60 protein-coding genes, 2 tRNA genes and 1 pseudogene (2 of these 63 cut by a window edge) are annotated in these 55,377 nt (G+C 54.9%); 26 read left to right on the top strand and 37 right to left on the bottom strand.

Going from position 1 to position 55,377, the window contains the following annotated elements; genetic code table 11:
* Positions 1-263: the beginning of a peptide MFS transporter gene (locus tag ACSOSI_RS10395; RefSeq protein ID WP_115182663.1), read on the bottom strand. Its footprint begins 1,240 nt before the window's first position; only the first 263 of its 1,503 coding nucleotides appear in the window; the start codon lies at positions 261-263; its stop codon lies off the left edge, out of view.
* Positions 264-673: 410 nt separating this feature from the next.
* On the opposite strand from ACSOSI_RS10395, the gene ACSOSI_RS10390 reads away from it, so the two are divergent.
* Both ACSOSI_RS10390 and ACSOSI_RS10385 read left to right on the top strand, forming a co-directional pair.
* Positions 674-763: transfer RNA gene (locus ACSOSI_RS10390), tRNA-Ser, on the top strand.
* A 221-nt stretch (positions 764-984) separates the two neighbouring features.
* Positions 985-1,074, top strand: a tRNA-Ser gene (locus ACSOSI_RS10385).
* Between the two features lie 57 nt (positions 1,075-1,131).
* Here the strand turns inward: ACSOSI_RS10385 and ACSOSI_RS10380 are convergent.
* Positions 1,132-1,488, bottom strand: coding sequence for a helix-turn-helix domain-containing protein (locus ACSOSI_RS10380; protein WP_012006355.1), 357 nt, complete (start codon positions 1,486-1,488; stop codon positions 1,132-1,134).
* A 295-nt stretch (positions 1,489-1,783) separates the two neighbouring features.
* Here ACSOSI_RS10380 and ACSOSI_RS10375 point away from each other — a divergent pair, with 295 nt between their 5' ends.
* Both ACSOSI_RS10375 and sdeB read left to right on the top strand, forming a co-directional pair.
* Entirely contained in the window at positions 1,784-2,971 is a 1,188-nt protein-coding gene (locus ACSOSI_RS10375; RefSeq protein ID WP_017892439.1) for an efflux RND transporter periplasmic adaptor subunit, read from the top strand.
* Between the two features lie 23 nt (positions 2,972-2,994).
* The gene (gene sdeB / locus ACSOSI_RS10370; RefSeq protein WP_012006353.1) at positions 2,995-6,141 is read left to right on the top strand and encodes a multidrug efflux RND transporter permease subunit SdeB; all 3,147 of its coding nucleotides are present in this window, start codon (positions 2,995-2,997) and stop codon (positions 6,139-6,141) included.
* Positions 6,142-6,227: 86 nt separating this feature from the next.
* On the opposite strand, the gene ACSOSI_RS10365 is transcribed toward sdeB, so the two are convergent.
* The 9 genes from ACSOSI_RS10365 to hinT form a co-directional block, all read right to left on the bottom strand.
* A complete protein-coding gene (locus ACSOSI_RS10365) occupies positions 6,228-6,713 on the bottom strand; it encodes an RrF2 family transcriptional regulator (protein ID WP_012006352.1) in 486 nt (161 codons plus the stop codon).
* A 291-nt stretch (positions 6,714-7,004) separates the two neighbouring features.
* On the bottom strand, positions 7,005-7,541 hold the full coding sequence (locus tag ACSOSI_RS10360) for a glycine zipper 2TM domain-containing protein (RefSeq protein ID WP_012006351.1): 537 nt from the start codon (positions 7,539-7,541) through the stop codon (positions 7,005-7,007).
* Positions 7,542-7,902: 361 nt separating this feature from the next.
* Positions 7,903-9,207 (bottom strand): NAD(P)/FAD-dependent oxidoreductase, encoded by a 1,305-nt coding sequence (locus ACSOSI_RS10355; RefSeq protein WP_012006350.1) that lies wholly within the window; start codon positions 9,205-9,207, stop codon positions 7,903-7,905.
* A gap of 332 nt (positions 9,208-9,539) precedes the next feature.
* Positions 9,540-10,082, bottom strand: coding sequence for an alpha/beta hydrolase YcfP (ycfP, locus tag ACSOSI_RS10350; protein WP_017892435.1), 543 nt, complete (start codon positions 10,080-10,082; stop codon positions 9,540-9,542).
* Between the two features lie 72 nt (positions 10,083-10,154).
* Positions 10,155-11,174: a beta-N-acetylhexosaminidase gene (gene nagZ / locus ACSOSI_RS10345; RefSeq protein WP_261129394.1), complete on the bottom strand. Its 1,020-nt coding sequence runs from the start codon at positions 11,172-11,174 to the stop codon at positions 10,155-10,157.
* A 31-nt stretch (positions 11,175-11,205) separates the two neighbouring features.
* Positions 11,206-12,075 (bottom strand): phosphotransferase, encoded by an 870-nt coding sequence (locus ACSOSI_RS10340; RefSeq protein WP_476707014.1) that lies wholly within the window; start codon positions 12,073-12,075, stop codon positions 11,206-11,208.
* Entirely contained in the window at positions 12,056-12,643 is a 588-nt protein-coding gene (lpoB, locus tag ACSOSI_RS10335) for a penicillin-binding protein activator LpoB (protein WP_012006346.1), read from the bottom strand. Before lpoB ends, ACSOSI_RS10340 begins: the two co-directional genes overlap by 20 nt.
* 27 nt (positions 12,644-12,670) lie before the next feature.
* Entirely contained in the window at positions 12,671-13,060 is a 390-nt protein-coding gene (locus tag ACSOSI_RS10330) for a YcfL family putative periplasmic lipoprotein (RefSeq protein ID WP_012006345.1), read from the bottom strand.
* A 12-nt stretch (positions 13,061-13,072) separates the two neighbouring features.
* Positions 13,073-13,423 carry a purine nucleoside phosphoramidase gene (hinT, locus tag ACSOSI_RS10325; protein ID WP_026142310.1) on the bottom strand — a complete coding sequence of 117 codons (351 nt, stop codon included), beginning with the start codon at positions 13,421-13,423 and terminating at the stop codon, positions 13,073-13,075.
* A 254-nt stretch (positions 13,424-13,677) separates the two neighbouring features.
* On the opposite strand from hinT, the gene ACSOSI_RS10320 reads away from it, so the two are divergent.
* On the top strand, positions 13,678-14,583 hold the full coding sequence (locus ACSOSI_RS10320; RefSeq protein WP_259188635.1) for an ABC transporter substrate-binding protein: 906 nt from the start codon (positions 13,678-13,680) through the stop codon (positions 14,581-14,583).
* Here the strand turns inward: ACSOSI_RS10320 and ACSOSI_RS10315 are convergent.
* Positions 14,580-14,957 (bottom strand): winged helix-turn-helix transcriptional regulator, encoded by a 378-nt coding sequence (locus ACSOSI_RS10315; RefSeq protein ID WP_115182672.1) that lies wholly within the window; start codon positions 14,955-14,957, stop codon positions 14,580-14,582. The genes ACSOSI_RS10320 and ACSOSI_RS10315 overlap by 4 nt on opposite strands.
* Positions 14,958-15,056: 99 nt before the next feature.
* On the opposite strand from ACSOSI_RS10315, the gene ACSOSI_RS10310 reads away from it, so the two are divergent.
* Positions 15,057-15,803, top strand: a complete 747-nt coding sequence (locus tag ACSOSI_RS10310; RefSeq protein ID WP_218216192.1) for an SDR family oxidoreductase — start codon at positions 15,057-15,059, stop codon at positions 15,801-15,803.
* A gap of 53 nt (positions 15,804-15,856) precedes the next feature.
* Here ACSOSI_RS10310 and ACSOSI_RS10305 read toward each other — a convergent pair whose 3' ends face one another.
* Positions 15,857-17,161, bottom strand: a complete 1,305-nt coding sequence (locus tag ACSOSI_RS10305) for an Nramp family divalent metal transporter (protein ID WP_129939770.1) — start codon at positions 17,159-17,161, stop codon at positions 15,857-15,859.
* 229 nt (positions 17,162-17,390) lie between these two features.
* Between ACSOSI_RS10305 and mntR the strand changes: the two genes are divergently transcribed.
* Positions 17,391-17,861: a manganese-binding transcriptional regulator MntR gene (gene mntR / locus ACSOSI_RS10300; protein ID WP_012006339.1), complete on the top strand. Its 471-nt coding sequence runs from the start codon at positions 17,391-17,393 to the stop codon at positions 17,859-17,861.
* Positions 17,862-17,917: 56 nt separating this feature from the next.
* Here the strand turns inward: mntR and ptsG are convergent, their stop codons facing one another.
* The 14 genes from ptsG to yceD form a co-directional block, all read right to left on the bottom strand.
* Positions 17,918-19,351, bottom strand: a complete 1,434-nt coding sequence (gene ptsG, locus ACSOSI_RS10295; RefSeq protein ID WP_012006338.1) for a PTS glucose transporter subunit IIBC — start codon at positions 19,349-19,351, stop codon at positions 17,918-17,920.
* A 338-nt stretch (positions 19,352-19,689) separates the two neighbouring features.
* Complete coding sequence (locus tag ACSOSI_RS10290) at positions 19,690-20,466, bottom strand: metal-dependent hydrolase (protein ID WP_012006337.1); 777 nt, start codon at positions 20,464-20,466, stop codon at positions 19,690-19,692.
* Between the two features lie 14 nt (positions 20,467-20,480).
* Positions 20,481-21,488, bottom strand: coding sequence for a DNA polymerase III subunit delta' (gene holB / locus ACSOSI_RS10285; RefSeq protein ID WP_017892427.1), 1,008 nt, complete (start codon positions 21,486-21,488; stop codon positions 20,481-20,483).
* On the bottom strand, positions 21,488-22,126 hold the full coding sequence (gene tmk / locus ACSOSI_RS10280) for a dTMP kinase (protein WP_112363269.1): 639 nt from the start codon (positions 22,124-22,126) through the stop codon (positions 21,488-21,490). Before tmk ends, holB begins: the two co-directional genes overlap by 1 nt.
* The gene (mltG, locus tag ACSOSI_RS10275; RefSeq protein ID WP_476707013.1) at positions 22,116-23,141 is read right to left on the bottom strand and encodes an endolytic transglycosylase MltG; all 1,026 of its coding nucleotides are present in this window, start codon (positions 23,139-23,141) and stop codon (positions 22,116-22,118) included. Before mltG ends, tmk begins: the two co-directional genes overlap by 11 nt.
* 13 nt (positions 23,142-23,154) lie before the next feature.
* On the bottom strand, positions 23,155-23,952 hold the full coding sequence (pabC, locus tag ACSOSI_RS10270) for an aminodeoxychorismate lyase (RefSeq protein WP_012006333.1): 798 nt from the start codon (positions 23,950-23,952) through the stop codon (positions 23,155-23,157).
* Between the two features lie 176 nt (positions 23,953-24,128).
* Positions 24,129-25,370, bottom strand: a complete 1,242-nt coding sequence (gene fabF, locus ACSOSI_RS10265; protein WP_012006332.1) for a beta-ketoacyl-ACP synthase II — start codon at positions 25,368-25,370, stop codon at positions 24,129-24,131.
* An 81-nt stretch (positions 25,371-25,451) separates the two neighbouring features.
* Positions 25,452-25,688, bottom strand: coding sequence for an acyl carrier protein (gene acpP, locus ACSOSI_RS10260; RefSeq protein ID WP_004719003.1), 237 nt, complete (start codon positions 25,686-25,688; stop codon positions 25,452-25,454).
* Positions 25,689-25,842: 154 nt separating this feature from the next.
* On the bottom strand, positions 25,843-26,577 hold the full coding sequence (gene fabG, locus ACSOSI_RS10255) for a 3-oxoacyl-ACP reductase FabG (protein WP_012006331.1): 735 nt from the start codon (positions 26,575-26,577) through the stop codon (positions 25,843-25,845).
* 11 nt (positions 26,578-26,588) lie between these two features.
* On the bottom strand, positions 26,589-27,518 hold the full coding sequence (gene fabD, locus ACSOSI_RS10250) for an ACP S-malonyltransferase (RefSeq protein WP_126501493.1): 930 nt from the start codon (positions 27,516-27,518) through the stop codon (positions 26,589-26,591).
* A gap of 17 nt (positions 27,519-27,535) precedes the next feature.
* The gene (locus tag ACSOSI_RS10245; protein WP_261412959.1) at positions 27,536-28,489 is read right to left on the bottom strand and encodes a beta-ketoacyl-ACP synthase III; all 954 of its coding nucleotides are present in this window, start codon (positions 28,487-28,489) and stop codon (positions 27,536-27,538) included.
* 6 nt (positions 28,490-28,495) lie between these two features.
* Complete coding sequence (plsX, locus tag ACSOSI_RS10240) at positions 28,496-29,530, bottom strand: phosphate acyltransferase PlsX (RefSeq protein WP_012006328.1); 1,035 nt, start codon at positions 29,528-29,530, stop codon at positions 28,496-28,498.
* Between the two features lie 11 nt (positions 29,531-29,541).
* Positions 29,542-29,709 carry a 50S ribosomal protein L32 gene (rpmF, locus tag ACSOSI_RS10235; RefSeq protein ID WP_012006327.1) on the bottom strand — a complete coding sequence of 56 codons (168 nt, stop codon included), beginning with the start codon at positions 29,707-29,709 and terminating at the stop codon, positions 29,542-29,544.
* Between the two features lie 16 nt (positions 29,710-29,725).
* On the bottom strand, positions 29,726-30,247 hold the full coding sequence (gene yceD / locus ACSOSI_RS10230; protein WP_012006326.1) for a 23S rRNA accumulation protein YceD: 522 nt from the start codon (positions 30,245-30,247) through the stop codon (positions 29,726-29,728).
* A gap of 141 nt (positions 30,248-30,388) precedes the next feature.
* On the opposite strand from yceD, the gene ACSOSI_RS10225 reads away from it, so the two are divergent.
* Positions 30,389-30,970, top strand: coding sequence for a Maf family protein (locus ACSOSI_RS10225; protein WP_129939764.1), 582 nt, complete (start codon positions 30,389-30,391; stop codon positions 30,968-30,970).
* Positions 30,971-30,977: 7 nt separating this feature from the next.
* Here the strand turns inward: ACSOSI_RS10225 and rluC are convergent, their stop codons facing one another.
* A complete protein-coding gene (rluC, locus tag ACSOSI_RS10220) occupies positions 30,978-31,940 on the bottom strand; it encodes a 23S rRNA pseudouridine(955/2504/2580) synthase RluC (RefSeq protein WP_476707012.1) in 963 nt (320 codons plus the stop codon).
* Positions 31,941-32,492: 552 nt separating this feature from the next.
* Between rluC and rne the strand changes: the two genes are divergently transcribed.
* On the top strand, positions 32,493-35,861 hold the full coding sequence (gene rne / locus ACSOSI_RS10215) for a ribonuclease E (protein WP_476707011.1): 3,369 nt from the start codon (positions 32,493-32,495) through the stop codon (positions 35,859-35,861).
* 63 nt (positions 35,862-35,924) lie between these two features.
* On the opposite strand, the gene ACSOSI_RS10210 is transcribed toward rne, so the two are convergent.
* Positions 35,925-36,212: a putative quinol monooxygenase gene (locus ACSOSI_RS10210; protein ID WP_012006322.1), complete on the bottom strand. Its 288-nt coding sequence runs from the start codon at positions 36,210-36,212 to the stop codon at positions 35,925-35,927.
* Positions 36,213-36,436: 224 nt separating this feature from the next.
* Between ACSOSI_RS10210 and pyrC the strand changes: the two genes are divergently transcribed.
* The 7 genes from pyrC (at position 36,437) to ACSOSI_RS10175 (ending at position 41,020) form a co-directional block, all read left to right on the top strand.
* The gene (pyrC, locus tag ACSOSI_RS10205) at positions 36,437-37,483 is read left to right on the top strand and encodes a dihydroorotase (RefSeq protein ID WP_017892415.1); all 1,047 of its coding nucleotides are present in this window, start codon (positions 36,437-36,439) and stop codon (positions 37,481-37,483) included.
* 80 nt (positions 37,484-37,563) lie between these two features.
* The gene (gene dinI / locus ACSOSI_RS10200; protein ID WP_012006320.1) at positions 37,564-37,803 is read left to right on the top strand and encodes a DNA damage-inducible protein I; all 240 of its coding nucleotides are present in this window, start codon (positions 37,564-37,566) and stop codon (positions 37,801-37,803) included.
* A 137-nt stretch (positions 37,804-37,940) separates the two neighbouring features.
* Entirely contained in the window at positions 37,941-38,219 is a 279-nt protein-coding gene (locus ACSOSI_RS10195) for a hypothetical protein (RefSeq protein ID WP_012006319.1), read from the top strand.
* A 198-nt stretch (positions 38,220-38,417) separates the two neighbouring features.
* Complete coding sequence (gene bssS / locus ACSOSI_RS10190; RefSeq protein WP_012006318.1) at positions 38,418-38,672, top strand: biofilm formation regulator BssS; 255 nt, start codon at positions 38,418-38,420, stop codon at positions 38,670-38,672.
* Between the two features lie 142 nt (positions 38,673-38,814).
* On the top strand, positions 38,815-39,930 hold the full coding sequence (gene solA, locus ACSOSI_RS10185) for an N-methyl-L-tryptophan oxidase (RefSeq protein ID WP_476707010.1): 1,116 nt from the start codon (positions 38,815-38,817) through the stop codon (positions 39,928-39,930).
* A gap of 226 nt (positions 39,931-40,156) precedes the next feature.
* Positions 40,157-40,783 carry a LuxR C-terminal-related transcriptional regulator gene (locus ACSOSI_RS10180; protein WP_012006316.1) on the top strand — a complete coding sequence of 209 codons (627 nt, stop codon included), beginning with the start codon at positions 40,157-40,159 and terminating at the stop codon, positions 40,781-40,783.
* A 120-nt stretch (positions 40,784-40,903) separates the two neighbouring features.
* Positions 40,904-41,020 carry a DUF2770 family protein gene (locus tag ACSOSI_RS10175; RefSeq protein WP_012006315.1) on the top strand — a complete coding sequence of 39 codons (117 nt, stop codon included), beginning with the start codon at positions 40,904-40,906 and terminating at the stop codon, positions 41,018-41,020.
* Positions 41,021-41,129: 109 nt separating this feature from the next.
* On the opposite strand, the gene ACSOSI_RS10170 is transcribed toward ACSOSI_RS10175, so the two are convergent.
* On the bottom strand, positions 41,130-42,182 hold the full coding sequence (locus ACSOSI_RS10170) for an AI-2E family transporter (RefSeq protein WP_259188542.1): 1,053 nt from the start codon (positions 42,180-42,182) through the stop codon (positions 41,130-41,132).
* Positions 42,183-42,606: 424 nt separating this feature from the next.
* Between ACSOSI_RS10170 and ACSOSI_RS10165 the strand changes: the two genes are divergently transcribed.
* Together ACSOSI_RS10165 and ACSOSI_RS10160 are read left to right on the top strand one after the other, a co-directional pair.
* Positions 42,607-43,161, top strand: coding sequence for a cytochrome b (locus ACSOSI_RS10165; RefSeq protein WP_012006313.1), 555 nt, complete (start codon positions 42,607-42,609; stop codon positions 43,159-43,161).
* A gap of 23 nt (positions 43,162-43,184) precedes the next feature.
* Positions 43,185-43,763, top strand: coding sequence for a YceI family protein (locus ACSOSI_RS10160; RefSeq protein ID WP_012006312.1), 579 nt, complete (start codon positions 43,185-43,187; stop codon positions 43,761-43,763).
* A 42-nt stretch (positions 43,764-43,805) separates the two neighbouring features.
* Here ACSOSI_RS10160 and trhO read toward each other — a convergent pair whose 3' ends face one another.
* Positions 43,806-44,876, bottom strand: coding sequence for an oxygen-dependent tRNA uridine(34) hydroxylase TrhO (gene trhO, locus ACSOSI_RS10155; protein WP_476707009.1), 1,071 nt, complete (start codon positions 44,874-44,876; stop codon positions 43,806-43,808).
* Between the two features lie 175 nt (positions 44,877-45,051).
* Here trhO and ACSOSI_RS10150 point away from each other — a divergent pair.
* Positions 45,052-45,285 (top strand): annotated as a pseudogene (locus ACSOSI_RS10150) (oxidoreductase); the annotation flags it as partial.
* An 11-nt stretch (positions 45,286-45,296) separates the two neighbouring features.
* Here the strand turns inward: ACSOSI_RS10150 and ACSOSI_RS10145 are convergent.
* Complete coding sequence (locus ACSOSI_RS10145; RefSeq protein ID WP_476707008.1) at positions 45,297-45,458, bottom strand: histidine kinase; 162 nt, start codon at positions 45,456-45,458, stop codon at positions 45,297-45,299.
* Positions 45,459-45,734: 276 nt separating this feature from the next.
* Between ACSOSI_RS10145 and ACSOSI_RS10140 the strand changes: the two genes are divergently transcribed.
* From ACSOSI_RS10140 to ACSOSI_RS10125, 4 genes are all read left to right on the top strand, one after another.
* Positions 45,735-46,655, top strand: a complete 921-nt coding sequence (locus ACSOSI_RS10140; protein WP_012006309.1) for a Kdo(2)-lipid IV(A) acyltransferase — start codon at positions 45,735-45,737, stop codon at positions 46,653-46,655.
* A gap of 104 nt (positions 46,656-46,759) precedes the next feature.
* Positions 46,760-47,044, top strand: a complete 285-nt coding sequence (locus tag ACSOSI_RS10135) for a YciI family protein (protein ID WP_012006308.1) — start codon at positions 46,760-46,762, stop codon at positions 47,042-47,044.
* Between the two features lie 200 nt (positions 47,045-47,244).
* Entirely contained in the window at positions 47,245-48,480 is a 1,236-nt protein-coding gene (mdtG, locus tag ACSOSI_RS10130; RefSeq protein WP_476707007.1) for a multidrug efflux MFS transporter MdtG, read from the top strand.
* Between the two features lie 476 nt (positions 48,481-48,956).
* On the top strand, positions 48,957-50,510 hold the full coding sequence (locus ACSOSI_RS10125) for a peptide MFS transporter (RefSeq protein ID WP_017892406.1): 1,554 nt from the start codon (positions 48,957-48,959) through the stop codon (positions 50,508-50,510).
* A gap of 49 nt (positions 50,511-50,559) precedes the next feature.
* Here the strand turns inward: ACSOSI_RS10125 and ACSOSI_RS10120 are convergent, their stop codons facing one another.
* From ACSOSI_RS10120 to ACSOSI_RS10105, 4 genes are read right to left on the bottom strand one after another with little or no spacing between them, the layout of a single operon-like run.
* The gene (locus ACSOSI_RS10120; RefSeq protein WP_012006305.1) at positions 50,560-50,958 is read right to left on the bottom strand and encodes a VOC family protein; all 399 of its coding nucleotides are present in this window, start codon (positions 50,956-50,958) and stop codon (positions 50,560-50,562) included.
* On the bottom strand, positions 50,958-51,377 hold the full coding sequence (locus ACSOSI_RS10115) for a DUF6691 family protein (protein WP_476707006.1): 420 nt from the start codon (positions 51,375-51,377) through the stop codon (positions 50,958-50,960). Before ACSOSI_RS10115 ends, ACSOSI_RS10120 begins: the two co-directional genes overlap by 1 nt.
* Before the next feature lie 4 nt (positions 51,378-51,381).
* Positions 51,382-51,816 carry a YeeE/YedE family protein gene (locus tag ACSOSI_RS10110; protein ID WP_476707005.1) on the bottom strand — a complete coding sequence of 145 codons (435 nt, stop codon included), beginning with the start codon at positions 51,814-51,816 and terminating at the stop codon, positions 51,382-51,384.
* Complete coding sequence (locus ACSOSI_RS10105) at positions 51,813-52,124, bottom strand: ArsR/SmtB family transcription factor (RefSeq protein WP_476707004.1); 312 nt, start codon at positions 52,122-52,124, stop codon at positions 51,813-51,815. Before ACSOSI_RS10105 ends, ACSOSI_RS10110 begins: the two co-directional genes overlap by 4 nt.
* A gap of 143 nt (positions 52,125-52,267) precedes the next feature.
* Here ACSOSI_RS10105 and ACSOSI_RS10100 point away from each other — a divergent pair, with 143 nt between their 5' ends.
* A complete protein-coding gene (locus tag ACSOSI_RS10100) occupies positions 52,268-53,029 on the top strand; it encodes an AraC family transcriptional regulator (protein ID WP_476707003.1) in 762 nt (253 codons plus the stop codon).
* Here the strand turns inward: ACSOSI_RS10100 and leuA are convergent.
* The gene (gene leuA, locus ACSOSI_RS10095) at positions 53,014-54,684 is read right to left on the bottom strand and encodes a 2-isopropylmalate synthase (protein ID WP_017892401.1); all 1,671 of its coding nucleotides are present in this window, start codon (positions 54,682-54,684) and stop codon (positions 53,014-53,016) included. The two genes, ACSOSI_RS10100 and leuA, sit on opposite strands and share 16 nt — an antisense overlap.
* Before the next feature lie 207 nt (positions 54,685-54,891).
* Between leuA and ACSOSI_RS10090 the strand changes: the two genes are divergently transcribed.
* Entirely contained in the window at positions 54,892-55,269 is a 378-nt protein-coding gene (locus ACSOSI_RS10090; protein WP_012006299.1) for a MysB family protein, read from the top strand.
* Between the two features lie 65 nt (positions 55,270-55,334).
* Positions 55,335-55,377 carry the beginning of a GNAT family N-acetyltransferase gene (locus tag ACSOSI_RS10085; protein ID WP_261276948.1) on the top strand. Its footprint extends 518 nt past the window's final position, so the window shows 43 of its 561 coding nt (coding positions 1-43); it begins with the start codon at positions 55,335-55,337; the stop codon falls past the right edge of the window.

The raw sequence follows: 55,377 nt of genomic DNA, 5'->3' as shown, positions 1-55,377 counted from the left end.
AGAAAGCGCCCACCCAGATAGCCGCCGAACATATGCAAGCCGTAGTTGAACGCCCCGAATACGCCCATCATGGCGTTAGCGTTCGTTTCGCTGAAGCCCAAACGCTTGGTGGCGTACAGTACCAACGTGGAGTACAGCACGGCAAAACCCAGCGTGGCGAAGATTTGGATAAAGAACAGTGCCCCGGCTCCCGGGGGGATGGCATGGCGTTGTGGCGCCGTCGGTGTGGAATCTGACGAAGTCAAAGTGAACCTCTGCTGCATTATTATTTGATAGATCAATCCCTGTCTGCTTATCGCCGGGTCGTTGCCCGGCAACCTGCGCGGCGGTGTGATAATCCTTGCCAAAACCCCGCGCCAGCACCTTTCCATTTAGCGACACATATGACTAATAATCCAGTATTAATGCATATAACAGCACTGTGAACTTCACTATTGCTGATATATTGAGCTAACGCATACTGAAGCGTTCAAATATTAGCCTGCTATATAATTTTACGCCATGTCTCCCCCTCAATTGATGCGACATGCTGGCCGATCGCTCGGGAAATCAGCAAATTGCTGCAAGTTTAGCTAAACGGTCATGGTTATGTCACAAGAGGGTTGACGCTGGGATCAGATTCTCCTACATTAGCGCCCGTCGACAGCGCAATGCGTTAGCGATGAAGTAAAACGGTGAGGTGTCTGAGTGGCTGAAGGAGCACGCCTGGAAAGTGTGTATACGCGTAAGTGTATCGAGGGTTCGAACCCCTCTCTCACCGCCATATTCCACGAGAAAGCCTGAACGCAAGTTCAGGCTTTTTTGTTGTCTGCGAGACAGGGAATTCTGCTGCCGTCCCCCGCCCCTGCCGTTCGCCGCAGTTTTCAGCAAAGCGAACACGGCTTAAGCGGACGCACCGAAACGCCGAAATTCTGCTTGACCGGATCGCCCTCTCTCCCTATAGTAGCGCCCCGTTGCACCAGTGAGTACGCAACGGAAAAATACGGTGAGGTGTCTGAGTGGCTGAAGGAGCACGCCTGGAAAGTGTGTATACGCGTAAGTGTATCGAGGGTTCGAACCCCTCCCTCACCGCCATATTTTACGAGAAAGCCTGAACGCAAGTTCAGGCTTTTTTGTTGTCGGCAATCCGCCTCAATGCGTGTGGCCAGCCGCCATAGATGGCTGCATCACACCACGGCGCCAGTCGCCCGGGGTTTGACCATAGTGGCGTTTAAAACTGCGATTGAAGGACTGCTGCGAGTCAAAGCCGAGTGAGATCGCCACGCTGACGATCGGTTCGCCGCTGTTGGCCAGGCGCTCCGCCGAGACCCTCAGCTTCTGCATGCGAATATACTCTCCCAGCGCGTAACCGGTCTGGCGTTTGAACATTCGCTGCAGGTGCCACTTGGAATACCCCGCCCGGCCCGCGACGGTGTTGATGTCCAGCTTCTCTTCCAGATTGTTATCAATCCACTCAATCAAATCAGTAATAAAACCCGTGCTGTTCATGCTGACGCTCCCATGACTTGGCAGGTAGATCCGCTGCCCGATGCCATTACGTTGCAGCAGTTTCGCATTAAATGCAATTTTTATTATTGCATTTAACAGAGAGGCACTTCTATAATCCAGCCAATTAATGTAACCGATATTGATACATTAATGTGACAACAATGTGTTTCAAAACCTAACCGTTGCGCCGATGACCGGTGCAACCGCTCTGCCGCCGGTCACAGGCCAGGGAAGTTACCCGGATAACAGGGCCGGGTGTATCGCCAGATCGTGCTTACTACTGGAAAGAAAAATAATGCCAAGCCAGCCAAACTCATTGTTCCATTCACGCCGTCGCCAAAGCGGCATCGGTATCAGCACTCGCCTCTCTGCCGTCGCGTTGCTGGTCGCTCTGCTGGCCGGGTGTGACAACAGCGTCGCTCACAATGCGGCTCCCCCGCCACCGGCCGTCAGCACCGCCGACGTGGTGATAAAACCCATCAGCCAATGGGACGCTTTTAACGGTCGTATCGAAGCGGTGCAAAGCGTCCAGCTACGGCCACGGGTTTCCGGCTATATCGATAAAGTGAATTACACCGAAGGCGATGAAGTGAAAAAAGGCCAGGTGCTGTTCACCATCGACGATCGTACCTACCGCGCTGCCCGTGAGCAGGCCCAGGCCGAACTGGTTCGGGCACGCAATCAGGCGGCACTGGCCCGCAGCGAATCCGGACGTACCGAAAAACTGATCGGCAGCCAGGCAATATCGACCGAGGTGTGGGAACAACGCCGCTCCTCCGCCGCGCAGGCACAGAGCAACGTATTGGCGGCTCAGGCCCAATTCGACCTGGCGCAACTGAACCTCGACTTTACCCGAGTGATTGCGCCGATTGACGGGCGCGCCAGCCGCGCGATGATCACCGCCGGTAACCTGGTGACCACCGGCGACAGTGCCAGCGTACTCACCACGCTGGTGTCGCTCGACAAGGTTTACGTCTATTTCGACGTCGATGAAGCCACTTTTCTGCGTTACCAAAACGATGGGCGACGCACGACAAAACTGCCGGTGAAAGTCGGACTGGTCGGCGAAGACGGCTATCCGCATCAGGGCATCGTTGATTTTACCGACAACCAGCTGAATGCCGGTACCGGCACCATCCGCATGCGCGCCCAGCTGGAAAACGCTGAGCGCCGCTTCACTCCAGGGCTATTCGCCCGGGTGCAGATGCCCGGTAGCGCCGAGTTCAATGCCATGTTGATCAACGATAAATCGGTAATGACCGATCAGGATCGCAAGTTTGTTTATATCGTCGATAAGGACGGCAAGGCGCAACGACGCGATATCGAAGTGGGCCGGGTGGCCGGTGGGCTACGCATTGTACAGAAGGGGCTGTCTGCCGGTGACCGGGTGATCGTCGACGGCATGCAAAAAGTGTTTATGCCGGGTATGCCGGTCGCTGCCAAAAACGTGGCGATCAACGCCGACGCTTCCGCGCTTAACTAAGCCCCAGTAAAGGATCCTGATCCATGGACTTTTCCCGTTTTTTCATCGACCGGCCGATATTTGCCGCGGTACTGTCGATTCTGATTTTTGTCGGCGGTGTTATTGCCATCCCACTGCTGCCGATCAGCGAATATCCGGACGTGGTGCCGCCCAGCGTGCAGGTACGTGCCCAATACCCCGGCGCTAACCCGAAAGAGATCGCCGAAACGGTGGCAACGCCGCTGGAAGAGGCGATCAACGGCGTCGAAAACATGATGTACATGAAGTCGGTGGCCGGTTCTGACGGCGTGCTGGTCACCACCGTCACCTTCCGCCCAGGAACAGACCCCGATCAGGCACAGGTGCAGGTACAAAACCGCGTGGCGCAGGCCGAAGCACGCCTGCCTGAGGATGTGCGGCGGCAAGGGGTGACGACCCAGAAGCAATCCCCGGCTCTGACGCTGGTGGTCCATCTGGTCTCCCCTTCCGGTAAATACGATTCGCTCTACCTGCGCAACTACGCCACTTTGAAGGTCAAGGATGAGCTGGCTCGCCTGCCCGGAATCGGCCAGGTACAGATTTTCGGTGCCGGTGAGTACGCCATGCGTATTTGGCTCGATCCGAACAAGGTTGCCTCACGTGGGCTGACCGCCTCTGACGTGGTCTCTGCCATGCAGGAGCAGAACGTACAGGTTTCTGCCGGACAACTGGGCGCAGAACCGATGCCAACCCGCAGCGATTATCTGCTGTCGATCAATGCGCAGGGCCGTCTGCAGACCGAGGAAGAGTTCGGCAATATTATCCTCAAGAGCGGCGACAACGGCGAAGTCGTTCGCCTGCGCGACGTCGCACGCATTGAAATGGGCTCCGGCAGCTACGCGCTGCGTGCCCAGCTCAATAATAAGGACGCGGTGGGGATTGGTATCTTCCAGGCTCCGGGCGCCAATGCTATCGAGCTGTCCAACGCGGTGCGGGCCAAAATGGCCGAGCTGTCGACCCGCTTTCCGGACGGCATGAGCTGGCAAGCCCCGTACGACCCGACGGTATTCGTGCGCGATTCGATCAGCTCGGTGGTAGATACCCTGCTCGAAGCGGTGCTGCTGGTGGTTCTGGTGGTGATCCTGTTTCTGCAAACCTGGCGTGCGTCGATCATCCCGCTGTTGGCGGTCCCCATCTCCATCGTCGGTACCTTTGCGGCGCTCTATTTGTTGGGCTTTTCGCTCAACACCCTGAGCCTGTTCGGACTGGTGCTGGCCATAGGTATCGTGGTCGATGATGCCATTGTGGTGGTGGAAAACGTCGAGCGTAATATCGAAGAGGGTCTGTCACCGCTGGCGGCGGCGCACCAGGCAATGCGTGAAGTGTCCGGCCCGATTATCGCCATCGCCGTCGTGCTGTGCGCAGTGTTCGTGCCGATGGCGTTTCTGTCCGGCGTCACCGGCCAGTTTTATAAGCAGTTCGCCGTGACGATCGCCATTTCGACCGTGATCTCGGCTATCAACTCGCTGACGCTGTCACCGGCGTTAGCGGCGCTGCTGCTGAAGCCGCATGGCGCACCGAAAGACATGCCATCACGCCTGATTGATCGCTTGTTCGGTTGGCTGTTCCGTCCATTTAACCGCTTCTTTGCCAGCAGCTCACAACGTTATCAACGTGGGGTTTCCCGGGCGCTGGGCAAACGCGGCGCGGTATTTGTGGTGTATGTGCTGCTGCTGTGCGCCGCCGGGGTGATGTTTAAAACCGTGCCCGGTGGCTTCATTCCGACTCAGGACAAGCTTTATTTGATTGGCGGCGTGAAAATGCCGGAGGGCGCGTCGCTGGAACGTACCGACGCGGTGATCCGCAAGATGAGCGCCATCGGCCTGAGCGTCGACGGGGTGACGGATGCGGTCTCCTTCCCCGGGCTGAATGCATTGCAGTTTACCAATACGCCCAACACCGGCACCGTGTTCTTTGCGCTGGAGTCATTAAGCACCCGTACCCGCAGCGCGGCGCAGATCAATGCCGAGATTAACGCCAAGATCTCGCAGATCCAGGAAGGGTTTGCGTTCTCGATTATGCCGCCACCGATCCTCGGTATCGGCCAGGGTTCCGGTTACTCCCTGTATATTCAGGATCGTGCCGGTCTGGGCTATGGCGCGTTGCAAACCGCAATCAACACCATGTCGGGCGCAATCATGCAAACTCCGGGTATGGGCTTCCCGATCTCGTCTTATCAGGCCAACGTACCGCAGCTGGACGCGAAAATTGACCGCGACAAGGCCAAGGCGCAAGGCGTGCCGCTCAACGCGCTGTTCAGCACCTTGCAGACCTATCTCGGTTCGTCTTATATCAATGACTTCAACCGCTATGGCCGCACCTGGAAGGTGATGGCGCAGGCCGACGGTCAATTCCGCGACAGCGTGGAGGACATCGCCAACCTGCGCACCCGTAACGATAAGGGGGAAATGGTGCCGATTGGCAGCATGGTCAGCATCAGCACCACCTACGGCCCGGATCCGGTGATCCGTTACAACGGTTTCCCGGCGGCAGATCTGATTGGGGATGCCGATCCGCGTGTGCTGTCATCGTCACAGGCCATGAGTGAACTGACGGTCATGGCCAGCAAGCTGTTGCCGAACGGCATGAACATTCAGTGGACCGATCTGAGCTATCAGCAGTCCACCCAGGGCAATGCGGCCATTATTGTTTTCCCGGTGGCGGTGCTGCTGGCCTTCCTGGCGCTGGCAGCCTTGTACGAAAGCTGGACGCTGCCATTGGCGGTGATCCTGATCGTGCCGATGACCATGCTGTCGGCACTGTTCGGGGTCTGGCTGACCGGCGGTGACAACAACGTGTTCGTGCAGGTGGGGCTGGTGGTATTGATGGGCCTGGCCTGTAAGAACGCCATTTTGATCGTCGAGTTCGCCCGTGAACTGGAGCTACAGGGCAAAAGCATTATGGAAGCGGCACTGGAAGCCTGTCGTCTGCGACTGCGGCCGATTGTAATGACCTCCATCGCCTTTATCGCCGGGACTATTCCGTTGATCCTCGGACACGGCGCCGGTGCCGAAGTGCGCGGCGTCACCGGCATCACGGTATTTTCCGGCATGCTGGGCGTCACACTGTTTGGGCTGTTCCTGACCCCGGTGTTCTACGTCACCCTGCGCCGTATGGTGACACGCAAAACACGGCAACCAGTGGCGGAATAATTCGCCCACTATAGCCACAAAAAAGCCCGGTTTTTTTAAAACCGGGCTTTTCTTTGTCTTATGCTTTATACCGCATCTACCGCAGACTATTTTTCTGCTGTCTCTTCGTCTTTCACGTCTTGCATTGCATATGCCGCGCAGGCACGTTTATCGCCCCGCTCCAGCTCGGCCAAGGAATCCGCTACCGTGTAGCCCGCCAGCACGTTCAGCGATGCCTCTTCCGCTTCGTTCACCACCGACTTGAAATACCAGCAGGCGTTGGCACTGACCAGACAACGCGCCGGCCCTTCCGGTCGGGCGGCCCAAATGCGTTTATCTTCAATAACGGACAGATAGATATCTCGCAGGGTGATCTGCTCCGCCGGGCGGCCCAGGTGAATCGAGCCGTTACGGCCCAGGGTCGAAACGATGATGCCATTTTTGGTCAAGGGCACCATCAGCTTGCGGATAAAACTGGGGTTGGCTTCCAGACCGGCGGCAAGCACCGCGCTGGTCGAACGCACGCCCAGCTTCTCAGCCACGGCCACGCTAAGTACCATTTGCATTGCAGTCGGAAAGCGAAAATCTAACATGTTTTTATCTCTGTCTCCGGGAGACCAAATGCCTGGACTGGGCCGGTGCGAGATGACGCCATCACACCCACTCAACTGCACAATAATATAACAAACACTGTTGCACTATTGAAGGTATGCCCGGATAAATCGCACGGATACATTAGGTCGGAAATCACGTCAGAACTGGCCTGGGGATAAAATAGTGGGGATTAAGAATACAGAAACCCGCGTCAATATTAATGCCGCTCGCTTAACTGCGTTAAACGATCAGAACTAACACTGCCCGCGGGTTTAATTCTTGTCTGTTGATTAGGCTTTATTCAGCACCAGTTGACCGCTTTTATCCAGCGGGATCTGGGTGCCGGGATCGTGATCCATGCGGATCTTGCCCTGCTGAGTGCCAATCTTGTAGGTCACGTCGTAACCCAGCATTTTCTGTGATTTGTCGTAAACCGTTCTGCAACGCTGCTGCGTGCTGGTGGTGCTGTCGTTATTCTGCATCGCACCCTGCACCTGGTTACCGGCGTAACCGCCGCCCAAGGCACCCACCACCGTCGCCACATCACGACCGCGACCACCACCGAACTGATGACCAATAACGCCACCGGCTACTGCACCCAGAACCGAACCGGCAATGCGGTTCTCATCCTGCACTGGCGCACGGTGAGTGACGGTTACATTGCGGCATTCCTGACGCGGTGTTTTGATGGTTTCTTTGATCGGCGTTGCGGCAAGAACCTGCGCGTATTGCGGACCGGAAGAAAAAACATCAAGACTGGCCACCGCAGCAATACCCAGAGCGGCTGCAATACCAATACCCACACCGGCTAACATTGACTTGTTCACAGGAAATCCTCCTGAAAGTGTTACCACGCATTTGTACCGGGGATTTTACCGACATTGCACCGCGCTTATTATTTTGCGCATTGGCGGCACGTGGTATTCCGGTTTACGGCGTGCGCGACGCGCCGTCTGTAAACAAGATAAAGTCTGCACAATGTTCCAGAACCTCGCAATAAGACAATGTGACCAAAGATGCTGGAAATCGCCCTTACCCCCAGTGTTTAGGAGGAATCTTAAGATTTTTACCCATAATCACGGGACATTGTGCTGAACAATCAGCCCGAAACTGCCCTATCGCACGGGGACCGGCATAAAAAAACCCACGCGGGCGAACCGGCGTGGGTGGGTCGATCTCAGGAGACTGTCAGTGCATTTTCAACCGTGGGCGGATCACCCGGTTGATGCCACCGACCAGCATCATCAGGCCGGTTTTGATATAGCCGTGTAAAGCGACCTGGTGCATACGGTACAGCGAGATATAGACGAAGCGCGCAATGCGGCCTTCAACCATCATCGAACCGCGCATCAGGTTGCCCATCAGGCTGCCAACGGTGCTGAAACGGGACAGAGACACCAGCGAACCGTGGTCTTTATACACGTACGGCTTCAGCGTCTGGCCGTTCATCAGTGCCAGAATGTTGGTAAAGCAGCGGGATGCCATCTGGTGCGCCGACTGGGCGCGAGGTGGCACAAAGCCACCGCCCTCTTTCGGACAGGAAGCGCAGTCACCGATAGCGAAGATATTCGGATCGCGCGTGGTCTGCAGCGTAGGTTCCACCACCAGCTGATTAATGCGGTTGGTTTCCAGCCCGGCGATATCCTTCATAAAGTCCGGCGCCTTGATGCCGGCCGCCCACACCATCAAATCGGCATCGATAAATTCGCCGCCCTTGGTGTTCAGGCCGTTGGCATCCGCACTGGTGACCATGGTGTTGGTCAGCACGCGCACGCCCAGTTTATTCAGTTCCTGATGCGCGGCAGCGGAAATACGCGGCGGCAGTGCAGGCAGAATACGCTCGCCCGCTTCGACCAGGGTCACGTTCAGCGCGCTGTTGTCCAGGCCTTCAAAACCATAGCTGTGCAGTTGCTTCACCGCGTTATGCAGCTCTGCAGACAGTTCCACACCGGTGGCACCACCGCCGACGATGGCGATATTCACCCGCTCTTTTTGCCCTGGCTGTGCCGAGAACTTGAGGAACAGGTTCAGCATTTCGTTGTGGAAACGACGCGCCTGGTGGGGGTTGTCCAGGAAGATACAGTGATCTTTCACGCCGGCAGTACCGAAATCGTTCGAGGTGCTACCCAGCGCCATCACCAGGATGTCGTAAGGCAGTTCGCGTGCTGGAACCAGTTCAGCACCGTGCTCGTCGCAGATTTGCGCCAACTGCAGGGTTTGCGTTTCGCGATTAATGTTGGTCAGCGAACCCAGCTGGAAATTGAAAGAGTGATTGCGTGCATGTGCCAGGTAGCTCAGCGCGTCGACGCCGTCATCAAGGGAGCCGGTTGCTACTTCATGCAGCAAAGGTTTCCACAGATGGCTGTGATTGCGGTCCACCAGCGTGATTTCTGCTTTGTGCTTACGACCGAGTTTATGGCCCAGGCTGGTCGCCAGTTCCAGACCACCGGCACCACCGCCGACAATGACGATTTTTTTCTTTGGCGTTGTCAAAATAACCCCCTAAATGTGAACCAATTGTTACCTAAGGGTAAAGAAATAATATCCTTAGAATACATAGGGTTCGCTTAAAATAAACCTGCTATCTGAAGTCAGAATAGCATGTGGGGTTATTTGGTCATACCAAAATTGATGTACATCAAACTTTTTTGGTTAAAGCCTGGACGAAGCGAAATTTTGAGGATTGTGATTCAAATAGTTAGCGCGAGATCACAGTTTTAAATTTTGTCCCTCAACGGGAAAAACGGGGCTTTCAGGCAAAGAAATACCGCAATTCTTGTCTGTTCAGTACAATCATTGCGGCGCTTTCAGGGGTTATGAAACTGTTAAGGCAGGGTCTTGAATGCCTTGATGCGTTGCAGATGTGGCGACAGGTTTTTAAACTTGTGGGTCTGCTGTTCATCCCAGACAATTTCATAGTATTTGTGCAACAGTTCAGCACTGAGCTGGCTGTCCAGCACCTCGTCGTGGCGGGAAAGCACCGCCAGACAGCGATCGCGGTTTTTCTCACGGAAGTCCTCCACGCACTTGGTGGCGATATCGCGATACTCTTCCGGCCGGTCGATTTTGCCTTGCATATGTTGTTCAGGAGACAAATTGGGGTTGAAGATCACCTGGCGGATACCGCACAGAAAGCCGATACGTTCTGCCCAAAAACCCCCGAGGCCCACTCCGCAGATCAGCGAATGTTTGTCGCCTCCCTGCTGAACCGCCTTGTCCACTTCTTTCAACAAATGCTGCATGTCATGGCGTGGGTGCAAGGTGCTGTAACTGATAAAGCGTACGTCAGGATCGATAAACTGTAGCTGTAATACCTTTTCATGATTGCCGGGACTGGTGGAATCAAAGCCATGTAAATAGATAATCATCTGGATCCTCGCAACAAACGGAGGGCCGCGCCGCAGCCCTCATCATTTACGCCGCACTACGACGTCCTGGGTTCACCCGGCATTACGCTGTTTGTGCTCTTCCCAGCGTTCGCTGAGCGCATTCAGTTCTTTATGCGCCTGTTGCCAGCGCGCAGAATCACGCAGCTCCTGACGGGTGAACTGACCGCGATGATATAACCGCTTCACCCGCTCTGCTTTGACCGGGGACAGGTTATCCAGCACGCTGACCGCCCCGGCGCGGTTATTACACACCAGGATCATGTCACAACCGGCATCCAGTGCTGCCTGGCCGCGCTCGGCATAACTGCCCATAATCGCCGCCCCTTCCATCGACAGATCGTCCGAGAAGATAACGCCATCAAAGCCCAATTCCTGACGCAGGATCTGTTTTAGCCAGTAAGGCGATCCGCTGGCGGGACGTGGGTCTGCTTCAGTATAGATGACGTGCGCCGGCATCACGGCGTCGAGCAGCTGACGGTTAATCAATTCACGGAAGATCGCCATATCATGTTCGCGGATCTCAGCGAGCGGACGCGGATCGCGCGGGGTTTCTTTGTGCGAGTCCGCACTGACGGCACCGTGGCCAGGGAAATGCTTGCCGGTGGTTTTCATCCCGGCGCTGTGCATGCCCAGAATGAAGCGCTCTGCCATCGCCAGCGCCTGCTGCGGATCGCTGTGGAACGAGCGCTCGCCAATCGCCGCACTGACGTGGCCAATATCCAGTACCGGGGCAAAACTGATATCGATATCCTGCGCGATCATTTCCGCCGCCATCAACCAGCCCGCCTCCTGTGCCAGACGCCCGCCCTCATGCACTTCGTTTAATGCGGCGAATGACTGCGCCGCCGGCAGACGGGTGAAACCCTCGCGGAAGCGCTGCACACGGCCCCCTTCCTGATCCACCGCCACCACCAGCCTATCGTGAGAAGCCTCGCGGATTTGGCGTACCAGCTCGCGCAACTGTTGCGCATCGTGGAAATTGCGGGTGAACAAGATCAGGCCGCCCACCATCGGGTGTTTCAGGATCTCACGTTCTTCTGCGTCCAGCTCATAGCTGGCGACATCTAACATTACTGGGCCCACGGCCACCTCACTTCACTATTTATTCAGAACATGGGGATGTTAAACAAAAACGCCGGTGCAACACTGCGCCCCAGCGCAAAAATTCGGGATCGCCGGTTTGTTGCCAGCGCACTTCAAACCATAACAGCATCAGATAATCTACCCACGGCAACCAACGCTGCACCTGTGCGCTCAGTAAGGGTAAATTTGAGTAGCCGATGCGAGCATAATGCCGCAAAAATCGCAGTTGTTCGGCTGGCGGCCAGGCATTGCCGCGAAACAGTGCGGCGATGTCCAGCGCGATATCTCCGTCGGCCGCATACTCCCAGTCAATCAGCCGCAAGCCCTGGCCCTGTGCAATCAGATTGCCCGGATGAATATCCATATGCAGGGTGGCCAGTTTTAGCGGCGTTGGGGGCCGACGACGCAGAAAACGCTGATGTAACTTTAGCCAGGCGGGTGTCAGGCGTCGGGGATCCAACTGCTGCCAGTAGCGAGTAAACTGCCGATGCAGGCTCAGCGGGTAGCCACTGGGCGACCGTTGATGCAAACCGGCCATCAACTCAGCCAGATTGCCGCCCTCATTCAAGCGGGTAAAATCTGCCTCAGTGACAACGTCACCAGTGAGCCATTGCAAGATAATCCACTGATTATTCTGCACTAAAACCTGCGGCCCGATGTCCTTACCGACACGACACAGCACCCGCGCCTCACGCCGGCGACTGACGCCCAACGCGCTTTTCTCTGCGCTTTGCTGGCGAGCCAATAGCTGCACGCCCTCGCCTTCAATCCGCCAGCTTTCACCGGTCAGTCCCTGCACCGGGCTGAAACGACAACCGGCGGTTTTCACCGCCGGCAGTTCGTGCTCAATCAGTCTTCGCAGTGCGGCTTCAGTGTGTAACGGCGCCATTGCCTGACCAGACGATTTCACCGCTTTGCACCAGCATCAATTGCATATCCAGCGTAGGTGACTTCACATCACCACTGACGTCGCTGTACAGCACATACTGCGCGCTAACGATACGCGCCAGACCAATCGCCTTGCTGCGTGAACCCAGGCTGTCATCCGCCGACAGGCCCAGCGTCTGTTTGGCGGTGGCCAACTGCGCTTCCGGCACGATGGAGAAGGTTTGATTTGATGCCAAAGCCTTGTGCAGGGCGGAAGTCGCTTTCGCAGTCTGCAATGAACCGTTGGTGTTGTTCTTCACGCTGTCGAGCAGCAACACGCTGCCCGGATTAACGCCATCGGCTTTCAGCATCTGATTCACCAGCGGCTGTACGCTGCTCAGCCAATCGAGCTGCTGAATCTTTGGCGGTTGCGGCACCGGTTCGGTCACCGGCGGTTGCGGCTCTTCGACCACCGGCGGCGTCACCGGCTCAACGGTTACCGGCGGTTGTGGTTGTTCCGGCTCCGGTGGGCGCGACAGACACCCGGTTAACACCAACGCGGCCAGCGCGACAAATAGATACTTTTTCATTAATCCCTCTCTCAATGAACCAAGAGTTTACAAGAATAGATACAGGCGCACGCGCTTGGCATCGAGGTTGCCATTGAGCGAGTAAATGGTGGCGTCTGAATTTGGCGCAATAGTGATGGTGCGCGGCGCTTCAAAAGGCCGGATATCCAGCCCCTGATCGTCATACCAGTAGAAGCGATAGTGCACCGTGACCGGCGTTGGTTGACTGTTGCTGAGTTCCGAAGTCGCCATCACCCGCCCGGAAGCATTCGAAATCGACGGATTGTCTGCCAGAATGCCCGCGGTCAGCACCGGCGAATCCATCACTACCGTCTGGCGGTCGTTAACCGCAATGCCACGCGGGCTGCTACAGCCCATCAGTATGATGGCGGGTAACGTCAGCGCCATCAGACAACGCAGGGGTTTGCTATAGCGCATTATTTTCCTCGATTAGCGTGACAGCAGCGGCCCCAGGGAGCGGCCACCGACCAAATGCATATGAATATGATAGACCTCCTGGCCGCCATGGCGATTGCAATTGATAATCAGACGGTAGCCGTCTTCGGCGATGCCTTCCTGCTCGGCAATCCTGGCGGCGGCGGTGATCATGCGGCCCAGAGCGGCCTCGTGCTCAACAGTAACGTCGTTGATGGTGGGGATCAGCACATTGGGTACGATCAGAATATGGGTCGGGGCCTGAGGTGAAATATCACGGAAAGCGGTGACCAGTTCGTCCTGGTAGACCACATCAGCAGGGATTTCGCGGCGGATAATTTTACTGAAAATCGTTTCTTCGGCCATCTGGCGTTCCTTGTAGAGGAAAAAAAGCTGTACGCAGTATGAGTGACAAATTCTACTGCTTTCAACCTGATTGCGCACTTTCCGCGTTGAGTGATGCAGAATCAGACAACCGGTCAGGGAAATCGCGCCGCTGTCAGCGTTACCCGGTGGCATTCATCTGATTTTTTTCACTTTGGTTATTCACTAATGTTGCTTTACTTGCCTGTTGCCGCCGCCAATAGTAACCCTATGATTAAAAACGGATAGGTAACCACATGCGATGCAAAACCCTGGTACTGAGCGCACTGCTGCTGTGCGGCCATGTAGCGGCTGAAACCAAAAGCATTATTGACCTGCAGGCTAATCAGCAACATTTGCGTGCAGCGAAAAACCCGGCCGCGGTGGCACTGATCCCGGCGAATTACCCTTTTGCCGTGCCGGGCAAGCTGACCGTAGCGGTAGCGTCTGAAAACTCCCCGCCGCTGGCGCTGTTTGCCGAAGACAATAAAACGCTGATTGGCAGCGACCCGGATATTGCACAACTGGTGGCGGACAGCCTGGGGCTGGAACTGAATCTGGTGCCCACCTCCTGGGAGGACTGGCCACTCGGGATCAGTTCGGGCAAGTACGATGCCGCCATTTTCAATATTGCCGTCACCAAACTGCGCAAGACCAAGTTTGATTTTGCCACCTACCGCGTGGATACGCTGGGGTTTTATGTGAAATCCACCAGCAAAATCACCTCAATCAACCAACCTGCGGACATTGCCGGGCTGCGGGTTATTGTCGGCTCGGGAACCAATCAGGAAAATATCCTGCTTGGCTGGGATAAACAGAACCGCGCCAACGGCCTGGCGCCGGTGCAACCGATTTATGTCACCGACGATGCCGCCGCCAATCTGAGCATTCAGTCCGGACGCGTCGACGCCTACTTCGGCCCCCACTCCACCGGCGCTTACAAGGCGGCACTGACCGGCAAAACCAAAATGGTCGGCATTGGACCGAATGTGGCCTATGTGGCGGTGACCACCAAAAAGGATAACGGTCTGGTTGCGGCCATCAATGCCGCCATCAATGGGGTGATCGCCAGCGGCGAGTACGGCCAGGTGCTGGACCGTTGGGGCGAGCGCGATGAGAAGGTCCCTCGCTCTACCATCAACCCGCCGGGCATTGGCGACTAATCTTCTATCAACTGGGGTGCGTGTGTGCGCATCCAGTTGGCCAACGAGTCGAGCGTCGGGCGCAGCGTTTTGCCCAGCGGCGTAATCTGGTATTCAACACGCGGCGGGACTTCCGGGAACACCTGTCGCGTGACCAGGCCGCGCTGTTCAAACTGCCGCAGTTGGCGTGTCAGCTCTTTCTGGGCGATCGGTGCCACGGCACGCTGCAGCTCGCTGAAACGCACCGGGCTGTCGATCAATATCAGTCGGTAAAGGATCGGGATCGCCCATTTCCCCGCCACCAGATTCACAAAGCCCACCATTGGGCAAGGTTCGCCCGCGGCCGGTAACACCGCTAAATTTTTTTCCGCTGTCGAACGCCCTGCATCGGTCATTTCATCCCACCTTGTCCCTTAGTATCCAAAAGGTGCCTACTATGCAAAAGGTACTATAGCGCAAATAATGCCTGCATCGACAACAAACGGGAGTGGGCTATGTCACGACTTAAAGGTAAATATGCGTTGATCACCGGCGGCACCAGCGGTATTGGTCTGGAAACTGCGCGTCAGTTTATTGCCGAAGGTGCCACCGTGGCGATCACCGGCCGCAGCCAAAGTGGTCTCGATGCGGCGGGGGCAGCTCTGGGCAAGGTTCTGTTGTTGCGCAGCGATGCCGGGGATATTGCTGATCAGCGTAGTTTGGCACAGCAGTTGGCCAGCCATTGGCCGCGTCTCGATGTGCTGTACATCAACGCCGGCGACGTCACCCACCACCCGTTGCAGGAATGGGATGAGCAGAGCTATCAGCGGCTGATGGATATCAATCTCAAGGGGCCGTTCTTTCTGATCCAGTCATTGTTGCCACTGTTGGCCAATCCGGCGTCGATTATTTTGTGTGGCTCGGTCAGCGCACATATTGGCCTGCCATTAAGCAACGTTTACGCCGCCAGCAAAGCCGGCCTGCTGTCGCTGGCCAGAACGCTGTCCGGTGAATTGCATCCGCGCGGTATCCGGGTTAACGGCCTCAGCCCCGGCCCGACAGAAACCCCGGCGCTGGGCAAGCTCGGGTTGAAGGATGCCGATGAGCAAGCACTGCGCGACGAGATCCGTGCACTGGTACCGATTGGCCGCATGGGTACGGCGCTGGAATTAGCCAAGGCGGCGGTGTTTTTGGCGTCTGACGAGTCCGCCTTTATGGTCGGCAGTGAGTTGTTGATCGACGGCGGCGTGGGGAATTTGTAGCAGTGATGGTTTGGACGTCAAGCCGTGACAGCAACGACTGCACGGCTTGTCAGTTAACCCAGACCGGGGATAGCAACGCCGAAAGTCTGCAGCAGCAACACCATATTGAGAAAAAGAATAATCACCGTCCCGATGATTGACACCAGACTGGTCAGGCGACTGTTGACAAATTCGCCCATAATGTCGCGACGGCGGGTGAACATCACCAGAGCAATCATCGGCGCCGGCAGCGCCAGGCTCAGCACCACCTGGCTGTAAACCAGTGCATCCGTGGCATTAACCCCTAACGCGACCACGATGAACGCCGGGATCATGGTCACCATGCGGCGTACCCATACCGGAATGCGGAAACCGACAAAGCCCTGCATGATCATTTGGCCCGCCATGGTGCCCACCACCGAGCTGGAAATCCCGGAGGCAATCAGCGACATCAGGAAGATACCGGCGGCAGCGGCACCAAACAGTGGCGTCAGCGTATGATAAGCGGTACCGATCTCAGCCACATCGCTATTACCGGCATGGAAGGCGCTGGAGGCCATAATCACCATGGCGATATTCACCATCCCGGCGATAGACAGTGCAATCACCACTTCAATATTGGAAAAACGCAGCAGTTTACGGCGCTCGCCGCTGTCACTGGCCGGCGCACGGTGCTGGGTCAGCCCCGAGTGCAGGAAGATGGCGTGCGGCATCACGGTGGCACCAATGATACCGACGGCAATGGTCAACGCCTGTGCATCCGGCAACTGCGGCGTGACCATGCCCATGCCCGCTGCCGCCCAATCGACCGGCACGATAAACATCTCGACCAGATAACACAGGGCAATCACCGCGACCAAGCCGCCGATCATCAGTTCTACCGGACGGAAACCTTTCTTCTCCACCATCAGCAAGGCATAGGTGATCACCGCCGTCACCCCCATGCCTGGCAGCAGCGGCATATTGAACAGTAACGCCAGCGCTATCGCACCGCCGAGAAACTCCGCCAGATCGGTAGCCATTGCCGCCACCTCACTGAGCAACCACATGCCAATGACTACCGGACGAGAAAATTGATCGCGGCACATTTCCGCCAGATTGCGGTTGGTGACGATACCCAGCTTGGCCGACAGCGCCTGAAACAGCATGGCGATCAGGTTCGCCATCACCACCACCCATAACAGGCTGTAGCCGTATTTCGAACCGGCCTGAATATTGGTGGCGAAATTACCGGGGTCCATATAAGCAATAGAGGCAATCACTGCAGGGCCGGCGAACAGTAACGGCGTGAATGCACCACGCTTACGCCCGGCAAGTGCGTTACCAATTGCCGTATTGGTTCGTTCGGTTAACGATGTGGTGGTTGCCGCATCACGCATGATTTACCCTCAATCTTTTTCTGGTTATTTTTCACCCAACACTCACAGCAATGTAGCATCGGCTACACTTTATGCAAAATGGAATATTAACTGCCTTTGTGTACAAATATTTCTTATTGTCATCGAATACGCCAGTCGAATTGATAATGCGTCGTCTTTGGACTAACTTATGGCGGAACTGCATTAACCTGCAACTTACTGGTTTATCGTTTAAAGGACGTCTCAGACTATGGCAACAAGCGCACCAGACGACGCAGAACGCCCCGTGGTGGCTGAAATGCCGGACGAGGCTGAACATGCCCTGCGCTTCACCCGCGCTCGTGAGGCGCAATCCAATGCGCTGATCGAGGACTATGTTGAGCTGATTGCCGACCTGCTGGTCACCACCCGCGAAGCCAGAACCACGGATATCGCCAAACGCTTTGGCGTATCGCACCCTACCGCGATCAAAAACATCGCCCGGTTGAAAAGTGCCGGTCTGGTGGAGTCACGCCCTTATCGTGGGGTTTTTCTGACCGAGGAAGGTGAACAACTGGCGCAGAAGGTACGGCGTCGCCACCGGATTGTGGTTGATCTGCTGGTTTGCCTCGGCGTACCGAATGAAACGGCGGAGCTGGACAGCGAAGGGATTGAACATCACATTTCTAGCGACACCCTGGCGGTGTTTGAACAATATTTGCAAAAGCACGCAGTAAAATAAATCCTCACCAATAAAAAAGGGAGGCTTTCGCCTCCCTTAAAACTCCCCTGCCTGAATTAATGATTACGGATGTATTCGTCCATATCCGTTTTCAGGTTGTCAGATTTGGTACCAAAGATAGCCTGAACGCCAGAGCCTGCGACAACGACGCCGGCAGCACCCAGTTTTTTCAGGCCAGCCTGGTCAACCTTGCTCACGTCCGCCACGCTAACGCGCAGACGGGTGATGCAGGCATCCAGGTTGGTGATGTTGTCTTTACCGCCAAAGGCCTGTACCAGCGCCGCAGACATTTCAGAACCGCCCTGAGTAACCTGCTCAGAGGCCGTGTCTTCACGCCCTGGGGTTTTCAGATCCAGCTTGGCAATCAGCACGCGGAAGATGGTGTAGTACACCAGACCGTAGATGATACCGACGATTGGGAACAGCCAGATTTTGCTGCTGTTGCCGCTCAGGACGATAAAGTCGATCAGACCGTGTGAGAAGCTGGTGCCGTCACGCATCCCCAACAGGATACAGATCGGGAACGCCAGGCCAGCCAGAATGGCATGGATTGCGTACAGGATCGGCGCAACGAACATGAAGGAGAACTCGATCGGTTCGGTGATACCGGTCAGGAACGAAGTCAGCGCAGCGGAGATCATGATACCGCCGACTTTAGCGCGGTTTTCCGGCTTGGCTGAGTGCCAGATGGCAATCGCAGCAGCAGGCAGACCGTACATTTTGAACAGGAAGCCACCGGACAGTTTACCCGCCGTTGGGTCACCCGCCATATAACGTGGAATATCGCCGTGGAACACCTGACCCGCCGCGTTGGTGTATTCACCAATCTGCATTTGGAACGGTACGTTCCAGATATGGTGCAGACCGAACGGCACCAGCGCACGTTCAACCACGCCGTAGATACCAAACGCCACTACCGGGTTCTGATAAGCCGCCCACTGGGAGAAGGTCTGGATAGCCGTACCGATTGGAGGCCAGATAAAGGAAAGCACTACGCCCAGAACGATTGCCGCCAGGCCGGAGATAATCGGCACAAAGCGCTTACCGGCAAAGAAGCCCAGATATTCCGGCAACTGAATACGGAAGAATCGGTTAAACATGTAGGCAGCGATGGAGCCGGAGATAATCCCCCCGAGCACACCGGTATCCGCCAGGTGTTTGGCCGCAATTTCTTCAGCCGGCAGGTGCAGCACCAGCGGTGCAACCACCGCCATGGTTTTCACCATGATGCCGTAAGCCACTACCGCAGCTAACGCGGAGACACCGTCGTTATTGGTGAAGCCCAGGGCAACACCGATGGCAAAAATCAGCGGCATGTTGGCGAAAACGGAACCGCCGGCTTCCGCCATCACGTGTGAGACTACCGCGGGTAGCCAGCTAAAGTTGGCGGAACCGACGCCCAGCAGGATACCTGCGATAGGCAATACGGATACCGGCAGCATTAGCGACTTACCTACTTTTTGCAGGTTTGCAAATGCGTTCTTGAACATAGTTGAGTGTGCTCCTGAGTAATAGTGCTTTGCTACTTTTCGCGATTCTTCGCGTTGCAAGGGGGGGAGAAAAACCCCTGCAATTCAGGGTGTCTGAGCACCCCTTGAATTATTACGCAGAGTAAAATAAATAGGCTGCGCAATGTTTGATGACAGTCACGTTTCGATGAACAAAACCGGGTATTTTTCTTACATCGCCCATTTTTTGTTAAAAATGAGCAATAAACGCCCGCACCTCGCCCGAAAAACGGGTGGGAACATTACCCGTTTCGGCGATTAATTACGAGCTTAAAAAGAATTCAGATTTCGTTAACCACAGCTATAGCCTAGGCCAAAGATTAGAGTTCGATGTGAAATAAGCGTGAAAAGTTGGCGGTGGTGGCTTCAGCCAGCGTTTCCAGGCTCACGCCCTTCAATACCGCCATGTATTCAGCCACATCGCGCACATAGGCAGGTTGGTTTTCTTTGCCGCGATGCGGCACCGGAGCCAGATACGGCGAGTCGGTTTCCACCAGAATACGATCCAGTGGCACATATCGCGCCACTTCACGCAGTTGCTCTGCATTGCGGAAGGTCAGGATACCTGAGAAAGAAATGTAGAACCCCAGATCCAGCAACGCCTCTGCGGTAGCGCAATCTTCGGTAAAGCAGTGCAGTACACCGCCACAGTCCTGGGCATTTTCTTCACGCAGAATAGCCAGTGTGTCTTCCCGTGCATCACGGGTATGCACGATCACCGGCTTGTTCAGATCGCGGCCAATGCGGATATGTTCACGGAATGACGCTTGCTGCAGCTCAAGATTGTCTTTCTGATAGAAGTAGTCCAGCCCGGTTTCACCCAGTGCCACCACCTGCTCTGCTGCCGCCAAACGGCGCAGCTCAGCGTAGTCGTAGCCCCCCTCCAGATTGAGCGGATGCACCCCGCAGGAGAAGGCCACGTCATCGCGTTGGCCAATCAATTGCGTCATCGCCTGATAGCCCGGCAAAGTGGTGGCCACCGCCAGCACGTAACCGACATCGCGCGCCTTGGCCTTCGCCAAGGCATCATCCACATTTTGATGCAGAGTTTGGTAATCCAGGCCGTCGAGGTGACAATGAGAATCTACTAACAACATAATATTTAACTCTTTTACAGCGAATGAGGGTGGGAATAGCCGGTAGCGCCGAGCAACTGCTCCCAGCCAAGTAACTGTTCGGTCAGCAGCAGTTCGCGGTTAACGCCGACGACGCTAAGCAACTGATGGCGACAATGCAGCCATTGCTGCACGGCTTGCTGCAGAGACGTACTGCTCAGGCGGCTGGCCAGCTGGTGCACCAGCGGTTGCTGATCCTGGTTCAGAACAAAGCCGGCGGCCCCTTGCTGCCATTTCATGGCGTCCATCAACAACGAACATAGCCAGTGTAGCCGCTCAGCGACGTCTTCGTGATTCAATACCGGCAGCAGCGACAACATGTCGTGCTGCGGCAAAGCGGCACTCAGGGCCGCGCACAGCGCGCTACGTTGTTGCCAACGTTCCGGCTGGAGCAATTGCTCTGCGGCCAAGGGTGCGCCGTCATGCAAGCGCAAGGCGGTCAGGAGATCGATCTGATTACCCGGCGTCTGCCGATTCAGCCATTGCAGACTGAGCTGTTCGTCCGGACTGGCGAGATGCCAGTACAAACAACGGCTGCGCAGCGTCGCCAGCAGGCGTGAAGGCTCACGACAGCTCAGCAGGAAATAGGTTTTTTCCGGCGGTTCTTCCAGCGTTTTCAACAGGGCATTGGCGGCAGCCTCGGTCAGCAACTCCGCCTGCGGTAGCCAGATCACCTTGGCACCGCCCTGCTGCGCATGAGAATAAAGGATCTCAATCAGTTGGCGGATGGGCTCCACCCCCAGGCTGCTTTTGCCTTTTTCCGGCGTCAGCACATGATAATCCGGGTGATTTCCTGCCAGCATCAACCGACAGCTATGGCATTCACCGCAGCTTTTCTCACCGTTGCGACGTTGGCAGATCAGCCAACGGCTCAGACCATAGGCCAGCGCATCCTCACCATGGCCGGCAGCGGCATGCAACAACAGTGCGTGATGACCGCGTCCGGTAGCATATTGCCCGACCAACTGCCGGTAAGGGGTATTCAGCCACGGGTACCAGTTCATTACGCGCCTTCCTGCTGCTGTAACCATTGGCTGACGCAACGACGAATCGCCGCCGTCACCTGATCAAGCGATTGAGAAGCATCCACGGTGATGATGGACGCATCTTGCGCCGCCAACTCCTGATAACGTGCGCGGGTACGTTCAAAGAATGGCAATGCTTCCTGTTCGATACGATCCAGTTCACCCCGTGCTCGGGCACGCTGCAGACCCACTATCGGCGGCAAATCCAGATAAAGCGTCAGATCGGGACGAAACTCTCCTAATACCGTGTCACGCAGCGAGGCCATAAGTTGTTGATCCACACCCCGACCGCCGCCCTGGTAGGCTTGAGAAGACAGGTCGTGCCGATCGCCAACCACCCAGGCACCGCGCGCCAAAGCCGGTTTGATCACCGTTTCCACCAACTGTACACGGGCCGCATACAGCATCAGAACCTCGGCCTTGATGGTCGGCAGTTCGCCCTCCACGCCGCGTTTGAACAGGTCGCGCAGTTTTTCTGCCAACGGCGTGCCGCCGGGTTCACGGGTAAAGGCAATGTCGTTGATACCATGTTCGCGCAGTACGTCGACTACCGTATCGCGTGCGGTCGTTTTGCCCGCACCTTCAAGCCCTTCGATAACCACGAATTTACTTTTCATTCTTTTCCTTTAACGCCTGACGATAGGCACGCACCGCCTGATTATGGCTGGCCAGGTTGGTGGTAAATTGATGCCCGCCCTTACCGTCGGCAACAAAGTACAAATAAGGCGTCTTGGCCGGATTGGCAGCGGCCTCCAGCGAAGCCTGGCTTGGCATGGCAATCGGCGTTGGCGGCAGACCGTTGATCACGTAGGTGTTGTACGGCGTCGGTGTTTCCAAATCCTTGCGGGTAATGTTGCCATTATACGCCTCGCCCATGCCGTAGATCACCGTCGGGTCAGTCTGTAAACGCATGCCAATACGCAGGCGATTAATGAATACCGAGGCCACTTTGGTACGTTCCTCCGGTACCGCAGTCTCTTTCTCAATGATTGAAGCCATGGTCAGCAACTCTGCCGGCGTTTTGTACGGCAGGCTGGCCTCACGGCCCTGCCAGGCGCTCTCCAATGCTTTAATCATACGCAGGTGGGCACGCTTCAACAGCGCCATATCGCTCATGCCTGCGGTATACAGATAGGTATCCGGGTACAGGCGCCCTTCCGGGTTGGTGCCTTCTGGCAAGCCTAGCGCCTTGGCAATTTCCGCCTCGCTTTTACCGGCCAGGGTATGTTTGAGGTATTTTGACTGTTGCAGCACCAGCAGCCAGTCCCGCAGCCGGGAACCTTCAATAAAGCGCGCGCTGAATTGGGCTTCTTTACCGCTGGCCAACAGTTTAAGCATTTGACGCACCGTCATACCCGGCGTAAAGCGATAGGTTCCAGCCTTAAACTCGGCCAATTCCGGCTCCAGGCGCAGCAACCATGGGAACCACTGGCCATTGCGCATCAGTTTGTCCCGCACCAGCAGCCCCTCCAGGGCTACCCGACCGGTCCCTGCCGGCAGTTTGAAAATGGCTTCCTGCTGGATCGCCAGTGGCGTATCCGCGAAGCGTTCAACCTTCTGGTAGCCCCAAAACAGCAGGCCCAATACCAGAACAACAATAATAGAAACGAACTTCAGCTTTCTTTTCTTCATCAATCAGCCATCGTTAACAGTGTGGGCGCAAAAAATCATAAAGTTGGCGCGAAGGGTAACGCCATGATTGCGCAGTATTGACCGGCAGCAACGGCATTAACGCATTGCTCACCAGCACTTCTTCGGCATCGGCCAGCGTCTCTAGAGGTTCGCTGACGCAATGCAGCGAGTATTCACTGCCCGCCAGCAGCTCAATCACCCGGCGACGCATCAGCCCAGCCACGCCTGCCTGGCTCAAATCTGGCGTAAATACCGCTTTCCCCTTACGCCAGAACAAATTAGCCGCACAGCATTCCACCAGCATACCGGCAGTGTCAAGCACCAGCGCCTCGTCGGCGGTTGTCTGGTCAAGATGCGTGCGGATCAACACCTGCTCCAAACGATTCAGATGCTTTAGCCCAGCCAACAGGGGATTGCGCCCCAGCGCTACCGGACTGAGCGTCAGGCTGATGCCCTGCTCTCGCCATGGCAAATAGTGCATGGGATAGGTGCTACGAGAGACTATGCGTGTGGGAGCCTCACACCCTTGCGGGCTGTACCCCCTGCCACCGCTGCCGCGAGTCAGTATCGCTTTGACCACGCCCAATGGGATAGATTCTGCTGCGCGCACCATTTCATCTTCCAAAGCATTCCAGTCGCAGGACGGCAGCATCAGCCGTTGCGCTGCCAACTGCAGCCGCTCGATATGCCAGGGCAGCAGGTCTATTTTCCCCTCAATCACCCGGGCGGTAGTGAAACAGCCGTCACCAAACTGCAAACCGCGATCGCTTGGCGCTAGCGCATCGTGCTGATGTCCATTAATCCAGTACATAGACTCCCCCTGACCGCGTTGGTATGACTACAGAATAACAGGCGCAGGTGCCGTTAGCAGCAGCTTGCCGTTTGGCCACAGTGCCGACAAGCAGAGCTTTCCGAGTAGCGGGTCAGCGCCATAAAAAAAGCCCGGTTTAAAAAACCGGGCTTTTTTACCGTCTGCCAGCAGAGGCATTACACCTTGCGGAAGATCAGTGAACCGTTGGTGCCGCCGAAACCGAAGGAGTTACACAGCGTGTACTGCATATCACTCACCTGGCGAGCTTCATGCGGAACAAAGTCCAAATCGCAACCTTCATCCGGATTATCCAGGTTGATGGTTGGCGGAACGGCCTGGTCACGCAATGCCAATACGGTGAAGATCGATTCGATCGCGCCTGCGGCACCCAACAGGTGGCCGGTCATCGATTTGGTCGAGCTGACCATCACGCGCTGTGCATCGCTGCCAAATACCGACTTCACCGCCTGCGTTTCGGCTTTGTCACCGGCCGGCGTTGAAGTGCCATGCGCATTGATATAACCAATTTGTGACGTAGTCACACCAGCATCAAGCAACGCATTTTCCATCGCCAGCGCTGCGCCCGCACCATTCTCAGGGGGGGACGTCATGTGATAAGCATCGCTGCTCATCCCAAAGCCGACGACTTCAGCATAAATCTTGGCGCCGCGTTTTTTGGCGTGTTCGTACTCTTCCAGCACCATCATGCCGGCACCGTCACCCAGCACAAAACCGTCACGGTCTTTGTCCCATGGGCGGCTGGCCGCTTGAGGATCTTCGTTACGGGTCGACAACGCGCGTGCTGCGCCGAAGCCGCCGACACCCAACGGAGTACTGGCTTTCTCTGCCCCACCGGCCAGCATGACGTCGGCATCATTGTAAGCAATGATACGCGCAGCATGGCCAATGTTATGCACACCTGAAGTACAGGCGGTGGCGATCGAAATGCTCGGGCCACGCATGCCGTACATGATGGTCAGGTGGCCTGCAATCATGTTTACGATGGTTGACGGCACAAAAAACGGACTGATTTTCCGTGGGCCACCGTTAACCAGTGAACTGTGGTTCTCTTCAATCAAACCCAGGCCGCCGATGCCGGAGCCGATAGCGGCACCAATGCGGCTGGCGTTAGCCTCGGTGATATCCAATTGTGCATCCTGCATGGCTTGCATGCCGGCAGCGATACCGTATTGGATGAAGGCGTCCATCTTGCGCGCATCTTTGCGTGAGATGAAATCCTCTGAATTAAAATTCTTTACCAGGCCAGCAAACTTGGTCGCATAGGCTGCGGTATCGAAATGGTCGATCAGGCTGATGCCACTCTGACCGGCAAGAAGAGCTGTCCATGTGGACTCTACCGTATTGCCGACAGGAGACAACATGCCCAGTCCGGTCACAACTACTCGACGCTTAGACACGTTTGTCCTCCAAGGAGGGAAAATATGACACTAGGGATAGAAAAAACTTAGGCGGTCGAGTGACCGCCTAGATATGTTCTCTTACTGCTGGCTGGCGTTGATGAAATCAATAGCTGCCTGAACAGTAGTGATTTTCTCAGCTTCTTCGTCTGGAATCTCTGTGTCGAACTCTTCTTCCAGAGCCATTACCAGCTCAACGGTGTCAAGAGAATCAGCACCCAGATCTTCAACGAAAGAAGCGTTATTTAAAACTTCTTCCTGTTTAACACCCAACTGCTCAACAATGATTTTCTTAACGCGTTCTTCGATAGTGCTCATACTCTTAAATTTCCTATCAAAACTCGCTTTCGCGATGGTTTTCGTAGTGTATAAAATGTTGAAAAAGATGCAACTAAATCCCGGCTGGTCAAACCACGATTTTACGCTATTCTGCGGTTTTTACCCCAAATAACGCAAATAGTTTTCGCATTTTTTAAATCATGTACATGCCGCCATTGACATGCAACGTTTCACCGGTGATGTAGCCAGCCTCATCAGAGGCTAAAAATGCAACAGCGCTGGCGATTTCTTTAGCATCCCCCAGCCGATTGGCTGGAACTGATGACAAAATGCCTGCACGCTGATCATCTGTCAACGCCCGTGTCATGTCCGTCTCAATAAAGCCAGGTGCCACGACGTTGACCGTAATGCCACGCGAAGCAACTTCGCGTGCCAAAGACTTGCTAAAACCAATCAGACCGGCTTTAGCCGCCGCGTAATTAGCCTGCCCTGCGTTCCCCATGGTACCAACTACGGAACCGATGGTGATGATACGGCCAAACCGCTTTTTCATCATAGCTCGCATTACCGCTTTTGACAGACGGAATACGGAAGTCAGATTGGTGTTCAGGATATCCTGCCACTCGTCGTCCTTCATACGCATCAGGAGGTTATCACGCGTAATACCGGCATTATTCACTAAAATGTCGATTTCGCCAAATTCAGCACGAATAGATGCCAGAACGCTGTCGATAGATTGAGCATCGACCACATTCAACGCAAACCCTTTGCCGCTTGCACCCAGGTAGCTGCTGATAGCCTCAGCGCCGCTTTCACTGGTGGCGGTGCCGATGACTTTGGCGCCACGTGCCACAAACGTTTCTGCAATAGCCCGGCCAATACCCCGGCTGGCGCCGGTGACCAGAACAACTTTACCTTCGAAGCTCATTGTTTTCCTCTTTATTGTTCAAGCGCCGCTGTCAGGCTGGCTGCGTCATTAACCGCCGCCGCCGTCAGGGTGTCAACAATACGTTTAGTCAGACCGGTCAGAACTTTACCCGGACCAACCTCTAGCAGCAAGGTAACGCCCTGTGCTGCCATAAACTCTACGCTTTCGGTCCAACGTACCGGGCTGTACAACTGGCGCACCAGTGCACTGCGGATCGCTTCTGGATCGGTTTCGGTGCTCACGTCGACGTTATTCACCACCGGGACCTGCGGTGCGCTGAAGGTAATCTCCTGCAACGCCACAGCCAGCTTGTCTGCGGCCGGTTTCATCAGTGCGCAGTGCGAAGGCACGCTCACCGGTAACGGCAAAGCACGCTTGGCGCCAGCGGCTTTACAGGCCGCACCAGCACGTTCAACCGCTTCTTTATTGCCGGCGATCACCACCTGGCCCGGTGAGTTAAAGTTCACCGGTGAAACAACCTGCCCCTGGGCAGACTCTTCACAAGCCTTGGCGATGGCGGCGTTGTCCAGGCCGATAATGGCGGACATTGCGCCAGTGCCTTCCGGCACCGCTTCCTGCATCAGTTTGCCGCGCAGCTCAACCAGACGGATTGCCGCCTGGAAATCCAGCACGCCCGCACACACCAGCGCCGAGTATTCACCCAGGCTATGGCCAGCCATGATGGCAGGTGCTTTACCGCCCTGCTGCTGCCAGACGCGGAAAATGGCTACGGAAGCGGCCAGCAATGCCGGCTGCGTCTGCCAGGTTTTATTCAGTTCTTCCGCCGGCCCTTGCTGCACCAGCTGCCACAGGTCGTAACCCAGGACGGAAGAGGCTTCGCTGAAGGTCGCTTCAACGATCGGATATTGAGTGGCCAAATCGGCCAGCATGCCCAGAGTCTGTGAACCCTGGCCTGGAAAAACAAAAGCAAATTGCGTCATTTTTTCTTCCTGTTATATCAGAAACGAACCAGCGCCGAGCCCCAGGTAAAGCCGCCGCCAAAGGCTTCCAGCAGCACCAGTTGGCCGCGTTGGATCCGCCCATCACGCACCGCTTCGTCGAGCGCTGCAGGGACCGAGGCGGCAGAGGTGTTACCGTGACGATCGAGCGTCACTACCACTTTATCCATCCCCATACCCAATTTTTTCGCCGTCGCGCTGATAATACGCAAATTGGCCTGGTGCGGCACCAGCCAGTCCAGCGCGCTGCGATCCAGATTATTGGCCTGCAGCGTTTCATCAACGATGTGAGCCAGTTCGGTAACCGCAACCTTGAAGACTTCATTACCCGCCATGGTGACATAGGCCGGCTTGTCCTGATCCTGACGATCCTTGAACGGCAAGGTCAACAAACCGCCGTAGCTGCCGTCGGCGTGCAGATGGGTCGACAAAATGCCCGGCTCTTCAGAAGCCCCCAACAGCACCGCGCCTGCGCCATCACCAAACAGAATGATAGTGCCGCGATCTTCCGGATCCAGCGTGCGTGACAACACGTCTGCGCCGATCACCAGAGCATGCTTCACCGCGCCGTTTTTAACATACTGATCGGCGACGCTCAACGCATAGGTGAAACCGGCACAGGCCGCAGCCAGATCGAATGCCGCGCAGTCTTTGATGCCCAGCATCTGCTGCACCTGGCAGGCAGAACTTGGAAATGCGTGGCTCGAGGTGGTGGTAGCCACAACGATCAGCCCGATGTCTTCTTTAGCCACACCTGCCATTTCCAGCGCTTTTTCAGCAGCATGGAAACCCATCGTCGCAACTGTTTCATCAGCGGCGGCAATACGGCGTTCACGGATACCCGTACGTGAGACGATCCACTCGTCAGAGGTATCCACCATTTTTTCAAGGTCAGCGTTGGTGCGCACTTGTACGGGTAAATAACTCCCCGTACCGAGAATCTTTGTATACATGTACGATCAGTCACTCTTAGGTAATACAGCTTCAAGGCGCGCAGCAATCCTGTCAGGGACTTGCCGCTGCACCGCCTGCACAGCCTGTTCGATTGCCACTGCAAACGCGTGTGGGTTTGCAGCGCCGTGGCTCTTGATTACGGTGCTGCGCAATCCTAACAGACATGCGCCATTATACTGGTCGGGGTTCAGGTGGCCGAACCGCTTTACCACCCGTTTTTGCAGCCAACGGCCCAACAATTTTAACCACCACGCCTGCTTGCCACCGTCTCCGGATGATTTCAGCAGCGATAAAAATACTCTTACCACCCCTTCCATGGTCTTCAGGGTGACGTTACCCACAAAGCCGTCGCAGACCAACACATCGGTTTTACCGGTGAGAAGATCGTTGCCTTCCAGGTAACCAATATAGTTGATTGCCGGAGTATTTTTTAACACGGCGGCCGCTTCGCGGATATTATCCAGGCCTTTGGTTTCTTCTTCACCAATATTCAGCAGCGCCACGCGAGGTTGCGCAATCCCCACCACCTCTTCGGCCATAACCGCACCCATCACCGCAAACTGCACCAGCATGGTACTGTCGCATTCGACGTTGGCGCCCAGATCCAGCACCACGGTTTTGCCACCCAACTGATTCGGGATCACCGTCATCAGCGCCGGCCGTTCAATACCGTCCAGCGGCTTGATCAGCATTTTCGCCAACCCCATCAACGCACCGGTATTACCTGCGCTGACACAACCTTGCGCATCGCCGTTTTTAGTCAGTTCCAGCGCAATGCGCATGGAAGAACCGCGGCTGGCGCGTATCGCTTGTGAGGGTTTGGCGTCGCCGGCTATCACAGATTCAGCGGGCACAACTTGCAAACGTTCCAGAAGAACCGGATCGGCTTTGGCAAGTAAGGGAGAGAGGGTGTCGGGATTGCCGACCAGCAGAAGATGAAGCTGTAAATTAGAGGCCAGTGCCTGCAATGAAGCAGGCACTGTGACGCAGGGACCGAAGTCCCCGCCCATTGCATCTAACGCCAGGGTTAGACGAGTCAAGGTATCGCTACTTAGCCGATAACCTTGCGACCGCGGTAGAAACCGTCGGCAGTGATATGGTGACGCAGGTGAGTCTCGCCAGATGCTTTATCAACAGACAAAGTGGCGGTGGTCAGAGCATCGTGTGAACGACGCATGCCACGCTTGGAACGGGTTGGTTTATTTTGTTGTACGGCCATGGACCTTACTCCTTGATTACTTACGCTTTAAACTGGCTAATACGGCAAATGGATTTGGTTTCTCCGCCTCTTCAGGCAGTTTGCCAAACACCATATCCGCTTCGGACACTTCACAGTGTTCAGATTCATGTACCGGGACGACAGGCAGTGAAAGAATAATTTCGTCTTCAATCATTGCCAGCAGATCGACTTCGCCAAACTCATCGACTTCGATCGGCTCGTACGCTCCCGGTAATGCCTCAGCCTGCTCATCATTGACGACCGGGCTAAAACAATATGTTGTGTGAACATGATGTTCAAACGGAACTCCACAGCGTTGGCACATCAGCATTACCTGGACGTCCGCATGCCCTGTTATCACCGCGAGGCGCTGGTTATCAATATCAAAGGATAACGAGACCTCAACATCACTGTCCACACTGACCACAGAGGCGGCGACACGTGTAACCTGCTCAGGCGCATAGGAACCAACATAGTCCAGGCGTTTCTGAGCGGTACGTACCGCATCAATGGTCAAGGGTAATTTTACCTTTTGCATAGGGCGCGCATATTAACTTTGTAACGACTTAGAGTCAAAGAAAAAGGCCGTAAAACGGCACCTTTCACCAATATTCGCTTCCTCAGCGGCGGACAGTTTAAAATGCCTACTCTATTTACGCTACGGTTTACGAAAAAAATTATGCAAAGACTCCTGCTTGCCTCCACCTCGACCTACCGCAAGATGCTATTGGAAAAACTGCATCTGCCTTTTATCTGTGATGCTCCCCAGGTCGATGAAGCCCCACTGGCCGGGGAAAGCGCCGAAGCGCTGGTGCTGCGATTGGCAACGGCAAAGGCCCAGGCATTGGCCGCCGCCTACCCCGACCACCTGATTATCGGCTCCGATCAGGTCTGCGTGATCGACGGTAAAATCACCGGAAAACCACACACCGCAGAAAATGCCCGCGCGCAATTACGCCAGGCCAGTGGCCAAAGGGTCACTTTTTATACTGGCCTGGCGTTATACAACAGCCATAGCAAACACCTGCAGGTGCTTTGTGAACCCTTCCACGTGCACTTCCGTGCGCTGAGTGACGCTGAAATCGCCGCCTATATCCGCCTTGAGCAACCGCTCAACTGCGCAGGCAGCTTTAAAAGTGAAGGTTTGGGCATCGCGCTGTTCGACAAACTGGAGGGACGGGATCCGAATGCGTTGATCGGCCTGCCGCTGATCGCACTGCTGGAGATGCTGCGGGCTGAAGGCATCAACCCGCTGGGATAAATAGGGTTTACTGCAGTTTGGACTGCTTGCGCAATACCTGCAGGCAGTGGCGCAATTCTGCGTCCATCGGGGCTTCGATACGCATGGTTTCGCCGGTGCCCGGATGTTCAAAACGCAATGCCGCTGCATGCAGGAACAAACGTTTGAGCCCGGTCCCCGCCAATTGGCGATCGAACTCACGATCGCCATAACGATCGTCAAAGGCTATTGGATGCCCGGCGTGCAGCGCGTGAACGCGGATCTGGTGAGTACGCCCGGTGATCGGGCTGGCCTTGACCAGCGTCGCATGCTCAAAACGCTCTTCCACCTTGAAGCGGGTTTCCGACGGCTTGCCTTCACTGCTGACACGCACGATGCGTTCACCGCTCTGCAGAATGTTTTTCAGCAACGGTGCCTGCACCGCCTTGCAATGCGACTGCCACTCACCGCGCACCAGTGCCAAATAATCCTTCTGCATCCCTTTCAAGCGCAGTTGCTCATGCAAGGAGCGCAGCGCAGAACGCTTTTTCGCCACCAGCAGCACGCCCGAGGTATCGCGGTCCAAACGGTGAACCAACTCCAGGAAGCGGGCTTCCGGGCGCAACGCACGCAGAGCTTCGATAACGCCAAAACTCAGGCCGCTACCGCCATGCACCGCAGTGCCGGAGGGTTTATTCAGCAGCAGCAGGTGATCGTCTTCATACAGAATGCAATGGGCCAGCGCGGCCACTTTATCCAGTTTGGCCGAGACCGGCGCGTCTTCACGCTCAGCAACACGCACTGGCGGCACACGCACCACATCACCGGGCGCCAGCTTGTATTCCGCCTTGATGCGTCCTTTATTAACTCGCACCTCACCCTTGCGCACGATGCGATAAATCATGCTCTTCGGCACGCCTTTTAAGCGGGCAAGTAGAAAGTTGTCGATTCGCTGACCGGCTTCGTCGTCAGAAATCGTGATTAGTTGTACTGCAGGAATGTTCGTTTTCATGGGGCAGGATTCTAAATAGAGCGCGTAAATAGCGCCACTTCTTTTTATGTGCTTAACTGTCTCTCTGACTGCAGGCGAAATCTCAGCGGACAATAAGGCAGCAAGCCGGTTTGAACGTTTGCGATTTCTTCCGCAGTTAAGGAAAAGTCACCTTGCTATAACAGTATCAGCAGTGGAATAATGCGTTTACTTTCCACGTTGATTCTCGTTAAACAGGGAAAACTGTGGAATTATAAAATTTGTCTGATGGCACAAAAACGCAGCAATGGCGTAAGACGTAATGTGAAATCAAACAATTAGCGGGCTGCGGGTTGCAGCTTGGCCGGCAAACGGAATCAGATCTGTCGACGTAAATCAGAGGCTATTCCCCTAGTAAAAGTGCTGTTTTTCACAAAGAAATACAGGCTTACCGAGATAATGCGCCCCTATGCAGGCGACAACCGTGAGGTTGACGGCTTTGCGAGAAGACACGGGGTTTTCGGTTTTAATCCGGCCATGAGGTTATTTTGCCCGCAGCTTTGTCGATAATGTAAAAATAACGAGTAAGTTAAGATGAAAAGAATGTTGATTAACGCAACTCAGCAGGAAGAGTTGCGTGTTGCCTTGGTAGATGGACAGCGGCTGTATGATTTGGATATTGAAAGTCCGGGTCATGAACAGAAAAAAGCGAATATTTACAAAGGCAAAATCACTCGTATAGAACCAAGTCTTGAAGCAGCGTTCGTAGATTACGGCGCCGAACGACATGGTTTCCTCCCTCTTAAAGAAATCTCTCGCGAATATTTCCCAAGTAACTACTCTTCTCATGGTCGCCCAAACATCAAAGATGTGCTGCGCGAAGGCCAGGAAGTGATCGTTCAGGTTGATAAAGAAGAACGTGGTAACAAAGGCGCTGCCTTGACCACCTTCATCAGCCTGGCCGGCAGTTATCTGGTGCTGATGCCGAACAACCCACGTGCCGGTGGTATTTCACGCCGCATTGAGGGTGACGACCGCACCGAACTGAAAGAAGCTCTTTCTTCCCTGCAACTGCCAGATGGCATGGGTCTGATTGTTCGCACCGCGGGCGTGGGCAAATCTGCCGATGCGCTGCAGTGGGATCTGTCATTCCGCCTGAAGCACTGGGAAGCAATTAAAAAAGCCGCTGAAGGCCGCGCTGCGCCATTCCTGATCCATCAGGAAAGCAACGTTATCGTGCGTGCATTCCGCGACTATCTGCGCCCGGACATCGGCGAAATCCTGATCGATAACCCAAAGGTTCTCGATCTGGCCAAAGAGCACATCGCTGCCCTGGGCCGTCCGGATTTCAGCAGCAAGATCAAACTGTACAGCGGCGAAATCCCTCTGTTCAGCCACTATCAAATCGAATCCCAAATTGAATCCGCGTTCCAGCGTGAAGTTCGCCTGCCTTCCGGCGGTTCGATCGTTATCGACTCCACCGAAGCGCTGACCGCTATCGATATCAACTCCGCGCGAGCAACCCGCGGCGGCGATATCGAAGAGACTGCGTTCAACACCAACCTGGAAGCGGCGGACGAGATTGCTCGCCAGCTGCGGCTGCGTGACCTTGGCGGCCTGATCGTTATCGACTTTATCGATATGACCCCGGTTCGCCATCAACGTGAAGTGGAAAACCGTCTGCGTGACGCCGTCCGTCAGGACCGTGCACGTATCCAAATCGGTCGCATTTCCCGTTTCGGCCTGCTTGAGATGTCGCGTCAGCGCCTCAGCCCATCACTGGGTGAATCCAGCCATCACGTCTGCCCGCGCTGTAACGGCACCGGCACCATCCGTGATAACGAATCGCTGGCACTTTCCATTCTTCGTCTGATCGAAGAAGAAGCGCTGAAAGAAAATACCAAAGAAGTTCACGCCATCGTGCCAGTACAGGTGGCATCTTACCTGCTGAACGAAAAGCGTGAATCGGTGAGCGCGATCGAAAAACGTCAGGGTGGCGTGAAAGCGATCATCGTGCCGAACGATCAGATGCAAACCCCTCACTACTCGGTACTGCGCGTGCGTAAGGGCGAAGAAACACCAACCCTGAGCTACCTGTTGCCGAAACTGCATGAAGAAGAGATGGCCCAGCCGCTGGAAGATGCACCGATGGAGCGCAAGCGTCCGGAGCAACCTGCACTGGCTTCGTTCTCTCTGGCTGCAGATGCCCCACCACCAGCAGAAGAACCTGTTGTGGCGCAAGCTACCGTCGCCGCTACTGCTACCAAGCAAACCGCGCCAGCCGCTGCCAAGCCGGGCCTGTTGGGCCGTCTGTTCGGTGGTCTGAAAGCGCTGTTTGCCGGTGAAGAGCAGCCGGTTGTCGAAGCCAAACCTGTGGTTGAGGCGCCGAAGTCTGAAGGCAACGGTGAAAACCGCCGTCAGGATCGTCGTGGTCAACGTCGTCAGGGTACCGGTCGTAAAGATCGTGGTGAGCGCGGAGAACGTGGTGAGCGTGGCGATCGTCCAGAACGTGGCGAGCGTAAAGAGCGCGGTGAAGGTCGTGATAATCGTGAGCCGCGTGAAAATCGCGAACCTCGCGACAACCGCGAAGGCCGTGAAACACGCGAAGTGCGTGATGAGCAGCGTCGTAACCGCCGTAATGCGCCACAAACCACTGCTGCCGTAACCGAAGAGCCGCTGTCTGAAGAAGCCGCCAAGGCACAGCGCGAAGAGCAGCAACAGCGCCGTGACCAACGTGCCGAACGCCAGCGTCGTCGTCAGGAAGAGAAACGTCAGGCTCAGCAGGAAGTGGCCGCGCTGGAAAGCGTAGAAACCGCAACCCCTGCCAACGCCAGCGTTGACGAAGATCTCGAAGAACGTCAGATGCAGAACATGCAGCGTCGTCAGCGTCGTCCTCTGTCGCAGAAAATTCGCGTGCTGTCTGCGGAAGAAGAACTGCATCGCGCAGCGGAAGAACTGCTGGCGCCAAAAGCACCGGTAGTGAAAGCCCAGGACGTGAAGCCAGCCCAGGTTGAAGACAGCGTTAAACTGCTGCCGGAAACCCTTGAAGCTCCGGGCGAAGATGATGCACAGGATAACCGCGCTAACGGCGAAAACGGCATGCCACGCCGCTCACGTCGTTCTCCGCGCCACCTGCGTGTCAGCGGTCAACGTCGTCGCCGTTACCGTGACGAGCGTTACCCTACCCAGTCGCCAATGCCGCTGGCAGGTGCTTTCGCCTCTCCAGAGATGGCTTCCGGTAAGGTGTGGGTGAGTTACCCTGTCACACAAGCCGCGCAAGTGATTGAAGAAGCAGAAGTTCAGACTGAAGCTGTTGAAATCGCTGCCGACAACGTCATGGCGCAGGAAGCCGTCAGCGTAGCCGCTCCGGTTATTGCCCAAGCCGTTGCGCCGGTGATCGAACCAGAAGTTGTGGCCCCGGCAGAAGAACCAGCCCAACCGGTTGTTGAAACCGCTGAGCCGGCAATGGCTGCCCAGGCGGAAGAAACCCCGGCAGCACCGGTGGCTGAAGCGCCTGCAGTGGTAGAAGAAACCGCGGTGGTTGAAGCTGCACCGGTGGTAGAGGAAGCCCCAGCGGTTGAACCTGCCCCAGTGGTTGAAGAAACGCCAGTCGTTCCAGCAGCAACCGTTGCTGAAGAAACTGTCGCTGAACCAGCTCCGGTGTTCGTTGAGCCCGTCGTTGAAGCCGCACCCGTGCAGGAAGTTACTGCCGCAGTAGTGGTCGAAGAAAAAGCGCCGGTTGTGCAACAGCAGCCAGTACCGGTGGCAGATGTGCTGTATAAACACATCGCTACTGCGCCAATGACCAAGGCTCCTGCGCCAGACTATGTACCGGAACAGCAGCAGCAAAGTGATTGGCAGCGCCCTTCCTTCAACTTCGAAGGCAAAGGTTCTGCGGGTGGTCATGCGGCGGCAAATCAGGCTACCGCACCGGCAACCAAACCGCAGCAGGTTAACGATTAAGTTAATCTGCTCCGATAAAAAAACCCGCCAACTCGGCGGGTTTTTTATTGCCGAAAAATCGGCTCAGGCTATTTTCTTCAACTGTTTGATATCCAGCGAGTCCAGCTTACCCTCTAACTGGCTGACGAAATGCTTGAAATGCTCGGTGGCATTGTGTTTTTCCAGTGCCTCAGCGCTTGCCCAACGCTCAAAAAATACGAAAGTACCCGGCTTTTCCAGATCGCGGTGCAGATCATATTGCAGGTTGCCCAGTTCCTGGCGGCTTGGATCGATAATCGCATGCACTACATCGCTGACGGCGGACACAAACTCGGGTTTAGCCTGTAAGGTGGCAATAACACGTACTTCCATTTCTCTCTCCCATTCCACATGATTAACGTTGATAACCTGACAGTTATGACGCAGGTATCATTCAAATCCCTGTCACTATGCCCCCGAAAGCCAACTGATTTCAACTTGCCGTGAACAAACAGATGCATCGCAAGCGCTTTACGCTTATCCTTACACCCCGGCGTGAATAACCCCCATTATTCGCTTTTACGTAGACCCGTTTCTAACCGCCGGAGCCTTGCAACATGACCGCACAACCTCAAGCCCTAAAAATCCGCCGCCCTGACGACTGGCACATCCATCTGCGCGATGACGACATGCTGAAAACGGTATTGCCTTATACCAGTCAGGTCTTTGGCCGGGCGATTGTGATGCCGAACCTGGCTCCGCCAATTACTACCGTCGCCGCGGCTTGCGCTTATCGTGACCGTATTCTGGCAGCGGTTCCTCAGGGACATGATTTCACCCCGCTGATGACCTGCTACCTGACCAATTCACTGGATGCAGCCGAACTGGTCAACGGGTTTGAGCAAGGCGTGTTCACCGCCGCCAAGCTGTACCCGGCCAATGCCACTACCAATTCCAGCCACGGCGTCAGCGATGTGAAAGCCATTTACCCGCTGTTCGAGCAAATGCAGAAAATCGGCATGCCACTGTTGATTCACGGTGAAGTGACCGATGCTGCCGTTGATATTTTCGATCGCGAGGCTCGCTTTATTGAGCAGGTCATGGAGCCGATTCGTCAGCAGTTCCCAGAGCTGAAAATCGTCTTCGAGCACATCACCACCAAAGAAGCGGCGCAGTACGTGCAGGAAGGCAATCGTTTTCTTGGCGCGACCATCACCCCTCAGCACCTGATGTTTAACCGCAACCACATGCTGGTTGGCGGTATCCGTCCGCACCTGTTCTGCCTGCCAATCCTGAAACGCAATATTCACCAGGACGCACTGCGCAAAGCCGTTGCCAGCGGTTCGGATCGCTTCTTCCTCGGCACCGACTCCGCACCACATGCCAAACACCGCAAGGAATCCAGCTGCGGTTGCGCCGGCGTATTCAACGCTCCCAATGCGATCCCGGCTTACGCCAGCGTGTTCGAGCAACTCGGTGCGCTGGATCATCTGGAAGCCTTCTGCTCATTGAACGGCCCGCGTTTTTATGGCCTGCCGGTCAATACCGATTTCATCGAGCTGCAACGCGTAGCGACAACTCAGCCGGAAGAGATCGCCATGGGCAGCGAAACGGTCATTCCATTCCTGGCCGGGGAGAGTCTGAGCTGGTCGGTGAAAGCATAATTATCTTTTTTTAATCCAACCTCTTGCCCCCGCGCACGGTTAACTGTATAAATATCCAGTAAATCGCTTCGGGGGCAATTATGCGTGTTGAAGTCACTATAGATAAAACCAAACCGCTACCGTCAGGGGCCATCGAAGCTCTGACCAGTGAGTTGAGCAAGCGGGTAAACCGCCAATTTCCAGACACTGTGGTTCAGGTCCGTTATGCCGGTTCCAATGGGCTTTCGGTTCTGGGCGGCCTGAAAACAGATAAAGATCTGATCGCGGACATTCTCCAGGAAACCTGGGAAAGTGCTGACGATTGGTTTAGCGCAGAATAATACTGCAATGTAGTTTTTGCCGGGGGTCGCTCTCCGGCTTTTTTGTATTTGGAACCCGACACAACGCGGTTTAATTTTCCGCTGGAAGAAAAGCCTTATCTGGTCTGTACTGAATGCTTTAACAGGAGGTATTTAAGATGGCCCCGGACAAGGTAAAAACCGAAGAAGCGATGACCTTTGGCGAACTGCTGGCGCTGATTGCCGACCAAAAACGGCGTTTGAGCGTGCTGGAGGTGGCATTTTCCTATCTGGCTTTTGGTCTGGACGACAAAGCCAATCAATTGCTAATTCACAGTTTGAAGCTGGAATCGCAAAACCAAAATCGTGATGCCGAAACCCAGCAGCACTTTGCCCATCTGGCCCTCGAGCTGGAAAAACGATTGCACAGTGTTCCACGCCCCCCCGATGTTGAATGAATGTGATGTCTCCGTTCTCACGTCTTTGCGTACCGACGTGTAGAATAATCACTCAAATAAATAATTATTTTGCAAAAGAAGGCAGGAAAGTCTCCACCGCTGTAGCCAGATGCGTATACTGTAATTGCTCACATGATGATGGGCCGCATTGATCCTCGTTAGTCACTCACGGTAGTCACTACTCAATAAGGGGTCTTTATGGACAGAAATGATGAAGTAATTCAGACACACCCGCTTGTTGGTTGGGATATCAGTACTGTCGACGCTTATGACGCCATGATGATACGCCTTCATTACCTGTCTTCACGAGATCAGACACCCGAAGATGCCCAAGTAGACAGAACGCTTTGGCTCACCACAGATGTCGCACGTCAATTAATCAATATCTTAGAAGCCGGCATCGCCAAGATTGAAGCAACGGATTACCAGGACCTTGATCGTAAAAAGCACTAATTCACTGTACCAAAATGCCTAAGGCGCCAGCGATTATCTCTGGCGCCTTTTTCTTTGTCTGCGAGCGGCACAACGGGTGCATTGCGGCTTCCAACCTTTTATCATAACGAAATAGCAACGTATAACAGAGAAGGTATGGCACGTGGAATATGACTTAATTGTTGTGGGCAGCGGTTCGGTAGGCGCGGCGGCAGGTTACTATGCGACTCGGGCCGGCCTGAAAGTATTAATGATCGACAGCGCCATGCCCCCACACCGTAACGGCAGCCACCACGGCGATACCCGCATCATCCGCCATGCTTACGGTGAAGGCGAAAAGTATGTGCCGCTGATCCTGCGAGCCCAGGCCTTATGGAATGCCCTGATTAAACAAACTGGCGAAGAACTGTTCCAGGACTGCGGCGTTCTGAATATGGGGCCGCTGGATTCTGAATTTATCAACAACGCCCAGCACAGTGCACAAAAATTCCGCCTCAATACGCAAAGCCTTAGCGCAGAACAGATTAACCAGCGCTGGCCGGAATTCAATGCACCGGAAGGCTACGTGGGGGTGTTTGAGCCTGACGCCGGGTTCCTGCGCTCGGAACAGGCCGTTGCCAGTTTCATCAAACTGGCTAAAGATGCCGGCTGCAGCCAGTTGTTTAATTGCCCGGTTAGCGCAGTCCAGCCGATTGACGGCGGTGTGGAAGTGATCACCCCAGAAGGCCGCTTTCAGGGGCGTAAAGCCGTGGTCACCGCAGGGACCTGGGTTAAAGCCCTACTGCCACAGTTACCGATCGCGCCACTGCGGAAAGTTTTTTCCTGGCATCAGGCGGATGGCCGTTACAGCGTCAACAACCGTTTCCCGGCATTTACCGTCGAAGCGCAGGACGGCAACCACTATTACGGGTTTCCTGCCGACAATGACGGCTTGAAAGTGGGTAAACACGATGGTGGCCAACCAATGGAGACACCGGAGCAGCGCAAACCTTTTGGCAGTTTCACTACGGATGGAACTGAGGTTTTCCATTTTCTGCGCCAATTTTTACCGGGTGTAGGGGTATGTTTACACGGTGAAGCATGCAGTTATGATATGAGTCCTGATGAAGATTTCATCATCGATACCCTGCCAGAGTGCGATCGCTTAATGGTCATCAGCGGCCTGAGCGGCCATGGTTTCAAGTTTGCCAGCGTGTTAGGTGAGATCGCCGCACTGTTTGCTGAAGATAAAACCCCTCCGGTGGATATCACTCCTTTCTCACTGAAACGCTTCATTTAACCCTTTCTTGCTGACTTAATCGCAGCCGCCAACTCGCGCTGGCTGCGGTTTAGCCTTTTAGTTACATACCGAAATCATCATAGTAATCTGAAATCTATCGTAAAAAATATTTCAACGGAAATTTCTGGCGTAAGTATCCGGATTTCCGAATTGATCCCCTGTGGTGTAAGTTCTATTTTACAGTTGATATGCCCCTGCTAATTCTTCGAACAACAAGGACGTCACCATGAAACTGCTTGTCGTGGACGAATGCTGCTTCACTCGGGTCGGGATCGATAACTATTTTACGGACAATGTTTTCGCCCAGATAAAGTGTTGTCACAGCCTGGAACAGGCGACCCCCCTACTGGAGCACTACCGACCCAGTCATATCCTGGTCAACCTGACCAAGCATTGCCGTCATAGTGAAGATGATGCCCAACTGCAGGCTTTTATTGAAGCCACCCCATCGGCATTGCTGTTCATTTACCTGGACACCCCCTATCCCTATAGCGAAGCGCCAATGCGTATCGCCGACCATGCTTTCCTGTTCAATAAAGCCACGCTGCCGGTGACATTACGCATGATGCGGGAAAAACCGGTGTCACTGATGGATTGCAGCGTTGAACATTCGCTGTTCAGCCCGCAGGAACTGACGGTAATGAAGCACTGGATGGCGGAAATGCCCAATTACCGCATCGCAAAAAAGCTGCAAATCAGCTCGCACACCGTCTATGTTCACAAGCGGCATATCACAGAGAAAATCAACGCCCGCAACCGGCTGGAATTTTATTCGCTGTACAACGTGCTGCGTTACTTCTATCCGCCAAGTGTTTCTGCCAGCCCAATGTCATTGTCCTTACTGGCGGTTTGATCAAGGTAGGCTGATTTTAGCGGTGAAATTGGCCTATCTACACGCTTTGCACTATCGGCAGTATTAACGCTGTCCGCAAAAATCTATACTCTGCCAGTCCCTATCTTTTGGCTGGTGAGAATGCTAAACAAAATACTGTCGGCGATCGTCAACAACGTACGCGAACATTTGGTGCTGTATATCTGCCTGTGGCTGGTGTTGTTGGCGCTGGACGTCTATTTCTTCTTTATGCCTTAATTCATGTCGCCCACTTTTCCCCGCTTGCGCTTTAACCGTTTTGGCTTCCCGGAACAGGTCACTGGCTATGAAGGCCGTGGTGTCGTGATAAGTCAGGGAAAAGTTTTCTTTACTCCGGAGTAAGCGGTTTACCCGGCTGGCCATCACCGAGAATCACCGCCAATTTATGCCCACCTTCGGTGGTCTCCAGCGCGATACGGGTAATAATGGTCAGGGGCACCGACAACAACATCCCCACCGGCCCCATCAGCCAACCCCAGAAGATCAATGACAGGAACACCACCAGCGTTGACAGCCCCAGCCCACGCCCCATCACACGCGGCTCCAGCATATTGCCAATCACCAAATTGATGGTGATAAAGCCTGCGGCCACTACCAGAGCATCGCCAAATCCGTTAAATAACAGAGCCTGAATCAGCGGCGGAACGGCGGCGATCACCGAGCCAATATTGGGAATATAATTCAGCAGGAAAGCCAGCAGCCCCCAGATGAAGGCAAAACGCACATCAATAACCGCAAGGAAGGCCCATACGATAATCCCGGTCGCCAGACTGATCGCCGTTTTGATCAGCAGATAACGGGTAACGCCGTCCAGCGCACGCTGTATATTGGCCATACCTTCACTTGGCTTATCCAACGCCTGCTGCAATTTGTAAGGTAATAGCTGCACTTCGAACAGCATAAATACCACGGTCATCAGCAACAGGAAGATATTGGTCATCGCGCCGGAAAACCGGCTCAACAGGCGAGTGATCAGATTCATCGCCGCACTGGGATCGACGTACTGCAGCATCGCCTCGGTGGAAATGGTAATGTTGAAACGGTCGGCGTAGTGCTGCAGTTCGCTCAACTTTTCCAACATCAAGCCGCGATACTGCGGCAATGAGCGAGCAAATTCGTTCAGAGATGCCCCCAGCACACCGACAAACAGCATCAGCAACACCACCACAACCACCACCAGCAAGCTCACACCCAGCACCCGGGGTACCCGCCAGCGCTCGAGCTGTGCCACCAGCGGATTCAGCACCATCGCGAGGAACAGTGCCAGCAGGAAAGGCACCACAACATCCACGGCCGCTTTCACACCGGCAAGAATAATCACTAACATCGCCAGCATAATGGCCAGCCGCAGGCTGCGATCGGTCAACAGGGTTCGGCCCATACATTTCCTTTGCGTTAATAGCGCAGGCCCAAAGGGCCATCAGATGAGTGTTATGTTAGCAAACTCTCCCTTCAGGCCGCAGAGGTATTACTCCGCGAATTAAAATCCCCGTTTTGCCAAATCCTGACTGGAAATAATCGACAATCTTGACTAGGGTTTATTTGTTAAAAAAATTCACGGCACTTACGCAACATGACAAAAGTTGACAATAATATATAAATCCCTTTGTTTTCAACTCATAACATAAAAATAATATGTCTCCACAGTAATCACTTCAACGATTTCACTGATTGACTTAACGCTATCTCAGCCAAATTCTCTGATTAATATTATTAAGAAGTAACATAGTTAAATTTATTATTGATTTTATGTTTCTTAAAGTTTAATTATTGCAGCCGGATAATCAGGAAAGTAAGGAAACAGGATGCTGTGGAAAAATACCGCCAATCGTTTTGGTCATATTTCAGTGCTGATCCACTGGCTGGTCGCACTGACGGTGTACGGCATGTTTGCCCTGGGCCTATGGATGGTCACGCTGGGTTATTACGATGTCTGGTATCACCAGGCACCGGAGATTCATAAAAGCATCGGGACACTGCTGTTTATCGTTATGGTGGTTCGGGTCATTTGGCGTTTCGTTTCACCGCCGCCCAAACCTTTGGCCAGCTACGGTCGTTTTACTCGCGTCAGCGCGATCCTCGCCCATCTGGCGTTATATGTCGTGCTGTTCAGCATTCTAATCAGCGGGTATCTGATTTCGACCGCTGACGGTCAACCGATCAGCGTTTTCGGTTGGTTCGACATCCCCGCCACCGTCACCGGCATGGCGGAACAGGCCGATACGGCCGGTACCATCCACCTTTACCTGGCCTGGGTCGTGGTAGTGCTTTCAGTTCTGCACGGTCTGGCCGCGCTTAAACATCACTTTGTTGATCGTGATGTTACTTTGAAACGGATGCTGGGTAGCAGCGCCGATTAACCTTTGGATTTATGGAGATAGCTATGTTGAAGAAAACCGTACTGGGCCTGACCGCAGGCGCAATGCTGCTGAGCGCCGGTTCCGCGCTGGCTGCCGACTACAAGATTGACAAACAGGGGCAGCACGCCTTTATCGAATTCCGCATCCAGCACCTGGGTTACAGCTGGCTGTACGGCACCTTCAAGGATTTTGACGGCGGCTTCACCTTCGACGAAAAAGATCCGTCCAAGGACAAGGTTAACGTCACGATCAACACCGCCAGCGTCGATACCAACCACGCTGAGCGTGATAAACACCTGCGCAGCGCCGAGTTCCTGAACGTGGAAAAGAACAAACAGGCCAAGTTTGAATCCACCGAAGTGAAAAAGAACGGCGAAGGCTATGCGGTGGTTGGTAACCTGACGCTGAATGGCGTGACCAAACCGGTCACACTGGACGCCAAACTGATCGGTCAGGGCAACGACCCATGGGGTGGCTACCGTGCCGGCTTTGAAGCCAACGGTAAAATCAAGTTGAAAGACTTTGGCATCACCACCGATCTCGGCCCGGCATCGCAGGACGTGGAGCTGATTATTTCTGTGGAAGGCGTTCGCGCGAAGTAATGCTTACTAAAGCGCGGCAAGGCTGCCGCGCTTATCAACAACTCAGTTTGCCGAGTCTTTATCTTCTTCCGGTGCCGGAATGTGCATCGTGGTCTGCAATAACCCTTTCGACTTATTGAAAATTTTGATGCCATTTTCACGGCCGGCTCGCCGCGCGCGCTGTTCTTCACGCGGCAACTTCAGCTCTTCGCGGCAGATCTCGCTGCAGCAACCTTCAAATTTGGCCGCACAGCTCGGGCACTGAATAAACAACAGGTGACAGCCGTCATTCAGGCAGTTGGTGTGAGTATCGCAAGGCGCACCGCACTGATGACAATTGGCGATCACATCGTCAGAAATTCGCTCACCCATACGCTCGTCAAACACAAAGTTTTTGCCAACAAACTTCAGCGGCAACCCCTGTTCTTTTGCCTTACGCGCATACTCGATAATGCCGCCTTCCACGTGATAGACGTTCTTGAAGCCGTTATGCAACATATAGGCACTGGCTTTTTCACAGCGGATCCCGCCGGTGCAGTACATGACAATATTTTTGTCTTTATTGTCCTGCAGCATCTCAACCGCCATCGGCAGTTGGTCACGGAAAGTGTCTGAAGGCACTTCGATAGCGTTTTCAAAGTGGCCGACTTCATATTCGTAATGGTTACGCATATCGACAAACAGCGTATCCGGATCGTCAATCATCTGATTAACGCGATCGGCCTGCAGATACTCACCGACATTCGCCGGGTTGAAGCTCTCGTCATCGAGGCCGTCGGCAACGATGCGTTCACGCACTTTCAGGCGCAGCACCCAGAAGGATTTTCCATCGTCTTCCAGGGCGATATTCAGCCGAATCTGGTCCAGCGCCGGATGTGAGGCAAAGAGTGCGGCTTTGAACGCCTCGAATTTATTCTGCGGCACGCTGATTTGCGCGTTGATCCCCTCTTTCGCCACATAAATGCGGCCGAACACCTTCAGCTTGTCGAACTGAACGTACAGGCTGTCGCGAAACGCTTTGGGATCTTCGATGGTGAAGTATTTATAAAAAGAAACTGTGGTGCGCGGCTCGGTTTCCGCCAGCATGCGCGCCTTCAGTTCCTCATTAGAAATTCGGTTATGTAACACTGGCATGGTGTACTTTCCTGTCTTTCGGGAGGTGACTGATTTAAACACGCGCCGACCGCCGGCCCACGCGCGGCGCACATAATACCCGATGATGTGAAGCGCTGGCAACTTGACGCTGCTCGCAAATCCCGATACTCCTGACAGTAGTTCCCCCCTATTTATCACGGTTCAGGAGGACGTCATGAGGCAGCTATTTACCCCCATTGCGCTGGGAAAACTGAATTTACCCAACCGTATTATTATTGCACCGATGTGCCAATATTCTGCCGACCACGGCAAAGCCACCGAGTGGCATACCCTGCACCTTGGGCATCTGTCCTTGTCCGGTGCCGGTCTGCTGATTGTCGAAGCCAGCTCGGTCGCCCCCGAAGGGCGCATTACGCCCAGCGACCTCGGTTTGTGGGGCGAGGCTACCGGGGCGGATGCTCAGCGCCCGCCCCGGCATTCGGTAAAACCGGAAATCACCGTTCCCGCAGCCAGGGCGATCCCCGCCACCAGCAGCAACAGATTAAACTGCAGATGCGCACCCAGGCTGCCCAGCAGTGCTCCGCTGACCAACAATCCTGCACTCAACCATGTAGCCAACATAAGATCTCCCTAATAAATTGCGCAAGATAATACGCGTCTGTCGAGTATGAATTTTATCCTTTAGAGCCATTTAGCTTAATTTCCAGCCACTTTATATCCGTTCATCATTAAAAATGATGTTTTAATGCGGTGCCTTTTCACGTTCTTCGATAAAAATGCCACAATAGCCGGTTATAAACGGCAGAAAATAAACGCTTGGTCAAAAATCCTTCGCAGGAGAGACCATTCGAGAACTCTGTTATTATCATTAAATGACTGCTTCTAAGCTGAGAACACATGACTCAAGTTCCTTCTTTTAATCGCTCTTTACTGCATCCGCGTTATTGGCTCACCTGGCTCGGCATCGGTTTGCTTTACCTGTTGGTCTTGCTGCCTTATCCGATTATCTATCGCCTCGGCACTTCGCTTGGCCGTTTTTCCATGCGATTTCTCAAGCGCCGCGTGGCAATAGCCCAACGTAATCTGGTGCTGTGCTTCCCGGACATGCCGCAAGCCGAACGCGATGCGTTGGTGGTGCAAAATTTTGAATCCGTCGGTATGGGCCTGTTTGAAACCGGTATGGCGTGGTTTTGGCCAAACTGGCGTATCGAACGCTGGTTCCAGGTTAGCGGGCTGGAACATATTCAGAAGGCACGAGACAACCATCAGGGGGTTTTGCTGATCGGTCTGCACTTCCTGACGCTGGAACTGGGTGCCCGTATCTTTGGCATTCATAATCCAGGCATCGGCGTTTACCGGCCGCATGACAACAAGCTGATGGACTGGCTGCAGACCTGGGGCCGCATGCGTTCCAACAAATCGATGCTGGACCGTAAGGACGTAAAAGGCATGATCCGCGCGCTAAAGCAGGGGGACATCATCTGGTACGCCCCGGACCATGACTATGGCCCACGCAGCAGCGTGTTCGCCCCACTGTTCGCCGTAGAGAAAGCCGCCACCACCACCGGCAGCTACGTGCTGGTGAGAATGGGCAAGCCGGCCATTATTCCCTTTACCCCGCGCCGCCTGCCGGATGCCAAAGGGTATGAGCTGATTATGCAGCCGGCGGTGGAAAACTTCCCGCTGGATAATGAGCTCGATGCCGCCGCCTTTATGAATAAGGTGGTGGAGAAGGAAATCCTGATGGCGCCGGATCAGTACATGTGGCTGCACCGCCGCTTCAAAACCCGCCCGGAAGGCGAGCCTTCACTCTACTGACTTCTGACCCGCCGTTTGGCGGGTTAGTTTTTTATGCTGCAGAGCTTGAGAATCGTCAGTAACGGTGGGATGGTAAAGCCTTCGTAGTTCATCCTGGAGCCGTTATGTACATCGTTAGCCTGACCTACCATCGCCCGATAGAAGAAGTCGACAGCCACCTCGAGGGGCATATCGCCTGGCTGAAAAAATATTTCCAGGACGGTACCTTCATTGCCTCCGGCCGTAAGAACCCGCGCACCGGTGGTGTGATCCTGGTAAAAGGTATCGAGCGTGCGCAGTTGGACATCATTGTCGGGCAAGATCCTTTCAACGCCGTAGCCCACTATGAAATTACCGATGTCGCCCTCTCCACCACCTCCAGCGGTTTTGAACTGCTTGCCGGGCTTTAAATTCGCCTTTTTCCGCGCGTACAGCGCGGAATACTGCCAATATTCTATTTTTAAAACTTTATTTCATTTCCGGTATATCTCACCCCATATCAATTGATGCCACCTATAATTAAGCGCATACTTACCAGGCTAACTTTTTTTGCTTTGCACGATTGACTGCTTTTGCAAACATAGCCCTCTACCTTACGCAACAGGAACTTATGGCTCCGGCACCCGAACTCATCAACTGGAAACGCAATCTTTTTGTCGCCTGGCTGGGGTGTTTCCTCACCGGTGCCGCCTTCAGTCTGATCATGCCATTCCTGCCGCTGTATGTAGAAACCCTCGGTGTTACCGGCCACCAGGCACTGAATATGTGGTCTGGGCTGGTATTTAGCATTACCTTCCTGTTCTCTGCGATTGCCTCCCCATTCTGGGGCGGTTTGGCCGATCGCCGTGGGCGCAAACTGATGCTGTTACGATCGGCATTGGGCATGTCGATAGTGATGCTGCTGATGGGCATGGCGCAGAATATTTGGCAGTTTTTGGCGCTACGCGCGGTGCTGGGCCTGCTCGGCGGTTTTATCCCCAACGCCAATGCGCTGATTGCCACACAGGTGCCGCGCAATCGCAGCGGTTGGGCACTGGGTACCCTGTCCACCGGCGGCGTCAGCGGTGCATTGATTGGGCCGCTGATTGGCGGCCTGCTAGCCGACCAGTATGGCCTGAGGCCGGTGTTCTACATTACCGCCGGTGTGCTGCTGACCTGCTTTGTGCTGACGCTGCTGTATGTCAAAGAGCAGTTCACCCCGGTGCAGAAAAAAGACATGCTGCACGCCCGTCAGGTCTTCGCGGCGCTAAAAAGCCCCAAGCTGATCCTCAGCCTGTTTGTCACCACCATGATTATTCAGATTGCCACCGGATCCATCGCACCGATCCTGACGCTGTACGTCCGTGATTTGGCCGGTGACATTCATAATCTGGCCTTTGTCAGCGGCCTGATCGCTTCAGTACCGGGCGTCGCCGCGCTAATGAGTGCGCCACGGCTGGGCAAACTGGGCGACAAGATCGGCCCGGAGCGCATTCTGGTGTTTATGCTGATCGTATCGGTGCTGTTACTGATCCCGATGGCGTTTGTGCAAACCCCGTGGCAACTCGGCGTACTTCGCTTCCTGCTAGGCGCTGCCGATGGCGCACTGCTGCCGGCGGTACAAACCTTGCTGATCTACAACTGCACCAATCAGGTTGCCGGGCGGATCTTCAGCTATAACCAATCGTTCCGCGATATCGGCAACGTCAGTGGCCCATTAATGGGGGCCGCCGTCTCCGCCAGTTATGGCTTCCGTGCAGTATTCTGCGTCACCGCTCTGGTGGTGCTGTTCAACGCCGTTTATTCCTGGTGGTGTTTGCAACGTCGCCCGACACGAATGAGAGAAGACACCCTGCAGGAAGAGTAATAGCCGTATTTATCACCACTTCCTTCACTAAAATGGGTCGACGGCCCGTTTACCCTACTTTTAGTATTGATACCTTTCACACCTGCCTTGCCGGCCCCCTTCAGACAAATCTTAGTTTAATTGATTGTTTTTAAAAAAGTTATTAACTTTTAGCGCAATAAACCACCTGTCAATAACATTCCCTCCGCAACCAACATAAAAACCAGGAAAGGAGATGTTTGTCGACTTTTCATCTAAAAAATGGGATACAGGGACTAGACAAAACCACCATCCAGTTATCAAATGGTTAAATAATATCACGCTCAATGTAAACCATTGGCCAAGTGAAAAAAGGCCGACGCGCTTTCCACGGTTAACGGGCGCTGCGGCTGCGGTTTTGTCGGGTAATCCGCACTGGGTGGATCACCTTCCTTAAATACACATACATACCACAGTATAAGCTGCATAAATGCGGCACATTTTATTGGGAAGACGTTATGCAATCCTCTGTTAATAACCAAGAAAGCCGGACCTTCTTCGGCCACCCTTATCCGCTGGGATCCCTGTTCTTTACCGAAATGTGGGAGCGGTTCTCGTTTTACGGCATTCGCCCATTACTGATCCTGTTTATGGCCGCGACGGTCTATGACGGCGGCATGGGGCTGGCACGTGAGAATGCCTCGGCAATTGTCGGTATTTTTGCCGGCAGCATGTATCTGGCGGCCCTGCCGGGCGGCTGGTTGGCCGATAACTGGCTGGGCCAGCAAAAAGCGGTCTGGTACGGCTCGATTCTGATCGCTCTCGGCCACCTGTCGATCGCGCTGTCCGCCTTTATGGGCAACAACCTGTTCTTTATCGGCCTGATGTTTATTGTGTTGGGTTCCGGCCTGTTCAAAACCTGTATCTCGGTGATGGTCGGTACACTCTACAAGAAAGGCGACAACCGCCGCGACGGTGGCTTCTCACTGTTCTATATGGGCATCAACATGGGCTCGTTTATCGCCCCGCTGATCTCTGGCTGGCTGATTCGTTCCCACGGCTGGCACTGGGGCTTCGGTATCGGTGGTATCGGTATGCTGGTGGCGTTGGTGATCTTCCGCGTCTTTGCCGTACCGGCAATGAAGCGCTATGACAGCGAAGTTGGCCTGGACTCCACCTGGAACAGCCCGGTCGCCAAGAAAAACGGTGTCGGTGCCTGGTTGATTGCGCTGGCGGTCGGCGTGGCGGTGGTTATCACCCTGATTGCCCAGGGCATCATTGTGATTAACCCGGTAGCCGTGGCCAGCATGCTGGTTTATGTGATCGCGGCCTCGGTCACCCTGTACTTCATTTATCTGTTTGTGTTTGCCGGTCTGAGCCGTAAAGAGCGCGCCCGCCTGTTGGTCTGCTTTATCCTGCTGGTGTCAGCGGCCTTCTTCTGGTCAGCCTTCGAGCAGAAACCGACCTCGTTCAACCTGTTCGCCAACGACTATACCAACCGGATGATTGGCGACTTCGAGATCCCGGCGGTGTGGTTCCAGTCCATCAACGCCCTGTTCATTATCCTGCTGGCACCGGTATTTAGCTGGGCATGGCCGGCTCTGGCGCGTAATAAAGTGCGCCTGAGCAGTATCACCAAGTTTGTTATCGGTATTCTGTTTGCCGCTGCGGGCTTTGGCCTGATGATGCTGGCTGCACAAAACGTACTGAGCAACGGTGGTGCCGGCGTATCTCCGTTGTGGCTGGTGGGCAGTATTCTGATGCTGACGCTGGGCGAACTGTGCCTTAGCCCAATCGGGCTGGCAACCATGACGCTGTTGGCACCGGAAAGAATGCGCGGCCAAATGATGGGCCTGTGGTTCTGCGCCAGCGCACTGGGTAACCTGGCAGCCGGTCTGATTGGCGGCCATGTTAAAGCCGACCAGCTGGACATGCTGCCAGACCTGTTCGCACGCTGCTCGATTGCTCTGCTGATCTGTGCTGCGGTGCTGACCCTGCTGATCGTCCCGATCCGCCGGATGATGGAAAACACTCAGGGTAAAAGCGCACAGAAACCGGCAACCAACGCCTGATAACCGTTTCGCTTAACCCTTCAGCCAGCGCCCGGTGCGCTGGCTTTTTTTATTGTTCCCACGCCCGCTGTTGTAACACCACCCGGTAGCCGTCCAGGTCTTCGAATGTCTGTCCACTGGTATCCCAATAAGGGTTGTAGGCCGCGACGCGCCGAAAACCGGCGGCCAGCATTCGCTGACATCCAATCAGCCAATCCTTTTCATCCGGCAAGTAAAATACCATCAGATGATCCTGTGTCGGCGCCTTCCCCACTTTCACACCGCGATGGTGGGTAAACTCAAGGTGATAGCCGTGCTGCGGATGCCCAACCATCACGCCGTCGAATCCCTGATGATCGTCAAATTCGCCCAGCCGTTCGAACCCCAGCCCCTGACAGTACATGGTAGCAATTTCCTGCAGACGATCGGTCGGACGTGCAATACGCAGCACCGCGTTGGCTATTGGCATTATTTTCTCCGTATCAAGATGAATTCATACAGCGCCATGCCTACCAGCATGGCCGCCACGAACTGCCAGCCGGCCGAAGAACCGGTACCGGCGAGTACCCAGGCCGGTCCGGGGCAAATACCCGCCATGCCCCAGCCGATACCAAACAGCGCGCTGCCTGCCAGCAAACGGCCATCGAGGCGGCGGTTGGCTGGGATCTGCATCTCTTCCCCCAACAAGCTACGCTGTCGCCTGCGCGCCCAGTAAAATGCCGGAGCGGCCACCGCAATGGCACCCACCATCACCAGAGCCAATGAGGGATCCCAGTGGCCGGTAATATCGAGAAACGCCAATACCTTGGCCGGATTGGCCATCCCGGTAACGATCAGACCGAGGCCAAAAATGGCGCCACTCAGCAAAGCAAACAGTAATCTGAACATGCGATTAGCCTCCCACCCAGTGACGGACTGCCCATACCGTGGCAAAACCCAACAGCATAAATACCGCCGTGGCCGCCAGCGAACGCGGCGCCAGTCTCGCCGTGCCGCAAACCCCATGGCCGCTGGTGCAACCGCCACCCAACCGGGTACCCAAGCCAACCAACAAGCCGGCCAGCATCAGCCACAAGCTGCTGCCGCTGACCGCCATGGCCGGTAAGGGTACGGCAATACCGTACAGCCAGGGCGAAGCCAGCAACCCGACAAGAAATGCGACTCGCCAGGCTTTCTCTTTACCCTGGGGTGTCAACAGACCGCCGGTAATGCCGCTAATACCGGCGATACGGCCGTTAAACATCAGCAGCAGTACCACCGCGATGCCAATAATGCCTCCGCCGGCCAGGGCAGATACGGGCGTAAAATGCAGCCAGTCAATGGTCACGGTGTCTCTCCCGGTTGTGGGCAATAGAGTTGATACAGAGTGTTAAGTACTGCCAATGCCTTTTCATCACTCACGGCGTAGTAAATTTGCTTGCCTTCACGGCGTGTGGATACCAGCCCTTCCTGACGTAATACGCCCAACTGTTGTGAAAGCGTCGGCTGACGAATTTCCAACGCTTGCGCCAACACCCCCACTGACATCTCGCCCTGGCTGAGCTGGCACAATAACAGTAGGCGATCCTCATTACCCAGCGTCCGCAGTAATGCTCCGGCCTGCGCCGCTGCCTGCCGCATGCTGTCGATATCCATTACTTCCCCCAATACAATTTATAAAATAATATATTGTATATTTATAAACTATATTCCTCCACCGCACCATAGACTGGTGCGGAAGGTTTCAGCATGGCATGCTGCCGTTATGATTTTTCCGCGGACAGGGGATGCCCCGAACAATGCTGCTTTTCCATGACGCTGTGCCCGCCAACCGATCGATTGTGCCGGTTGCCAAAGATTATCAGCACGGCGATTTCGAGCCGCCCCACTACCATGACTGTGCGCAACTGATTCATAGCCTCAGCGGTGTGGTGCAGGTCAATACTCGTCAGGGAAGTTGGGTGGTGCCCCCCGGACGCGGCGTCTGGCTACCGGCGAGGGTTGAACACAGCCTGCGTATCACCGGCAAGGTGGCGGCAAGAGCGCTGTTGGTCGATCCGCTGGCGCGTGCCGATCTGCCGGCCTGTTGTGAAGTGGTACAGGTTTCCCCGTTACTGCGTGAGCTGATTGTCTGCGCGATGGATATCACGGCTGATTACCCCGTAGGGGGACGTGAAGAGCGAATAATGGAATTGATCCTGGATGAGCTGCGCGTACTGCCTATCTTACCGCTGAATTTACCTGAGCCGCGTACTGAGGCCCTGCTGAGGCTGTGTCGGCATATTCAGCAATCGCTGGCCCACCCCTGGGAATTAGAGCAGGCGGCCGGTTATATCAGCGTTAGCGGCCGCACGCTGTCACGGCGCTTTCAGCGTGAAACCGGACTGCGCTTCGGTGACTGGGTGCGCCGCGCCCGTCTGCTGGCGGCATTGAACGCCCTGGCCGCCGGGCATTCGGTGCTGGAAGTGGCGCTGAATCTGGGTTACGACAGCCCCAGTGCTTTCAGCGCCATGTTCCGTCGCCTGCTGGGCGTTGCGCCCAGTGCTTATTTCGCCAAATAGCGTGCGGCAACGTTGAACAGTGCCTGCAACGAGGCGCTGGCGGAATCGACGTCGATGCCCACGCCATAAGCCGCCTCACCGTGCGCTAACGTACAGCGGATATAGGCAACGGCGCGACTCTGGCTCTGATGTCCCAGCGTGTGCTCGTGGTAATCCTCTATCGCCAGGCTCAGACCAAAGCGCTGACGCAGTGCATCTACCGCGCTGGATAACAAACCGTTCCCTACCCCCAACAGCCGCTGCTGTTGCCCATCGAACAACACCCGGGCGCTGAAGCTGTAGGCTTCGACGCTGTGGCTCTCGGTCTGGTAGCTCAGCAATTGCAGGCGCGGTTGCTCAACCAGCCCATAGCTGAGGCGAAACAGTCGCCACAGCTCTGCCGTGGTCATTTCTTTACCGCTGCCGTCGGTAGATTGTTGCACCACCTTGCTGAAATCAATCTGCAGGCCACGCGGTAACGACAACCCATGGTTCTGTTCCAGCAGCCAGGCCGCTCCGCTTTTGCCCGACTGGCTGTTAACCCGGATCACCGCTTCATAACTGCAACCAACGTCCGCCGGATCGAGCGGCAGATAAGGCACCTGCCACAGACCGTCCTGCCGTTGCTGCTGGGCGGCGAAGCCCTTTTTGATTGCATCCTGATGCGAACCGGAAAAAGCGGTGAAAACCAGTTCACCGGCATAAGGATGACGCGGATGTACCGGCAGCTGGTTGCACTGCTCTACCACCTCCACCACCTGCTTCAACTGGCTGAAGTCCAGCCCCGGTGCGATGCCCTGGGTGTACAGATTGAGCGCCAACGTCACCAGGTCAACATTGCCGGTGCGCTCGCCGTTGCCGAACAGGCAACCTTCCACCCGATCGGCCCCCGCCAGCATCGCCAGTTCGGCACAGGCCACCCCGGTGCCGCGATCGTTATGCGGATGCACGCTGATGGTCACCCGATTTCGCTGACTGAAGCGCCGACAAAACCATTCAATCTGGTCGGCATAAACGTTCGGCGTACTGACTTCCACCGTCGCCGGCAGGTTGATGATCATCGGTCGCCCTGGGCCCGGCTGCCAGACATCCGCCACCGCTTCGCAAATCTCCAGCGCAAACTCCAGTTCGGTAAAACAGAAGGTTTCCGGCGAATATTCGAAGGTCCAGGCAGTTTCCGGCTGCTGCTCGCACTGCTGACGAATACGCAGCGCACCATTGACCGCAAGCGCCACCGTCGCCGCCTTGTCCTGTTTGAAGACAATGTCACGGAACATCGGCGCGGTGGCGTTATACAAATGCACAATAGCTCGTGGTGCCCCTCGCAGAGCCTCAAAGGTGCGATCGATCAGGTCGTCACGCGATTGGGTCAAGACCTGAATGCTGACATCGTCCGGGATCAACTGTTCATCGATCAACGAGCGGACAAAATCAAAGTCGGTTTGTGACGCAGAAGGAAAGGCCACCTCAATCTCTTTGAACCCGCACTGCAACAACAGTTGGTAGAATTGGCGCTTGCGGGCGTTATCCATCGGCTCCGCCAGCGCCTGATTGCCATCACGCAGATCGCTGGAACACCAGCGCGGTGCCTGCTGCAAGGTGCGACCCGGCCACTGACGCTCCGGCAAAGCCACCGGTGGGAACGGACGATATTTGATTGAAGGATTGGTTAACATGGCACTCTCCTGGGCTGTCATAAGCGATGCCTTATTATTTCCTACCGGGAAATAGCTTGCTCTCGCCTGGCAGACAACCATCGTCGCAAAACGGACAACAAAAAAATTTGCATCCTGCGCCAGTGCAGCAACAATTAATTTTGACGTCAGTCATGACAGTTTGGCCCTGCCAAAATCCTTTCGTTACCCTCACCACTGGAGACGACTATGAGCCTGTATGCAACCCTGGAAGATGCTATTGAAGCGGCGCGCGAGGAGTTTATTGAATCCGCCGAGAGCGGTAGCGACGATCAGCCGCCGGCAGTGCAACAATTCAATCTGCAAAAATACGTGATGCTGGATGGTGATACCATGTGGCAGGCCGAGTTTTTTGAACAAGAAGGCGAGTCGGTCGAATGCCTGACACTACGCAGCGGTGCGGCGGCCCAGGCTATTTTTGACGGTGATTATGACGAAATCGAAATTAGTGCCGAATGGATAGAAGAAAACACGCTGCACGAGTGGGAAGAAGGTGATTTCCAACTCGATCCGCCGTTGGATACCGAAGAGGGCCAGACCGCCGCCGACGAGTGGGATGAACGTTGAATAATAGCGGGCGGGAGCGAGTAAAATCCCGCCCATAAACCCCCCATAATTTTCCGAGAGGCAGCATGATTATCCGCCAGGCGCAACCCGAAGATTACCCCGCTATTT

The sequence above is a fragment of the Serratia sp. AR11 genome (assembly GCF_056376275.1).
Note: the sequence above shows the minus strand (reverse complement) of the source record. Positions and strands in the feature narration are given on the sequence as shown.

What these genes read in the sequence shown, in the direction of transcription:
- ACSOSI_RS10100 (WP_476707003.1), top strand. Translation starts at nt 52,268, where the DNA reads ATGCTGCTTTTCCATGACGCTGTGCCCGCCAACCGATCGATTGTGCCG.
- pyrC (WP_017892415.1), top strand. Translation starts at nt 36,437, where the DNA reads ATGACCGCACAACCTCAAGCCCTAAAAATCCGCCGCCCTGACGACTGG.
- yceD (WP_012006326.1), bottom strand. Translation starts at nt 30,247, where the DNA reads ATGCAAAAGGTAAAATTACCCTTGACCATTGATGCGGTACGTACCGCT.
- ACSOSI_RS10195 (WP_012006319.1), top strand. Translation starts at nt 37,941, where the DNA reads ATGGCCCCGGACAAGGTAAAAACCGAAGAAGCGATGACCTTTGGCGAA.
- ACSOSI_RS10375 (WP_017892439.1), top strand. Translation starts at nt 1,784, where the DNA reads ATGCCAAGCCAGCCAAACTCATTGTTCCATTCACGCCGTCGCCAAAGC.
- holB (WP_017892427.1), bottom strand. Translation starts at nt 21,488, where the DNA reads ATGAACTGGTACCCGTGGCTGAATACCCCTTACCGGCAGTTGGTCGGG.
- ACSOSI_RS10305 (WP_129939770.1), bottom strand. Translation starts at nt 17,161, where the DNA reads ATGCGTGATGCGGCAACCACCACATCGTTAACCGAACGAACCAATACG.
- mltG (WP_476707013.1), bottom strand. Translation starts at nt 23,141, where the DNA reads ATGAAGAAAAGAAAGCTGAAGTTCGTTTCTATTATTGTTGTTCTGGTA.
- ACSOSI_RS10145 (WP_476707008.1), bottom strand. Translation starts at nt 45,458, where the DNA reads ATGTTGGCTACATGGTTGAGTGCAGGATTGTTGGTCAGCGGAGCACTG.
- ACSOSI_RS10170 (WP_259188542.1), bottom strand. Translation starts at nt 42,182, where the DNA reads ATGGGCCGAACCCTGTTGACCGATCGCAGCCTGCGGCTGGCCATTATG.
- dinI (WP_012006320.1), top strand. Translation starts at nt 37,564, where the DNA reads ATGCGTGTTGAAGTCACTATAGATAAAACCAAACCGCTACCGTCAGGG.
- leuA (WP_017892401.1), bottom strand. Translation starts at nt 54,684, where the DNA reads ATGTTAACCAATCCTTCAATCAAATATCGTCCGTTCCCACCGGTGGCT.
- ACSOSI_RS10330 (WP_012006345.1), bottom strand. Translation starts at nt 13,060, where the DNA reads ATGCGCTATAGCAAACCCCTGCGTTGTCTGATGGCGCTGACGTTACCC.
- fabD (WP_126501493.1), bottom strand. Translation starts at nt 27,518, where the DNA reads ATGACGCAATTTGCTTTTGTTTTTCCAGGCCAGGGTTCACAGACTCTG.
- rpmF (WP_012006327.1), bottom strand. Translation starts at nt 29,709, where the DNA reads ATGGCCGTACAACAAAATAAACCAACCCGTTCCAAGCGTGGCATGCGT.
- ACSOSI_RS10315 (WP_115182672.1), bottom strand. Translation starts at nt 14,957, where the DNA reads ATGACCGATGCAGGGCGTTCGACAGCGGAAAAAAATTTAGCGGTGTTA.
- tmk (WP_112363269.1), bottom strand. Translation starts at nt 22,126, where the DNA reads ATGAAAAGTAAATTCGTGGTTATCGAAGGGCTTGAAGGTGCGGGCAAA.
- ACSOSI_RS10210 (WP_012006322.1), bottom strand. Translation starts at nt 36,212, where the DNA reads ATGGAAGTACGTGTTATTGCCACCTTACAGGCTAAACCCGAGTTTGTG.
- hinT (WP_026142310.1), bottom strand. Translation starts at nt 13,423, where the DNA reads ATGGCCGAAGAAACGATTTTCAGTAAAATTATCCGCCGCGAAATCCCT.
- sdeB (WP_012006353.1), top strand. Translation starts at nt 2,995, where the DNA reads ATGGACTTTTCCCGTTTTTTCATCGACCGGCCGATATTTGCCGCGGTA.
- ACSOSI_RS10175 (WP_012006315.1), top strand. Translation starts at nt 40,904, where the DNA reads ATGCTAAACAAAATACTGTCGGCGATCGTCAACAACGTACGCGAACAT.
- ACSOSI_RS10320 (WP_259188635.1), top strand. Translation starts at nt 13,678, where the DNA reads ATGCGATGCAAAACCCTGGTACTGAGCGCACTGCTGCTGTGCGGCCAT.
- trhO (WP_476707009.1), bottom strand. Translation starts at nt 44,876, where the DNA reads ATGCCAGTGTTACATAACCGAATTTCTAATGAGGAACTGAAGGCGCGC.
- ACSOSI_RS10090 (WP_012006299.1), top strand. Translation starts at nt 54,892, where the DNA reads ATGAGCCTGTATGCAACCCTGGAAGATGCTATTGAAGCGGCGCGCGAG.
- ACSOSI_RS10310 (WP_218216192.1), top strand. Translation starts at nt 15,057, where the DNA reads ATGTCACGACTTAAAGGTAAATATGCGTTGATCACCGGCGGCACCAGC.
- ACSOSI_RS10245 (WP_261412959.1), bottom strand. Translation starts at nt 28,489, where the DNA reads ATGTATACAAAGATTCTCGGTACGGGGAGTTATTTACCCGTACAAGTG.
- fabG (WP_012006331.1), bottom strand. Translation starts at nt 26,577, where the DNA reads ATGAGCTTCGAAGGTAAAGTTGTTCTGGTCACCGGCGCCAGCCGGGGT.
- ACSOSI_RS10165 (WP_012006313.1), top strand. Translation starts at nt 42,607, where the DNA reads ATGCTGTGGAAAAATACCGCCAATCGTTTTGGTCATATTTCAGTGCTG.
- mntR (WP_012006339.1), top strand. Translation starts at nt 17,391, where the DNA reads ATGGCAACAAGCGCACCAGACGACGCAGAACGCCCCGTGGTGGCTGAA.
- mdtG (WP_476707007.1), top strand. Translation starts at nt 47,245, where the DNA reads ATGGCTCCGGCACCCGAACTCATCAACTGGAAACGCAATCTTTTTGTC.
- bssS (WP_012006318.1), top strand. Translation starts at nt 38,418, where the DNA reads ATGGACAGAAATGATGAAGTAATTCAGACACACCCGCTTGTTGGTTGG.
- lpoB (WP_012006346.1), bottom strand. Translation starts at nt 12,643, where the DNA reads ATGAAAAAGTATCTATTTGTCGCGCTGGCCGCGTTGGTGTTAACCGGG.
- pabC (WP_012006333.1), bottom strand. Translation starts at nt 23,952, where the DNA reads ATGTACTGGATTAATGGACATCAGCACGATGCGCTAGCGCCAAGCGAT.
- ACSOSI_RS10380 (WP_012006355.1), bottom strand. Translation starts at nt 1,488, where the DNA reads ATGAACAGCACGGGTTTTATTACTGATTTGATTGAGTGGATTGATAAC.
- ACSOSI_RS10105 (WP_476707004.1), bottom strand. Translation starts at nt 52,124, where the DNA reads ATGGATATCGACAGCATGCGGCAGGCAGCGGCGCAGGCCGGAGCATTA.
- rluC (WP_476707012.1), bottom strand. Translation starts at nt 31,940, where the DNA reads ATGAAAACGAACATTCCTGCAGTACAACTAATCACGATTTCTGACGAC.
- ACSOSI_RS10225 (WP_129939764.1), top strand. Translation starts at nt 30,389, where the DNA reads ATGCAAAGACTCCTGCTTGCCTCCACCTCGACCTACCGCAAGATGCTA.
- ACSOSI_RS10140 (WP_012006309.1), top strand. Translation starts at nt 45,735, where the DNA reads ATGACTCAAGTTCCTTCTTTTAATCGCTCTTTACTGCATCCGCGTTAT.
- ACSOSI_RS10365 (WP_012006352.1), bottom strand. Translation starts at nt 6,713, where the DNA reads ATGTTAGATTTTCGCTTTCCGACTGCAATGCAAATGGTACTTAGCGTG.
- ACSOSI_RS10160 (WP_012006312.1), top strand. Translation starts at nt 43,185, where the DNA reads ATGTTGAAGAAAACCGTACTGGGCCTGACCGCAGGCGCAATGCTGCTG.
- ACSOSI_RS10115 (WP_476707006.1), bottom strand. Translation starts at nt 51,377, where the DNA reads ATGTTCAGATTACTGTTTGCTTTGCTGAGTGGCGCCATTTTTGGCCTC.
- ptsG (WP_012006338.1), bottom strand. Translation starts at nt 19,351, where the DNA reads ATGTTCAAGAACGCATTTGCAAACCTGCAAAAAGTAGGTAAGTCGCTA.
- ycfP (WP_017892435.1), bottom strand. Translation starts at nt 10,082, where the DNA reads ATGATTATCTATTTACATGGCTTTGATTCCACCAGTCCCGGCAATCAT.
- rne (WP_476707011.1), top strand. Translation starts at nt 32,493, where the DNA reads ATGAAAAGAATGTTGATTAACGCAACTCAGCAGGAAGAGTTGCGTGTT.
- ACSOSI_RS10125 (WP_017892406.1), top strand. Translation starts at nt 48,957, where the DNA reads ATGCAATCCTCTGTTAATAACCAAGAAAGCCGGACCTTCTTCGGCCAC.
- ACSOSI_RS10120 (WP_012006305.1), bottom strand. Translation starts at nt 50,958, where the DNA reads ATGCCAATAGCCAACGCGGTGCTGCGTATTGCACGTCCGACCGATCGT.
- ACSOSI_RS10290 (WP_012006337.1), bottom strand. Translation starts at nt 20,466, where the DNA reads ATGTTGTTAGTAGATTCTCATTGTCACCTCGACGGCCTGGATTACCAA.
- ACSOSI_RS10135 (WP_012006308.1), top strand. Translation starts at nt 46,760, where the DNA reads ATGTACATCGTTAGCCTGACCTACCATCGCCCGATAGAAGAAGTCGAC.
- nagZ (WP_261129394.1), bottom strand. Translation starts at nt 11,174, where the DNA reads ATGTTAGATGTCGCCAGCTATGAGCTGGACGCAGAAGAACGTGAGATC.
- acpP (WP_004719003.1), bottom strand. Translation starts at nt 25,688, where the DNA reads ATGAGCACTATCGAAGAACGCGTTAAGAAAATCATTGTTGAGCAGTTG.
- ACSOSI_RS10340 (WP_476707014.1), bottom strand. Translation starts at nt 12,075, where the DNA reads ATGGCGCCGTTACACACTGAAGCCGCACTGCGAAGACTGATTGAGCAC.
- ACSOSI_RS10180 (WP_012006316.1), top strand. Translation starts at nt 40,157, where the DNA reads ATGAAACTGCTTGTCGTGGACGAATGCTGCTTCACTCGGGTCGGGATC.